Here is a 57671-nt window from a genome sequence, read left to right as displayed (position 1 = left end):
CATGAAACGAGGCACTATCAGTCCGGGTTATTCTCAAAATGCCGGCGAAAGCCAGGCTACTCAATCGCTACTGCTAACGACTGCCATCACTGCTAATGGTAAAACTGTGAGACCGTTTTTCGGAATTGGCTGTGGCTTGTACTTTTTAGAATACACAAACGTGTCAGGTTCAAGTCAGTACACCTACTATGGTGATAAAACTGGCAAAAGCGTGATTGGCACCGTCATCAGAGGTGGCGTTAAGCTGAAGCGACTTGTCCTCAACGTCGATTATAATCTTGTTCCAGCCACTGATGCGTACCTGTACTCCTCTTATTTCGGTGGCTCAAGCAGCTCAGCACAGGTAGTAAACAGTTACTGGGGACTGAAGGTAGGCATTGAGCTCGCCGGCTTACGGTACTAACGCAGCCTGGATTAGAAAAGCCGGGGCATGCAACAGCTCCTTTGTAATTACCGGTTAAGGATAGTCTTTCAATGCTTTTGCGGGCCACATGAAGTAATATCGGACAAAATAGAGAGATAATAGAGTGCGTTAGAGGTGTGTCGTCGTCTGTTTGTAAACGAATTGTTACCTTTGAAAAGGCTACATCCACCCGCCTGAAAACACGGCTTTCCGTTCAACCCGAATGCTTCATCCACCTTTTGTTGAACTTACCGATCACCTTCGTCAACGCCTTCAGGAACCCCTACCGGGTGAAGCCGCCCACCGATTGATGGCCTCGTCGGCCCGAACTAAACTGGGTATCAAGCCCAATGAACGTACCCGACGTAGTGCAGTACTTATTCTTTTCTACCCTTATCAGCAGCAGATCTTTCTACCGCTCATTTTGCGCCCGCAATACGATGGTGTGCACGCCGGACAGATGGCGTTTCCGGGTGGCCGCGTAGAACGTACCGACCGTGACCTGACGCAGACGGCGCTACGCGAAGCCCAGGAAGAAATTGGTATCAAAGTGCAGGATGTGACAGTATTGGGGCTTCTGACCGAGCTATTTATCCCTCCCAGCAATTTCTACGTACAGCCTGTGGTGGGGATGCTCAACGCCCGTCCCGATTTTTACCCTGACCCACGCGAAGTAGACGCCGTTGTCGAGGTAAATCTGGCTACGCTGTTGGATAAAACCATTGTTGGTGACAGCCAGATCGAGGTACGTGGCGTTACAGTCGATGCCCCCTATTACGACATCGAGGGGCACCGCGTTTGGGGCGCCACCGCTATGATGATCGCCGAATTACTGGAAGTAATGAAATAGGTTTGCTGTTTGACGTTGCTTCGCTAACGCACTAAATACGTGGATTAGCAGCGCAACGTCAAACAGCAAACCACAAACTCATTTCACCTCATACAATCGCCGAATGACGTCTTGCTGGTTTTTAATGAAGATCCCTCGCTCCGGCGACTCAGCCAGGAGGGTATTGGGCGGATAATAACTATGCTGGGCGTAGCTATCGGCATACAACTCGAAGCGTTGGCGCGACAGCAGGTTCGAGGGGCCCGTGCGCTGGCGATACTGACGCAGAGCGGCGAGATCAATGTCGGCGTTGGCAACCATGCTTTCGCCATACCCCGCTTCGGCCAGCACCAGCCCCTTGTAATCAACTACTTTGGAGCCCGCATCGGACGAGCCGAAAGGAATGGAAATACCCGACATCCCTGCGGAGTTGGCCGACACAATGTAGCCCATATTCTCGATGGCGCGGGCCATCTTACCCACGTTCTTCTGAGTCAGCATCGGGCTGCCAATCTCGGAAGTCGAATGCAGAAATACCTCGGCGCCACGCATAGCCAGGCAACGCGCTACTTCCGGATACAGAATTTCATCGGAAGCGATGCAGGCCAGGTTACCAATATTGGTCTTAGCCACGGGGAAGATGGCGTCGTAACCATATGCTTCCAGGTAATACGCCCAAACGTCGTGAGGCGTAGGGCTGTACATCGAGTTCAGGCGGCGGTAGCGCAAAATAACGTCGCCACTTGGGCTCAGGATGAAGCTGGTCTGAAAATACAGATCCGGGAAAAAGGGGTCCTGCTCATAGGCATTACCTGAAAAGTAAATCTTGTGTTTTTGCACCATTGCTCCTAGTGCCTCGTAAATACGGCCATCGAGCTCGAGGGCCGCTTTATCGCGCCACTCTACCAGACTTTCGCCCATTGGGAAACCCGTCAGGAAATACTCAGGAACAACAACCAGCAGCGTATCACGACCAGTAAAATTGATCGATGCTTCGATCTGTTTATCAATTCGATCGATAGAGGCCAGCATGATCGCTTCGGCTTCTTCGCGGGTGGTAGCGTTGTTTACGGTTTGACATGTTAGCTGGAGCGCAAGGGCTTTATACATAAGTGAATAGGATGGATGGGAGCTTAACTAAATGACTAAAGGGCCAAATTACAAAGTTCGACCTGATTTCTGCGTTAACTTTCCGGCATGAACTTCATCAACGACCGCGCCTTCGCCCAGCAACTCGATCAGGCAGATCCACTCCGATCGTACCGCGACCAGTTCCATATTCCGCAACGAAACGGACAGCCGCTCATTTATTTCTGCGGTAATTCGCTTGGCCTGCAGCCCAAAGCGGCCCGCACCGCGCTTGACCACGAGTTGGCCATCTGGCAGAATCTGGCCGTTGAAGGCTGGTTCGAGCACGACGACACCCTACAGAACGAGCCGTGGCTGGCTATTCATGAGCGCAGTAAACCCGCGCTGGCCCATATCGTGGGCGGTACCGAAGCCGAGGTGTGCGCCATGAATAACTTGACCGTCAACATGCACCTGCTGCTGACCTCCTTCTACCAGCCCGACCAAACCTCGAAACGCACCAAACTGCTCACCATCAGCGGCGATTTTCCGTCTGACCAGTATGCGCTGGAAACTCACATTCGAAGTCGTGGTCTCGACCCGGCCGAGATACTCATTGAGGTGAGTCCGCGAGAGGGAGAAGAAACCTGGCAGATGGCCGACCTACTAGACGCCATAACTATTCACGGAGATGAACTAGCCTTAATACTCCTTAGCGGCGTCCATTACTATACAGGTCAGTTGTTTGACATGGCCACTATTGCCCGACTGGCGCAACACCACAATGTCCCCGTGGGGTTCGATCTGGCCCATGCAGTAGGCAACGTACCACTCCAGCTGCATAACTGGGGCGTCGATTTTGCCTTTTGGTGTTCTTATAAATACCTCAACTCAGGACCGGGTGGTGTGTCGGGCATCTTCGTTCACGAAAAACATCATGCATCGGCCAACGTACCCAGGCTGGCAGGCTGGTGGGGTTACGACCAGGCACGCCGGTTTGAGATGACAAAAGGTTTTGTACCTATGCCGGGGGCAGATGGGTGGCAGGTGAGTACGCCCACTGTGCTGGCTATGGCGGTGCACAATGCCGCCGTTCAGCTTACCGCCAGTGCTGGTATGGCAGCACTACGGCAAAAAAGCGAGCAACTTACCGCCTACCTGCATTTCCTGGTGGGTGATCAGGTACGTGTCATCACGCCCGCTGACCCCGCTCAACGCGGTTGTCAGCTCTCGTTGTTGATACCGTCGAACGGAAAAACAGTATTCGGGCAACTCACCGAAGAAGGAATCATTGGCGACTGGCGCGAACCAAACTGTATTCGACTGGCTCCCACGCCCTTATACAATACCTTCGAGGAGGTTTGGCAGGTAGGCAATGCATTACACCGGTTGCTGACTATCGGTTGACGCTTCTGCACCAGGCAGTGTGTCGCCAAGGCGTTCTTTGGCGGCGAGGCTAAGTCCGTAGAAAATTTGTTTCAACCCACGCTCAATTTCCTCCCATCCTTCGTCGGTACTTATATCAATACCCAGTGTCTTTCGTTTGTCCTGCCCCATTAACGTCAACTGGGTCATTCCACTCATCATGATAGCGGCAATACCACGACTGTCTGGGCTCTGTACAAGATCGCTTAACCTGGCTATGATTGTACGCTGCTGCTCCTCTTTTTGAGCAACAAATGGATTCAGCATGCCGGATTGATGAGTTAACAAGTCGTTTCGAAGAAATTCTTTTGCTTGGGGGTTTGCCCGTAGGAGACGGAATTCAGTCAGTATGTAGTTCAGACAAACAGTATAAAAATCATCTGTCGACACGCCAACCAACTCATCATAATCAATAGGGGGAGCAAATATCACCGGTTTATACTTTTCGTAATAAGCCGTAACGAGGCCTTCTAATCCACCAAAATAACGGTAAATCAAAATCTTGTTGACTTTAGCCCGTTGGGCTACTCGGTTAATTCGTACTTTATCAAATCCACCCTCGGTTATTAATTCATGGACCGCATCAATTAGTCGTTGCTCGGTTTGTATTCTATCGCGCGTCATATTGGGAAAGCCAATGTATCACTGAGCCTAATACGTTATAAATGCAGTGTTACTATAGCTAAACATAACAATAAGGTTAGTGTGTTCAATTATTTGTTTATAAAACGGGCATTTCTGACTAGCCCGTCGCGTTTGGTTCGTTTCAGAGGAGATCGCCTAAACAACTCACGGAAAAGCTCTTCGGTGATTTCTTCCCAGTCATTTTTTTTTATAGTAGCCAACTCAGGAGACAACTTAAAATCGGGCGTCTTGTGCGGTTTGGCAAAGCGATTCCAGGGGCAAACATCCTGACAGATGTCACAGCCAAAAACCCAGTTGTCGAATTTCCCTTTCACTTCCTGTGGAATGGCCTCTTTCAGCTCAATCGTATAATAGGAAATACAGCGGCTACCGTCTACTACATAGGGGGCTACAATAGCATCGGTCGGGCAAGCGTCGATACAGCGGGTGCAGGTACCGCAATGATCAGTGGTGGGGCCATCGGGGTCTAGTTCCAGATCGAGGATCAGTTCGCCGATGAAGAAGAAGCTGCCCATCTTCCGATTCAGCAGGTTCGAGTGCTTACCTACCCAACCCAGCCCCGATTTAGCGGCCCAGGCTTTATCCATCACGGGCGCGGAATCGACAAAAGCCCGGCCCCCTACTTCGCCAATCTCGGTGTGAATGAACGTGAGCAGGTCTTTCAGCTTGTCTTTCAGCACAAAGTGGTAATCGGTGCCGTAGGCGTATTTCGAGACTTTAAGGTGTTCGTCATCGTCGGGCAGCCGATTCTCCGGCTCATCGCCAGGGTAGTAATTCAGCAGCACCGATACCACCGATTTGGCATCGTCGACCAGCAGCCGGGGATCAAGCCGTTTATCGAAATGGTTGGCCATGTAGCCCATCTGCCCATGCATGTTGCGGGTTAGCCAGGCTTCCAGCCGGGGGGCCTCTTCAGCCAGGAAATCGGCTTTCGCGATACCACAGAAGTCGAATCCCAGTTCGAGGGCCTTTGCCTTTATCTTCTGTGCGTTGGTTAGCATACAGCTATAATGTTTCCCAATCGGTATAGGTTTCGACGAAGCGCAAATGAGCCACAAATACCGGCCTGCCAGCTCAACTGGTAGACTCCTGACCAAGGCCTATGGCTGACTATGTCGCTTGTCTGGCCAACGCCTAACTGGAACGTACCTGAACGAGCAACGCCCGGTCCTGTTTTATCAGTGGCCGGGCGTTGCTCGTTCAGGTACGTTCCAGTTAGGCGTTGGCCACCTGCGGTTCGTCACCTGGTTTTTCGGGCGAATCGTCTTTGCGTTTACGGAGCGCCTCGAGTCCCTTTTTGCCGTAGGCCAGCCTGGTGATTCCTATATAAAGTACGGGCACCACGAAAATTGCCAGCGTGGTAGCGGCCAGCATGCCACCCAGCACCGTACGCCCAATAGTTGCCCGGGCTACACCACCCGCGCCGGTAGCCAGCGCCAGCGGGAACACCCCCAGAATAAAGGCCAGCGAGGTCATCAGGATAGGGCGAAGCCGCAACCGCACCGCTTCCAGCGTCGATTCGAGTAGCTCCTCCCCTTTGTCGACACGCTCTTTGGCAAATTCAACAATCAAAATTGCGTTTTTCGCCGCCAGACCAATCAACGTAATCAGACCAATTTGCGCGTATACGTTGTTGGTCAGGTACGGAAATAAGGTTAGCGCCAGAATAGCCCCTAACGCACCGATAGGTACCGATAATAGTACCGAGAAGGGCACCGACCAGCTTTCGTAGAGCGCTGCCAGAAACAAGAACACAAAACCAACCGACAGCATGAAGATGTAGATCGAACTGCTCCCCGCGTTGATCTCTTCGCGACTTAAACCCGAGAAATCGTAGGCGTATCCCGTCGGCAACACCCTATCGGCCACTTCGCGCAACGCATCGTTAGCCTGGCTGCTACTAAAGCCAGGTTTTGCCGCGCCGTTCAGTTCCACCGACCGGAACAAGTTAAAGTGGGAGATCAGCGGGGCATTTTCAATCACGCTGGTTTGAATCAGCGCGCTCATCGGAACCAACTGCCCGGCCTGGTTTCTGACATAATACTGACCCAGATTCTTGATGTCGGTACGGTACATGGTGTCGGCCTGCGCTACCACCCGAAACTTACGTCCATAAATGATGAAGTCATTTACGTACTGGCTCCCCAGAAATGTCTGCATGGTTGTGTAAACCGAACTGACCGACACGCCTAGTTTTTTGCACTTATCCCGGTCGACATCCACCCGGTAGGCTGGGGATTTGGCGGTGAAGTAGGTGAAGATCCGACCAATCTCGGGGCGCTTGCTGGCCTCGGCGATGAAATTCTGGACTACCCCGTCGAAAGCCCGCACGTCGTCGTTGGTTTCTCGCTGCTGAATTTCGAACGTGAAACCCGACGACTGTCCGAGACCCGGGATGGCGGGCGGTTGCAACACCTGCGGTCGGGCGTCATTCAGGCCAGCCAGTGCCTGTTGGAGTTTCACCACCAGCGAATCGGCCTGCATGTTTCGTTCCTTTCGTTCTTCCCACGGCTTCAGTTGCATAAATACAGTACCGCTGTTCGATTTCGAAGCAAACGTCACGGCGTTCAAGCCCCCCAACGCGGCGAAGTGATTCACGTAGGGCTGCTTCTTCAAAATGTCCATGATCTGGTTCAGCACCTCCAGACTTCGGGTGGTCGAAGCCGCCTCCGGTATTTCGTAGGTGACAATCAACCGGCCTTCATCTTCCGTTGGAATAAAGCCGGTCGGTTTGGCGCGGAATAGCAGCCCGGTACCTATATAGAGTACCACTAACCCTACGATAACAAGCGGGGTGGCTTTGATCAGGCGGTTTACGCTATTCGAGTACGCGTTGGTAACCCGCTCGAACCATTGGTTGAACTTGTAGAAGAACTTGTTCAGGCCAGTCGATTTCTCATCGATATGCATCGGCTTCAGCATCAGCGTACAGAGCGCCGGCGTGAGCGACAGGGCCACAAACGCCGAGATCAGCACCGATACCGCAATGGTAATGGCAAACTGCTGGTACAATCGTCCGACGATGCCGGGAATAAAGCCAACGGGTACGAATACCGCCGCCAGAATCAGGGCAATAGCAATAACGGGGGCCGAAATCTCACGCATCGCCTCTCGGGTAGCCTCTTTCGGCGACTGCCCCTTGTCGAGATTTACCTGCACGGCTTCTACCACCACAATGGCATCATCGACCACAATACCAATGGCCAACACGAAGGCAAAGAGCGTCAACGTGTTGATGGTAAAGCCAAGCGGGACAAACAGAGCGAACGTACCCACGATCGATACCGGAATAGCCAGCAACGTGATGAGCGTAGCCCGCCAGCTTTGCAGAAAGAGGAATACGACCAGAATTACCAGCACCAGCGCCTCGAGCAGCGTTTTTACTACTTCGGAAATCGACACCTGAATAACTGACACCGACTCAAACGGCACTACATATTCAATGTCTTTCGGAAAGGTCTTTTTCAGGTTATCCATCGCCGCGTACACCCCTTTCGCTGTAGCCAGTGCGTTACTACCCGGCAACTGATATACGAGCAGATACGATGCCCGCTTTCCATCGACAAACGAGTTGCTGGCATACGAGAACTTACCCAGTTGCACCCGGGCCACATCTTCCAGCCGAACCAGTGAGCCCGAACCGGGATCGCTCCGAACGATGATTTTGCGGAACTCCTCTTCTTTACTCAACCGGCTGTTGGTAAACACGGAATATTCAAATGCCTGAGAACCGGGTTGCGGAGGAGCGCCGACTGAACCACCGGCCACCTGTAAGTTTTGCTCCTGCAACGCCGCCACCACCTGATCGGGGGTCATACCCAGTTGCGCCAGTCGGTCGGGTTTGAGCCAGATACGCATACTGAAGTCGTCGGCCCGGCTGAAGATATCCCCTACGCCAGGCACCCGCAGCAGCGCATCGCGGATATATATATTGGTATAGTTATCGAGGAACGACACGTTGTGCGTGCCCTTAGGCGAATAGATTGCGACCAGCATAAACAGTGACGGATTCCGCTTCCGTACAACTACACCCAGGCGCGTTACCTCCTGCGGTAGCTGTGGCTGGGCAATCCCTACGCGGTTCTGCACGTCGAGCGCCGCAATGTTCACGTCGGTGCCCACCTTGAAGGTCACGTTCATGCTCATGCGACCGTCATTGGTAGCGTTAGTCTGCACGTAGTCCATGCCGGGTGTACCATTCACCTGCGTTTCAATGGGCGTCGCTACTGTCTGCTCAACAGTTTGGGCATCGGCACCGGTATACGTACCTGTAACCTGCACCACGGGAGGCGTAATGTCGGGGTACTGGCTGACCGGAAGGCTAAGCAAGGCCAGTACGCCCAGCGCTACAATGACAATCGAGGCGACAATGGCGGTAACGGGCCGGTTTATGAATATGTCTGCAAACATGATTTTTTTGTTTCACCGAACGTTGACCGGTGCAATTGATACCTTGTCGGAGCAATCGTCCGGCAAGGCTATTTAGTTATTGTCACGGGCATGGCCCGGCGTAATTTGCGGCAACGAGCAACGTACCCGGATTAGGCGGAACAAGCACGTGCGCAGGCAAAGCCCAGTGTTTGTCATCTATTTCACTGACGCCTTTACCCTCGCTCCTTCCCGGATTTTCTGGGTGCCTTCGGTGACTACGATCTCGCCTTCGTTGAGGCCGGATTTAACAATCACTTTATCATTGATGCGGGCACCCAGCGTCAGCTTTTTCTGAGTCACCTTGCTGCTGTCGCCCACCACAAACACGAAGTACTCGCTCATTTGCTCGGTCACGGCCTGGTAAGGAATCAGCAGTTGTGACTGGCCGGTGTTGTTCTTCACGCGGATGTTTCCGTTGATACCTACCTTCAACTGCCGGGTTGGGTTCGGAAACGATACCCGAACGCGCAACGTACCTGTTTGCGGATCTACAGCCCGGTCGATAATACGCAACGTACCCGGATACTTATATACGGTACCATCGGTCAGTACGAATGTCAACACTGAGTCGCGGGCGATGTTGGGTTGTTTCTGAATAGCCAGGAAACGCGCAATCGTTGCTTCGTCGGCTTGAATATCAGCGGCAATCGGATTATCGGAAGAAATTGTGTTTAGCGGTACAGAGCCAGGGGCTACCGAAGCACCAAGACGTACCTGCGAGATCCCGATCGTACCGTCGAGCGGCGAATAGATCGTAGTGTATTTCAGGCTTGTGGCGACCTGCCGAATGTTAGCTTCGGCGGCAGCAACCTGCATCTGAGCGGCTTCGAGCGTAGCCGCCGCATTGTCAACGACCTGCCGGGCGATGGCGTCCTGTTGCGCCAGCGTGTTGTACCGGTTAGCATCTTTCTGAGCACGGTTAAGATTAGCCTTCTGCACATTCAGGTTAGCTACCGCCTGATCATAGCCCGCACGGTATTGCTGCGGATCAATTGTGTAGAGCTTTTGGCCTTTACGAACCACCTGCCCGTCCTGAAAGAATATACCGGTGATATTACCAGCCACCTGTGGTTGGATATCCACTTCCAGCAGAGCCGTTATTGTGGCCGGGAACTCATCATAGTAGGTAGCATTACCCCTGGTTGCCTTAATGGCCGTAACGGGAGTAGGTGGCGGTGGTGCCTGCGCCTTATCGTCTGTTTTGCCGCCACAGGCAGCAAGCAGACCAACAATACCGGCCAGAATCAGGGTGTTTATACTGTTTTTCATGTCGTTGAATTTGTGGACTTAGTAGGTGATTTGGCCAAGCGCGCGCTGCACATCCAGCTTACTGATGATGACGGAATATAGCGCGTTGAACACATTCAGCCGGGCGGTTTGCAAATCAGCCTGCGCAATGGTTACGTCTAGGTACGTTCGGATACCCGACCGGTATTGCAAGTCGACAATACGGTACACATCCTGGGCCAGGGTCTGATTCTCGCGCAGGGCTTCATACGTAGCCAGATTACCTTTATAGGTAGCCAGCGCCTGTGCATATTCGGCATCGACCGCGCTGGTCAGGCCAACCAGATCCCATTGCAATCGTTTTACCTGCAACTCGGCAAGGCGCGTTTGCTGAATACGCCGCCCTCCCTGAAAAATTGGAAAAATAACTGACAGGCCAATGAGCGAGTTAGGAAAGCTCTGGTTGTATAATTGGGGAAATACGTTGTTCTGATACAGCAAATTGTAATTGGCGTTGGCATTCACCGTGGGCAAATACGACCAGCGGTTGTAGCGTACGTTGGCCTCCAGTAACTGTCCCTGCGTTTCCAGCAGCTTGTACTCGATACGCGCTTTTGGATTGGCAAGCAGCGTGGTGTCCAGGAGTACGTCGTTCGCCAGTTGAAGTGTATCGTAAGTCAGGGTCAGCTGCGAGGTGGGTGGATACCCCATCAGTTGCTTCAGCACCTGTGCTTTTGCGCCTACCAGTTCCTGATACTGTTTTCGTTGCGCCAGGGTATTGTTCAGCGCAATTTTGGCCCGTTGCGGATCGGTCCGGTCAACGACACCACTCTGATATTGATTGTTGGCATCCTGCAGGCTGCGTTGCAGTCGGCCGATGTCTTCATTCAGAATCTCGATCTGCCGCTGGGTCAGAATGACATCATAGAACGCCTTACTAACATTTACGGTTACATCGATCTTATCATTAACCGTTGTCTGAGCAGCCTGTAATCGGTAGGTATCGGCCGTGCGGCTTGCGAGAAGCACGTCCCGATTGAATAAACTCTGACTGAGTGAAAAGGAAACAGTCGACGTATTTTGCGCTCCCAATGCCACCGGACGTCGTTCGCCCGTTGTCGCATCAGGAATGAGCGTGACGGGTAGTTTCAGGTAATGAAGCAGGTTATAGCTGCTATTGAGCTGCGGATACCAGGCCGCCAGCGCACTTTTCACCGTCCGGTCGGCCACCTCCTGATCGATCAGGCGTTGACGGATCGCCGGATTGTTAGCCAGTGCATACTGTATGCAATCGGTGAGGTAAACTGATTTCCCCTGCAAGTCGGGAGGCGTCTGACCGTGAGTGCGGACAGAAAATAAGATAATTAATCCTACACAAAATACAAAACAACTGATTTTCATAACGTTATGAGCAGCAATCACACTTCTTTTGATAGATAGTCAACAGAGTGTACTACCGAAAAAACTCCCCTAATTCGAATTTGTTTTGCACGAATAAGGACCTTTGTGTCATGTCCCAATCCGATTCATTACGCATTGAACCTGTGTACCCCACTCAGGCAGTCGACTTATCTGCGTTAATTCATCGTATCTACCCGCAGTACTTCACGTATCTCTGGGACGATGCCGGGGCCTGGTACCTCGACTACGCCTACAATTCATCGAAACTCAGGTCGGAACTGGACGATCCATCGGTGCGCTACTTTTGGGCCGTCTGGGATAGTCGGCGCATTGGCTATCTAAAACTGAACCTGGACAAGGCATTGCCCGCCACTCAGGAAGCAGGCGGCCTTGAAATTGAACGCATCTACCTGTTGCGTGAAGCCGCTAGCCAGGGAATAGGTACGTTACTCATCAACCACGCTGAGGCCGTTGCCCGTCAGTTACATAGACGTTATGTCTGGCTCCACGCCATGGACAGCAGTCACGAGTCGATGGCTTTTTATCGGAAACGGGGGTTCGAGCAGGTGGGCGAAACGGTATTACCTTTCGAGCAAATGAAGCCTGTTTATCGCCGAATGTGGCAGTTGAGAAAGCAGCTAGCCTGAACCCCACGCTCAGTAAGTTCAAACTAAATTGGGTATGAGACAGATATGCACCTCAATCAGCGTATATTTCTGCTCGCAGGGTGCCCCAAAAAATGGCGTGACTTTTGCCGGGGCTTATCTTCTCAAGCCTATTTGCCGGGTTTACGCTTCGCCAGACCCTTATTGGTACGTTGCCGGGCTCCATACTGTTTTGCGGGTTACCAGCGTAGTTTGGCTGGCAGGCAGGAAAGCCAATTAGAAGGGCTATTGTTTAGGTAAGTTTGCAAAAAAATATAATGCCTTGTAGTAGAGCATCTATACAGCCCATTACCAGTTCATTATGGATACGGTTATGGGTCAAAAGCAGCTTAACAATCAGACCGTTGCCTAAAATCTTTCGGTAAGTAAACCTTGATTTAAGTTAGTGTAGTTGTATTTTGCCAACGAAACAAAAATAAACTGTACGTATGCACAGACTTATCCGACTTATGGCGGGCGTTGCGTTCCTCTATGCGGGTACGGCGTCCACCTATGCACAGCAAGCCGACACTGTGCGCCGTAACCAGGCCACAGACCGCTATGCTCCGCGTGAGAGAATCTTCGATCTCGGGAAAAAGGGTTACACAGACACTGTCCAGCGGGCCAGTTTCAAAAATCAGTACGCCAACCTGACTGAACTGGAAGATTGCGACACAACTCTTCAAACGTTTGCCCTGGTACGCCGTATCTCGCCCTGGCGCATCGGTGCCTTTATTGGTCCGGCTTTCGCGTATTGCGGTAGCTTCGACGCCACGTTTGGTCCAAACAAGCGTGACAATTCCCTGTATAACGGTACAGGTATTAACACAACGTTCAATGCAGACTATTTCTTCTCTCGGCCTGAGCGTAAGCTCAAATTAGGTCTTAGCGCAGCATTAGGCTACCAGAACTTCTATACTCGGGATGTCTGGAAATCCGATTTTGTCAACCTGGCAGGTATTCGTGGCATCCCGGCTGACCGGGTATCTCTCCGCAACAAACCACAGGAAGACTTCTTCTTAACAATTGGTCCTGTTCTGTCGTGGGAAATCGGTCGTCGTAGAAACCCGATCACTACAGGTACGTTTATCGAAGCCGCCGTTCGCGGTGGTCTCTACCGGACCGAGTCAGCTTTCCTTGGTGCAACAGCCCCTTCAGGCCCAGCTCCTGCCGTTGAGCAGGTGATTCGAATCGTTGAACCAAGCAACAAGTTGATGCACCTTGGTGCCAACGCGTCATTAGGTATCTTCTTCCCACTGCGCAACAACTGGCACTTAGGCGTTCAGGCGCAGGGGTATTATACCAAGCTTGATTACCTGATCATCGATGGTGGTAATACCACACCGGCACTAGCCAACAACTTCTTTGATTTCCAGCGTTTACACGGTGGTTTCTCAGCCGGTGTTGCCGTACGGAAAGGGTTCATTCAGAAACGTCTGATCCCAAAAGCACCAACGTTCTGCCCTACTTGCGACTCTATCCCAGCGCTGACGCTGAGCTTCCGCAATACGCCACTCAACGGTCTGACGTTACTTGCTGACAGCATTCCTGATAACGTGTCTGCTCCTTCAATTAGCTGGAAAAGCACAACGCCTAACGCACGTAATGAAACGTTTACAGCTCGCCTGTATTACCGTGCCGACACGGCTACCACAACAGGTACGCCTGCTGGCGATCAGGTGATCGCTCAGGTTGTTGATACGAAAGACACGACGCTGACATTCCCATCGCAATACCTGCAGAATGGTAAGCCAACCCGTGGTTTCTACTACGTAACGGTTCACAACCACCAGACTGCGCCTTGCGGCGATTGTATGAGTGAAGTGGCTACGTCGAGCTTTGCCGTACTGGATGGCCCACGTGTGCCAACGAACCCACTAGCCGGTCCTTGCGAGTACCGTCACAAGCTGGAGCGTCTGGAAGTGTACTACCGCAACCCGTATACACGTGAAGTAGCGAATGTCTGCTACTGTAACGGTCAGATTACGTCGGTTGGCGACACAACGACTCGTCTGCGCTACCGTACGCTGAACCGTCGCCTGGCTAGTCAGCCGTTCGAGTTCGATACGACTACGCTGATTCTGAATCTGAACGAACTGCCTGGCGACCTGGCACGTACGCTACAGCAGGAGAAGTCGCAGATCGAAAGTGGCCGCGCTATCCGCTTCAAGAACCGTCGGGTACGCCCACAAGTACAGTACTTCCGCGCTGTGTTTAGTGTAACGCAACTCCCATGCAACGGTCAGCCAGAGCGTGTAGTTGGTCAGTTCAACACGATCATCAGCGACAACACCTACTCGATAACTGATCTTAAGCCGCTGACTCCTCAGCAGTATCAGAAACTGATCACGCCGCCTGCACCAGCAAGACGTCGTCGGTAGAGTAATCGATAATCTATAGTAATGCGAAAAGCCGGGTCAAACGATCCGGCTTTTTGCCTATTAATGAGTTGGTAATCAGTTTTCGTTTTTAGCCTGGCCAGCTGTACCTATTACATCACTGTAAATGAAGCAATGGCTGCGTACTGCTTGTAGCGTTCCGTTTTCCCCGATTTCTGTTTAGCAAATACATACAAGGTCTGGGTGCCACGGCGGGGTAGCGTAACATTCAGTTGGTAAGTGTCACCCGACCGGCTGACACTGTGTGGCACCTGCGAATGCGACGACCCGCCCCGGCTTCCGGCAGCACACCAGAACTCTACGTTTTCTTCATTGGTCAGGTTCAGCGTTACACCTCCATTGGCACGAAGCAGCCCTTGCTTCGGAAAATAAGGACTAAAGCCAAGGTTGAAGTAAGCATCATAGTACTTTGGAAAGCGGTCGAAATCCGGTTTACTAACCGCCCGCGACAACAACTGCCAGCGCGAGTCGGTCGGAAAGTGCTGAGAAATAAACGCTTGTGGGTCGGTCAGGAAGTAAAAGTCGTTACCCTGTCCTTTTTGAGCCGTAGTGCTGGCCCAAGTGATGTCGACCAGATACCAGTCCCCATCCAGCTTTACCGCATTCCACTCGTGGTCGACGCCACCGGTTGGTACACCCGCCTGCGAATCGGTGTAGCGGGCGTAGCCCTTCACCGTGGTGTTCTCTACGCCTGCCTGGGTGAGCAAGTGCTTATACAGCAACGCAAAGCCCGAACAGACCGCGCGCCGACTTTGCAAAATCCTGGTGGCGTACTGCACTTCCGATGTATAATGCCCACCCGTGTACACGCCTCCGTCGTATCGTACATGCGACACAATCCAGGCGTAGATCGACCGGGCTTTAGCCAGGTCTGACCGAGCGGGGGCTGTCAGGTACTCACTCAGGGATTTCAAACTCTTCGTATACGCCTCTGGTGTCCGTCGTGCATACGTATCAATCACCTCGTACTCCTGAGGTGCGGCGGTAATCAGGCTAACCGAGTTCGGTTGTAAATGGGGAGTCAGTGCCGTAGTGCCAGTCAGTAGAAGAGCGGCTACAATGGCAGGAAGGGTGTATTTTCGCATACCTCAAGTCAATCACACAACTAATAACCCGGATGCGCTTTCTTTTATTGTTTTCGCTCGTCAGCCAATTGTTCATGATACCCGACACCAACGCCCAGCAAAGCCCTGCCATCGGCGAACGATCACCGATGATTACTTACTCCTTTCGGTTACGCCCCGGTCAGGACTTGAAGGAAGAACTCGACAAAGTTGTTCGTGATCAGCGCATTGCCGCCGGTCTGGTGCTTACCTGCGTGGGTAGCCTGACCGATGCCTCCCTACGGCTGGCGAATCAGGAGAAGGCCGCCACGTACCTGGGGCATTTTGAAATTGTGTCGCTTGTAGGTACCCTATCCACCAAAGGCAGCCATGTTCACCTTTCTGTGTCCGACTCAACAGGGCGTACTATTGGCGGCCACCTCATGACTGGTAACAAAATATACACCACCGCTGAGATCGTCATTGGCATACTGCCTGACCTGCTTTACACCCGAGAGCCTGACCCTGCATTTGGGTACCGCGAACTGGTCATTCGTAAGCAGAAACGTAAATAAACGTACCTAAGCCACTGGTCCTCGCCCACTCTAATCACCGGCTCAGGTCGGCAGTTAGTTCATCGGCAAGCCGGTAACCAGCCAACGCTACCTGACGCTGGGCAATGGGTTTTACCGTGGCTACGTAGTCGGCAGGCAGCACGGTCCCCTCCTGATCGGTACCGGCGGTGAGTGTGTTGCTTCGGTAGGCATTGTCCTGTGCCAGCTGAAAACTCTCTTTCGACCAACTGGCAACGTCTGTTTTTCCCAGTTGAGGTAATCGATCGCGACTCACTGTCTGGCGGGCCAGTACCGCCAGATTCCGGGCCGACTGGAAATCATCTTCGCCCAGAAGCATACCATCCCAGAAGGAGTGCAGGTTGATGGTCTGGCTGCTCATCATCACTTTTATTTTAAATAGGTTACCACCCCGATCACCAGTTGGAAACTGACTGTCAACCAGCGCCGTAGCGTGCAACGGCTGGTGCACATCGCCGGTCAGGTGAAATAACCAGCACAGGGCGATTGCTTTGGCGCTATCAGGTGCGTTACTCCGTAGCACCTGCTTGTTTTGCTCAAAAGCCTGTAGAATAGTTTCGCCCGTTGCCAGGGTCGTGTCGGTACGGGCTATCCCCTCTTTCGGTGCGTATACGTAATTGATGTAATGCCAGGTCGGATGGTCGTAGGCATTGCCTCGTACATCATCGGCCCAACGGGCAGCCAGCATAAACAGGTACAGGTTCCGATCATCCTCAGACAGGCTGGCGTCGTTTAGTTTCGACGCCCAGCGCTGCTGGTACTCGGGATGCTGACGAAGAATAGCCACTACCCGCGCCAGCTCTTTCGGCGACGAAGCCTGCATTTCCTGGTAGGCAATGGCCCCCGTTGCCATGTGCGTGGCTTTATTCCAGGCAAACGTTGGCGTATAGGCAGCCGTGGCTAGCAAAAAACAGGCAGCTAAATAAATTGACGAAATACGGTTCATAGGTATATGCGTTGACAAAATTCCGTTGCCGTAGCCATTAGAGCAGGCTTATTACAGCAACGTACCCGCAAAAATAGCTGGATACACCCATCAATAACAGATCATAGGTTCACAAACATCTCGTCCGACGCTACACCTTAACCGTTTCGGGCTGATTAACCACGGCTAGCTGAAACACGTCAGGGCGCGCATAATGCCCTACGCAATCAAAATCCAGCTTGCTTTTTATCAGGTCTTCAAAATTCAGCTCGGCCGTTAATAGCCCTTCCTGATCCCACAGTGGGCCAGCTAGAATATCGCCCATCGGCGAGATGATCACACTCCCACCCCGGCTCATCACTTTGGGTTCATCCACCAATTCGGCCTGGTAACGCTCGGGGTAGTGCGCTTTTGTCACATATTGATTGCTGGACAATACAAAGCAACGGCCTTCCAATGCCACATGTTGCATTGTCGATTGCCAGGCCGGACGGGCATCGGCAGTGGGAGCCAGATAAATCTCTACACCCTTCTGGTACATGGCCGTTCGGGCAAGCGGCATATAGTTTTCCCAACAAATGAGCCCGCCCAACGTACCCAGTTCCGTATCGAAGCTGACCAGTGAATCGCCGTCGCTCTGGCCCCAGATGAACCGTTCGAGGCCGGTCGGTTTCAGCTTGCGGTGTTTGCCCAGCAACGTACCATCCTTACCAAAATAGAGAAGGCTGCAATGCAGTGAGCCACCAACGGATTCACGCTCGGTTACACCCAGGCCAACGAACAGACCCGCCTTTTTGATGGCTTCGCTGATCCGCTGCATTTCGGGCGACCCAACCTCTATACTGTTAGTCCAATAGTCGAGCCACATGGCCCGTCCTTTATCCGAACGTCGCCCAATTACGGCGTCGAATCGTAAGCCACGGGGGTAGCAGGGGATAAATGTCTCCGGAAAAAGCAACAACTGACAACCTTCTTCGACTCCTTTTTCAATCCAGGACAAAACTAAATCGACGCTTTTCTGGAGCTCAAAGAGAGCGGGCGTAGCCTGAACGACGCCGACTTTTACAGTTTTGGGGGGCAGTTGCATTCCGAAAAATACGACGAATGGCCTGTAGTACCCAACTTAGAGGCGGCGTTACCAGTTACTGACTCGCCTGCTCTACCTTCTGGTCCAGTGGAATCGTTTTCACGTCTCGCTCCCGCTCGGTTTGCTCTACGTAAACGGCATGCTCAGCAGGTTCTATCCGTATACCAAAATGGTTGGCATACGCCTGCGTGAATTCGGCCCCAAAGTAGAGAATAGCAGCGGTGTAATAAATCCAGGTCAGCACCACAATCAGCGAACCCGCCGCACCATATGCTGAACTCGTACCGGTGGTATCGATGTATAGGCCAATCACGTATCGCCCCAGCATAAACAGCAGAGCGGTAAATAAAGAACCCCACCGCACATCTTTCCAGCCAATTTTAGCATCGGGCAGCACTTTAAAAATTACCGCAAATAGCACCGTAATGACGGTTGTACTGATCATAAAGTTGATGCCACTAATGAGGTACACGCTAAGGCCGGGCAAGAAACGGCCCAGTTGCGCCCCAAGTGCCATTATAAGGCCATTGACTAACAGCGACACTAGTAGCAAGAACCCGAGGCTCACGATAAGCGATGACGACAGCAAGCGATCTTTGATAAGTTTCAGCCAGCCTTTTTCAGGTTTGGCCTTAACCCGCCAGATCAGGTTGATGGAATCCTGAATCTCAACGAATATGGAAGTGGCACCAATCAGTAACGTACCTATGCTGATAAACAGGGCCGTGTTTGTTTTCCCAGACAGCCCCACATTCTTGATCATATCCTGAATCTGTTTGGCTGCTTCGTTACCAACCAGCCCGTTGATCTGTTTGAAAATCTCGCCCTGAATCGCCTCTTCACCCAGAAAAATGCTAGCCAGCGACATGATGAGCACGAGAAGCGGAGCCAGCGAAAAGATAGTATAGTATGCCAGAGCGGCGCTTAGTTTCAAGCCCCGGTCGTCCATAAAGCTATTGCCTGCATCACGCAATACAATCCATGCGTTTGCAAAAAAGCTTTTGTCTGAGTGATCGTCCTTCTGTTGAGTCTTCATCTATGTAGCGAAGTATCGTACAAAGCAGTATATAGTCAGATGGGCGTAGGCGTTTCAACGTACGCCCATGCGACTCCTACACCTTAGGCTACAATGCCTCTTGTCAATGAGATAACCAAACCCACACAAAGTTGTTATCCTTGGCTTGGCTCAAAAAGGCATAACTTTAAGAACCCGTCAAACTTAGCTTTCTTCGCGATACAGTCTAATTGCCAAGTAAATTCTTGAGTAAGCATTTGTGGGGTGCTGAAGCAACATTTTGTATGTTTAACTGCTTACTCGGATCACTCTCTAAAGAAGCGTTTAAAGAGAATTTATAGGATCTATAAAACTGTATATCTCTGAAATAGCTTGACAGATTCAACGCTCTTCAGATTAATAAAATCTGAATGTCTACAGACCCATCTAAAATGGATTAGCTCGCTCCAAAACGTACACACCAAAACAGCTCTGCTAGCCAACAACCTATCGATTTGACGCGAGCTTAAGCAGTAGACAGCCGGTTGGGTCCTGTGCGCATCGAACAGAAAACGCTTCTCAGTCTGTTTATAGCCGTTGGCTAACCGATTCAAAACCGGTTTAGTCGTCCATAAACCGGTTACATACTAGTTATTACCTACGGTTCATCTACGACCAGCGCTCTTGGAATTTAAACCTAGCTGGTTCACGGCTAGTAAGGCCAAGACCTACCCATGAAGCAAGACAGGTAAGGGGGCGGGTAGGCTTCACTGGCCTGGATTGACGGAAGTCTAATTACCGAGTGTATGGGCTGAAAGGATGGCTACCCGGCAAAACGGAAGGATTAACTAGTGTAGGCTACGGCTAGTAGTTGATTGTCAGTAAGCGATGCCCCTTACCCAAACGTTCAGCGAAAGAAGCAAACAAACAGTGATCTTACTGTCTCATGCCAGCGCTTTAGTCGAGAAGTATCGTTTGAAGCGTACCTCCTAAAAAGCCTCCGACCAAATCACCAAAATCCCCTTTTAACCCAGCGATCCTAGCCGGGTAAGTAAACACTAAATATGGCTCCCTGACCGAGCTGGCTCGTGGCCGTGATAGCCCCCCCGTGATTGGTCACCACCTTCTCACAAATGGCCAGCCCGATACCTGTGCCGGCAAACTCGTTTTTGCCGTGCAGGCGCTGAAAGACCTGGAAGATGCGATCCAAATATTTAGCGTCGAAACCCACCCCATTGTCCATCACATCGATCCGGTGGTAGTGGATCGCCACACGGCTGGGATTCACCCCAGCCGGTAAGTCGACAGATTCCACTTGTTGCGCCCAAACCCGAATGAGGGGGGGGGTATCGGCCTGACGAAACTTAAGCGCGTTACTCAGCAGATTCTGGAACAGCTGGCCTAGTTGGGAGGCATCACCAGGTAGCGTAGGTAGCGGCCCCACCTGAATCTGAGCGCCAGTTTGCTGAATCGTCCAGTCCAATGTATTGAGCACGGTGGCGACAATAGTCTGCAGCGAGACGGGGGCACTCTCGTCCCGCTGGTTGGAAATACGCGAGTAATTCAGCAAGTCCCGAATCAGCGTCGACATCCGAGAGGCCGCCGTCTGCATCCGCTCCAGATATATGAATGCTTGGCTGGTTGAATCCGTATAATCCGTTTTCAAAAGATCACCAAACTGCTGAATTTTGCGCAAGGGTTCTTGTAAATCGTGGCTGGCGATGTAGGCAAAGGTTTGCAGGTTGGCATTCGAGCGAACCAGCAGGCCATTGGCTTCGGCTAAGGCCTGGTTCTTAATCGCCATTTCGTGGTTAGCCGCCGCCAACTCGCCTGTGCGCTGTTGCACCTGACTTTCCAAATTCGCTGACAACTGCCGAAGCTGCTCCTCGCTTTGGCTTAGGGCATGCTCAGCGCGGGCCCGTTCCAGGGCCATCCAGGTGCGTTCCGCCGTTTCCTGAACCAGTTCCACTTCATACGGCCTCCAGGAGCGAGCCTGACTACTATATACCGTCAGGGTGGCGACCCACCGCTGTTGCTTAACCAGCGGAACAGCGATGTAAGCTTTAATTTGAGCGCCTAGCCATACCGCTTGTTCGGCCAACGTATGGACGGGATCCAGGGCCACATCGGCAACCACCTGCACCTGACCGGCCTGGTAAGAAGCAGCCGGTTTTACCCCAAAGGTCATCAAGCGAAACACATCCACCCCTACTGGCTGATGGCTGCCATGGCCTCGGTGCATGACCATCTCTTGCCCAATCATCTGGCCAAACTGGACCTGGGTATTAACCAGGTATTTCTCCAGCAACCGGACGGCGGTCGTTTCGATCTCAATCGAATCCGCTAAGGCATGAAGCGCATCACTTAGGGCGAGTAAAAAGGCCTGTTTCTCCTGGCTCTGACGTAGCGCTGTTGTCATCTCATATTCAGCCGTTACGTCCAGGTTTGTTCCCATCAGCTCCACGGGGCGTCCCGTCCGGTCGGCTACCACATGGAAACGGGAGCGAATATGATGGACGCTTTGATCCGGATGGATGACCCGATAACTAAGGCCAAAGGGTACTCCTTCAGCGATACCGGCCAGTACGTCGGCTTCCGTGCGGGTCAAATCGTCGGGATGAATACTGGCCATCTGGGCCTGGGCGACATTGGCTAGATAACCGGGGGCCAGCCCAATAAGCTCAGCTCCCCGGGCATCCAAGTACCCCTCATTGGTGAGCAGGTTCCAACTCCAGGTACCTAGTTGAGCCACATCCAGGGCCAGTTGTAGGCGGGTTTTACTTTGTTGCTGGGATTCCAAGGCCTGTCGGCGGGCGGTGATGTCGTTGTATTGGACCGCAAACTGGTCATTCCCATAAAAAAAGGCTGTCAGTTCCAACCGGCAGTCCAACCCAGGAATGAACTGCTCAACGCGAATCGTTTGCCCGCTATTCATGACCTGCTGGTAGGTATCAAACCATGCTGGCTCAAGACCCGTAAATACATCCCGAGCGGCTTTACCAACGGCCTCTACAGGACTGATACCGGTGATTTTTTCAAACGCCGAGTTCAGCTCCAGGAATCGGCAATCGACCATTTTTCCGGTTTGATCCCGAATGGCTTGACAAAGGGCAAAGCCAGTGTCTATCGTTTCAAAGGGTTGGCCGTCTTCTTGGTGTAACTGGTCCAAGCCTTGCGAGTTGTCTCCAAGCTGATGGCTAGGGGCTGAATCAGTAGGCTCAGCGAGCTGCTGTTTACTCATGTTGATCGGAGAAGGGCACCTGATATCATCCTTAAGCGAAGCCAAAGTTATGCTTAATTGCCTATTTATCTCAAGGAGGTAACTTTAGATTGTCGAGGAGTAAGCAGGCTGGCTTAGCAGCTCAAAAAACGCCCCCTCTATCGCTTAATTACGATAACTTGTTAAAGCTGATACTGGTGTTTTGAGGGAGCGTATGCTACGGCTAGTAGTTGACAGTTGTTGAAACAAGCAGTGCCTTAAAATACCCGCTCACAATCAGCATCTCCTTTTCAGTCTCTGATTGAGTTAGTGATCCACACGATGGGTGTTTAACTACTCGCTTCCTGATTGTCAAGTGACTGCGACGTTTCACATAACCTGCTGAACACACGAAATTTGCACTATCCCTGGATGGGTTATGGACGAATTGTTATGTTAATGAACTATTCCGAGATATAGCCGATGACATCCCTCAGGCTAGGTTTTCTCGTCCGTAAAAGAGTCTACAGTGTGTTCGCCTGTTCAAGCGTTTTTGAGGCATGCGGCTTACTTACCGCAACTGCGGAGCTAATTGACAAACTCGTTAGCCAGCCATACCCTAAATTTCGTGCAGCTTTGGGGTATGGCCCATCCCCTTACTAATAATTTTCGTACACGAACCGTGTAGTTTGACCGCGTAAATATCTCTCCACTAGAAGGCCATCCTGGTAGGTGTTGGTTGTCACATAAGTTTCGGTGTAAGCATCCGAAGGGTAGGGGCCGGTAAGTTGATCGGATATCGAGTATGTATCAAGAACAAAATTGTTAGGACTGTTACTAGCCCCTCCCCCTCCGAAGAGTCGATACACTACACTTGGTATGCTATAGTACGGATTAGCTCCCTGGTCATAGACATAAGTAGCTTTTCTCCGAGACGAAACGGGTGGAGTTGGCCTACGGGCGTCAATTAAGGTTTGTACAACAGTTGTGATGTTATTCCTAGCGTCAAACTCATATATATACGTGTTGGTCGACGATAAACTGCCATTGGCGTAAGATTCAGAGATTTGACTAGAGACCCGATTTTGGGAATCGTAAAGGAAGGTCGTGATAGATTCGCCATTTGAGGTAGCTCCGCTACTGTGCGATATGGTCTTTATGCGCCCCATGGCGTCATACTGATATTGATAGGTGAATGCTAATCCAGAGATGACACCAGGCTCATCGGTGATTACTTCTTTATCCAGCCGTCCCTGATTGTCATAGGTAATCACAGAGCTCGTTCGAAGTATTTTGACATTATTCACCTGCCCTCCCATTGCTGTTCTCACCAAACGCCCTGATCCGTCATAGGTGAACTCAGTTATATCGGTACCTGATGAAATGCTCTTCAATCGCGTCTTGTAGGGGTTGATTACAGGGAGACCCCGGTGGTCAAGGCAGGAGAAGAGGTTTACGCAGATGCAAAGCAGCAGCAACGGTTTTAGTAAAGAATTCATAAATTGTTGGAGGAAATGATGTGTACAAGTCTACCCGTTATTAGGTATACTCCACTAAAGATATAGACTCAGATAATTATCATCGACGGTCCATAATTAATCTTTATTGATTGGCCGAACAGCTACAGTTTTAGAGTTGGACATTATGCCATTGACTAATGAGGTACGTTCTTGGCTATACGCAAGTCTAGTGGTAGACTTACGGGGCATGCTATCACTCAAATGTGAGGTAAAAAGTGCTTGTTGGTTTACTAGATTATCAGGCAATACTTAACGACCTTTTACTCCAGTAGGAGTTGGGCAGATCAATACCCTAAAGTGGGTTAATTTCCCCTTATCTAATAGTTTAAATAGGTTCTATGAAGGGTGTTAGATGCTCCTATTCATGCAAATGGCTTGAGCAGGGTCTGGCTGACAGGCTAAACACTTGATAGTGAGTGGCTTTTTTGTTGTTGTGCAATGTACCTGTGGACAGATTAACGTGATTATTATCAAGCTATTCTAGGGAGACGCACTGTATAAAGCCAGCTATGTTAACATAGACGGATTCAGTAAGCGGGATAGCTCTTCGAACTACACGCAACTGGCTGCGACTCGTGTATGCTGTCTCAAAAAACGAGCGTATTTGCGAGACAATGATTGGTCATAAGGATCTCTGTCAATCACTTTTCACAATAAGCTCATTCCTTTTTCTTACAGGCTCAAATTGGTATTTACTCCCGGCTTCTCTACAAGCTCTAGTTGGCAAATTAGAGACATTAATTTTTAATATCTGTCAAACGCCATCAGTCGCGTACGACCAGGAGACTTTTATAATAAGCTCACTTGACTGTTACATGGTTAGTCAATAAGGTAATCGTACTGAAGAAATAACCAACTAGTCCACTTACTGAAGTTTGCCCTGATCGATTTTAGCGGTCACCCCTTCGCCCTTTTTCAGTTGTATTCGCTTTTCTCCTAGCGTGAACTGGCAATCTTTCCAGGCCATAATCAGTAAATTAGCCGTTTTTCCGTTGATCGTACCGTTTACCCTCACGCCCAATACCGAATGAATGTTCGTAAAGGAAACAGGGCCTTTCCAGGGATTACATTTCGCGATTTCCAGCTTCGTAAACCAATCGTCGACCAGGTTGGCCAATAACGATTGAACCACTAAGCCATTGGTGATGGAATAGAACGATTCGGTGTGGGCGCGGCTCGTTTCGTAAAGCTGAATCCATTCGGCATCAACATAATCTGATTTGGTCAGGTTGGCCCAATCGGTTTGCCATCCGCTTACATCACCCATTCTAGAGCCTGCTAAGAGAAACTCGCCCAGCGTCCAGCCAAAGAAATACGGCTTGTTGGCATCCAGTGTAATCGAATACCGTTTTTGGTAAGCCATCGAATCAGGCCTGGTAACGCGCTCATTCACCGGCAGGAAAGCCAAGGCATTCAACTGAACTGGGTGTTTTTGGCCACCTGTAGGTTCATTTATCAAGCCTTTATTGGCCTGATAAAACCCGTCACCAGACAGTAAGGTAGGGAAAGCAAGACCATCGGCGAGTATTGATTTATAGGCATTATCTGAATCTAGCTTGTATTCTACTGCCTTTTGAAAACAGTACTTCGCACTGTACAGCGCATCCAGATAATCTGTCTGATTAAAGCCTCCTTTTTCGTCCTGCCCCATCGATGGGTTTACGAATAAATGCCAAAACCCGTCAGGTCCTTTTTTTGAGATACTTCGGTAAAATAAGGCTGTCTGCCTGATGAGTTCAACCACATTTTTCCTGGTCCAATTACTGTCATTCACGTATGTATCTGTTTCGCAAGCCATGCGACACAAATAGCCGGAATTGTGAATCTCGAAATAAAACTTGTTAGGTGTAGCGGGGTCGTGATAGCCGGCAAACGAACCGTACGGAAACGTCCAGGGCGCACAGATTCCGTCGACGCCGTAGAAACGCCTGGTGTAACTTTTCATCCCCTCAATGTTAGCAGCAAAGTGTTCGATCCACGATTTGGCGATGGGTAAGTTGCCGCTTTTTAACAAGACGGAATGGATAAACGATAAGTCTTGTGGAAAGGCGAAAGGCCAGCCGTTTCCGGTGAAACCCATCGGCGGAGAGAACCCCTTTTTATCCTCGTTGTACGTCGACAGGATCAGTGCCATGGAGCTAACCCACAACCGTTGTGCCTGCTTGTCGGGCAACATCAAATTGCTGCTGTTGGTCCAGGTACGTTGCCACCATTGGGCGGATCTGTTTTTCGACGTTTCCGGTGAGACGTCAACCGGCTTATTGTAAGATAGTTGAATGGCATTTTTGCCCGAACGAAGCGTAAGCACAAGTTGATTGTCCTTGATGCGAACCTGGCAGGTAGTCGACAGAAAAACGGATGACTTTTTACCCAGGCAGTCAAGCTGAATCTCAATAGAATTCTGATGCTGAACGAGGGCTACTTTTTGGGCAATCTGCTGACTGTAGTGTACAGTAAGTAATTCAAGCGGCTCAATAACGACCGCTGAAGTTTGCCCCGTGAGATCGATCGCTATTCCCGATAAGTCCCTGTCAACTGCATCAAACCAGGTTTCTACAGACAGTTTCCCCAGCGATGTCTCAAAGCGCGTCTCTACCGTTCCCTGATAAAAGACCTGATGCTGTACGTAGTTCCTGATTGCCTTGGGCTCATCCTGCCAGTAAATTTTTAGCAGCGGTACTAAATAATCAGCGTTGAATTTGCCACGTACCCAATGGTCGATATGCATGTATTGCGTCTTGCCATACCGGTTGGTCGTAGTCTGGTTGTGCGGATTATTATGCAATCCCAATGAACCATAAGAGCTACCAAAACGACCGTTTCCCTGATAGAGGTTGATGTTGGCCGTATCGCTATAGGCTGTTCGGATAATATCACCGGCACTAATTGCTTTTTTTACCTGACTCGTCGCCGTTTGCCCTACGCAAGTAGTGTTTGTGGTCGGTAGCAAACTGATAATGAGTACAAAAAACAGTACGTATTTCATGATTCTTTTTTAAAACAGGATGCAAAAAATCCGTGCAAATCCGCGTTGCGAAGCATCCGTTTTATCCGCGTTCCAGCTATGTTTTACCAAGGAAATAGTCAACCACGTTACGGAGCCAGTTTGGCGTGTAAATTCCGGAGACGTTGCTCAATGGCGTTGATACCAAACTTGGTGTCGCTGGCGTACCAATCCACAAATTGATCGTGCTCAGATTGTTTCAGACGCTGCTGGGCCAGATGCATGTCGTCCAGACTTTGCTGTAGAAACTGCCGTCTTTGCGGCTGGTTGTCCCGACTCTGATAGGCCTGTACGAGGTGCTGGAGCGAGCGGTTTAGGTGCAGCATCAGGTAGGCTTGACCTCGCAGGTTATCGTCGAAGAAGCTTTTGCCTTCCTGAAGTTTGGCATACAATGCATCAGCTTTGGCCGTGATGACTTCCAGCTTGGCGATGCTTGCCATAGTCCCTTTGATCAGGGCTTCAAGCTGATTGGATACTCCATTGTCGGCCGATACAACCCGAAAATAGCCAACGCTGCCTTTATCCGGGTTGTCTAACGGATGGTTCTCCAACGGGTTAAGGTTGTATTTACCCAATTCCATATCGCCGAGAAGTGTCTCAGTTGCCCGGGCGTAGCGCATGTCCTGAAACAGATATTGACGTTCAAAACCCGGTATGTCGCCTTTTTTCTGCTGCCAGTATGAATTGAAGAAATCTGAATACAGCTGCGCGATTGGAGGTCCCAGTTCAGTGCCGTAGTAGGTTGAACTGAAATTAGTCAGAAACGTACCTGCGTTGAAGGGTTTGAAATTCCACATCAGATCGGCATTAGCCGATAGCTCCAGCAGGTGTTCGCGCATGTTCCCGGCGTTCACTACAGAGAAAACCAGCTTCTGTCGACTCAGGCTGTCGACCATCCGGTAGTTTTGCTCCATTTTACGGGGTCCCTCAGCTTGCGCCAGGTGGGAGCCCGTGGAGGTAAACTGAAAATTCATGTAATACCCAACCGGCTCTCCCGAAAACGTGTGGGTACGTATGTCCTGCGCTGGAAAATGGTCGCGACGGGCGGCTACGAAATTGCGGATCAGCGACGGCTCGTTGGGCAACTGAAACAGCTTACTGGCTACCAGATTCGACATTTCGTTATACAGCGTAAGGCGCATCGGCGGAGTAGGCCCCTTTACTTTCTCTTTAAGTAAGCCGATTTGCAGTTGGACCATCTCTTCAATCACTCTTGCCCGGCTCTTGGCATCGGCCGGTGCATCGGGGAAAAACTCCCAGAAGGGAATGTCCCGGTTACCCCGAAACCCCACCAGCCAGATGACCTCTACGTTATTTCGCTGAGCGAGGTCGATGTGATAGGCCCACCACTCGTTCAAGGCTTGTCGATTGGCGATGGTGATCTCCGGTACCGGCAGCTTCCGTACCTGTTGCCAGTAATCAGCCCAATTTGAATAGTTTGAGCCAAAAATCTGCATGTGGTGGCCCGTACTCACCAACCCCCGCTGCTGGGCGAGGGTGGCATCCTTCCCCGCAGGGAATGGGGGTGAAAAGCTGCTTTTGTCGGCGATGCTGCCTTCAAGCGTATTCAGCTTAAGCCGCAACATCGTCTCGTAGAACGCTTCGTAATTCTCAGCCGATCGCTTTTGCCAGGGCGTCAGAAAATCAGTGTCGTTGGGTAACCAGGCCCGATATTTGACATAGGGAGAGCCAACGACTTTCCGGAAGTCGGCCTTCATTCGGGCAGTTTCTTTTCGGGCTGGTTTCTCTGAGGTCCAGAACCAGAGCGGCTTCACGCCCAACATCAGCTCGCTGAAGGTGTACACGGCATAGATCGTCCCCCGCATATCGGCCCCATTGAGTATTACCCGCCCCCGGTCGGCATACACCTGATGCGCTTCCCAACCCGTTACCGCCGGTTTACTTCCTTTATACCGATTCCCCGTGGCGACAATGATTACCGGCCCCGTTTTGGGTACGTTGCTGACAATCGTTGAGGATTGCCCGAAAACCGAATTGAGGTCCCGGAGCAAATCCGTTACCGCCCGACGAACGGGCGCTGGTTCGTCGGGATGGATGTATACAGGGACTTTCCCGCGTATAACTATATCCTGCGCCAACGTGAGTTGGCCACCAAACCCAACGACAAACAGGCAAAGCAACAGGAACCGATAGCGCCTTACCAAACGAAGATGGAGCATAGGATACTAGCCGTTACCAGATTCATCTGGCAGTAATGAGTGTATAGATTAATACCCTGGGTTTTGGTCAGCCTGCTCAATGAGATTGTTAATGTCAATTTCCCGTTGCGGAATGGGGAACAACAGATTCCTGGGCAACGGCTTTTTGCCCGCGGCTGTCATCACCGGAATCAACGTTTCGGTGCGAATCAGATCGAAATAGCGCTTGCTCTCGAAACAGAATTCAAGACTGCGCTCCCTAAGCACAGCATCCCGAAATTGTTGCTGGGTCAAACCGGCTGTGAGATCCGCCAGTTTGGCCCGACGCCGAATTTTGTTCACACTTTCGTAGGCCTGCGCGTTGGGACCTGCACTTTCGTTAAGCGCTTCGGCATTGATCAGCAACACGTCCGCAAAGCGCAGCAATGGATAATTATTGTTGTTGTTGCTACGCGTAAACGGGGCCGGATCGTAGTATTTAAAAATGCTCAATTCAGCGAGTGCCGTCGACGGATAGCTAATCACCTTGAGGGTCTTGGGGTCCGTAAAGCTGGATAGAATGGAGGCATCACGACGAGCATCGCCAGCCGTAAACGATTTCCAGAAAGCATCTTCCACCAGGTGAATCGCAAAGCCACTTCCGCCCACCAGAATGGCATTGGCCGAACGGGATGTGAAGAAGTGGTTATAAGCGCTGCCCAGTCCTTCAGCCCCAGCCTGGTACTGACACATAAAAATGTGCTCCTGTTTATTCTTGTTTTCAACCTTCCATATATCTGCTGGGTTGGTAAACAGGGAGTAGCCATAGGTGCTCGCCTTGTCAATTACCTCCTGCGATTTAGCCGCGGCATTGGCCCAGTCTTTCTTAGTCAGATAGACGTATGCTAACAGTGCAGAAGCGGCTCCTTTGCTGGCCCGTCCAAGAGTTGCACCCGTCTGCTGGTTTGGTAGGGCCGCTTCAGCTTCTTTTAGATCTGCAATGATCAGCGCGTAGACATCGGCTACCGGACTGCGGGCTACGTCAAGACCTTCCAGCGAGGCCGTTTCCTGAAGGCGCAACGGAACGCCACCGTAAATTCGCACTAAGTTGAAATAGCTCAGGGCCCGCAAAAACTTAGCTTCTGCCACAATAGCATTCTTACGGTCGGCATTCATCGAAATGCCAGGTAAACGGGCAATCACCACATTGGCCCGGTTAATGGTTACGTAGCTATCATTCCAGATACCAGTCGTGATGGTATTAGTTGGCTCAAACAGGAAATTGTCGATGTTGGTCCGATCAATGTTATTTCCCGTTCCCGGATTAGTCTGCTCCGAAGGCAAATCGCCCACGAAATAGAAGTTCTGGCTATAAATGGCCCGCAGACTGGAATAGGTCGCAATCAGAGCCGCCGTAGCATCGGCTTCCGTTTGGTAGAAATTGGTCGGTGATAAAAAATCTTTCGGTTGCTCGGTCAGGAAATCGTTTTTGCAACCGTATAAACCAGGCATGAACAGGGCCAGTACCAGGCCGACAATGAGGTGATTCAGTTTCATGAGTATAGTGAAGGTTAGAGGCCGATGTTGAGTCCAAAGGTGAAGGTCTTGGCAACCGGGTAGCTGCCCCGGTCAACCCCGATGCTCAGGTTATCCTGGCCAAAAGCGCTCACCTCCGGGTCGTAGCCGGTGTATTTAGTAACTGTCAGCCAGTTTTGCGCACTGACATACAGCCGTACCGAGCGCAGATGAGCCGCCGTTGACACATTCTTGGGCAGGTTATAGCCGAAGGTCACGTTGCGCAGGCGTAAAAACGAACCGTCTTCAACCAGTTTATCGACCACTCTACCGTTGGTAGGCGTTCTGGGAACGTCGGTGTTGGTATTCGTGGGCGTCCAGCGGTTTTTAGCCTCCGGAACGCTGTTGTTTATCTCCGAACTCAGGTTCAGATTCAGGATGCTGTTGCCCTGTACACCCTGGAAGAATACACTCAGATCGAAGTTTTTATAGGAGAAATTGTTGGTAAATCCGTAAAAGAATTTCGGTTGCGCATAGCCCAGAATCGTTCGGTCATTGGCATTCAGCAACCCGTCGCCGTTAATATCCTTGTAACGCCGGTCGCCGGGCAAGGCAGCTGGTTGGCCTGATGCTTTGATCTGGTCCTGCGTTTGAAACAGGCCATCGCTAACGTACCCGTAAAATATCCCGACGGGCTCACCGACACGCAATATACCCGAATTTTGAATTTGCGAACTCGGGCTGGCCTGCCCGGATGGCCGCTCAATGTCTCCACCCAAATTGAGCACTTTATTCCGGTTAAAGGTGATATTGGCTGATGTTCTCCACTTGAACTTACGGTCTACATTGACCGTGTTAAGCGCCATCTCTATCCCTTTGTTCTGCGTACTGCCCACATTCTGGAGGGCGGAGGCAAAGCCGGAACTGTTGGGAATAGCCACATCGAGCAGGAGGTCGATGGTTTTCTTATAATAGTAGTCGGCAGTGAACTGAATTCGGTTCGACAAAAAGGCCGCATCGATACCCACGTCGAACTGGTCGGTTGATTCCCATTTTAGATTAGGGTTCGAAATACGAGTCGGCGCTAAACCGCTGTTAATGACACCACCAACCGGGTAATTACTGTTGCCCAGGGCTGCCAGACTACGATACTGAGGAATCTCCTGATTACCCGTCCGGCCGTAGCTCACGCGGAGTTTGAGATCGCTGATGAATGTCAGCGGCTTGACGAATTTCTCTTCTGACAGCCGCCAGGCTACTGAGCCAGAGGGGAAGAAGCTGTATTTATTGTCGGCACCAAAGCGGGACGACCCATCGATCCGGCCCGTCAGCGTTACTAGAAACCGGTCCTGAAAACCGTAGTTCACCCGGCCAATGTACGACTCCAGCGCCCAGTCGGTCCGTGCCGATTGAGCCGGCAAGGTCAGGGCACCACTACCCAGCGAGTTATCGCCCAGGATATCATTAACAAATCGCTGTGCGCCAGCCCGCGCCGACTCCCGGGTGAACGCCTGACGGGTAAAGCCCAGCAGGCCGGTGAAGGCATGTTTCTGGGCAAACGTGCGCTGGTAGGTAAGCGTATTCTCGTTCAACCAGCTGAAACTCTGGATAAAGCCCTGCCTTGCTACGGCGTCTACGTTTACATCCTGAATGGAGGCAGGGAGGTAATAATCTTCTTTGATCGAAATCTGATCGGCCCCAATGCTGACACGGGCTGACAGGCCATTCAGAATCTGGTAGTCGGCAAAGAAATTACCAAGTATCCGGCTGGTTTTCGACTGGTTCGTCACTTCCAGCAGGCGGGCGATCGGGTTAATCACGAAGTTCCCGTTGGCGTCGAAGAATCGGCTATAGTTGCCGTTCTGATCATACACCGGCGATGTGGGGGGCGTTGTGATGAGTGACGAGACAGACCCCTGCGTCGAGTTACTGTTCACATCGGTGTCAGACGTAATCTGCTGATTCGTTGTCCGCGAGGCATTGAAGCTGGTACCGATTTTAAATTTGTCGCTAATGTGCCGGTCGAGGTTAACGCGAATTGACCCCCGCTGTAAATCAGAGCCAAGGATGATGCCTTCCTGGCGGAAATAGTTACCCGAAATGGCGTACTGGGTCTTGGCGTCGCCACCATTGAAGCCAATCTGGTAGTTTTGAATCGGAGCCACCCGGAACGAAGCTTTCTGCCAGTCGGTACCCTGGCCGTACGACTGAGGGTCAGGGTACGGGATGGGCCGGTTTAGGTTGCGCTGGTATTCATTGGCTACGATTGCAAAATCTGTGGCATTCAGGAGCGGAATTTGTTTGTTGACCTGCTGTAGCCCGTAATAGGCGTCGAAACTGACGTTCGATTGCCCTGATTTACCCCGTTTGGTGGTAATGATCACGACCCCGTTTGCTCCTCTGGCACCGTAAATAGCCGTGGCCGACGCATCTTTGAGAATCTCGATGGATTCAATATCGCTGGGGTTGATCGATGCAAGTACGTTGGTTGGCTGGCCGTTGTTCAGCGCCCCTGTCGTGTATTGGCTATTGTCGTTGTAAACCGGGAAGCCGTCGATGACATATAACGGCTCATTACCGGCGCTCAGCGAATTACCACCCCGGATTCTGACCGATGTATTGCCACCGGGCGCCGAAGAGGTCTGGGTCATTTGTACCCCGGCTGCCCGGCCCTGCAATGCCTGATCGGCGGAAGTAAGCACCAGTTTTTTTATCTCTGCTTCCGACACCGAGGATATTGACCCCGTTACATCCTGACGCTTCTGGGTTCCGTAGCCAACAACGACAACTTCGTTGAGTGATTTCGTGTCGGGCGCTAAGTTGACGTTGACCTGAGTCCGATTGCCTACTTTTTCCTCGCTTGCCAGATAACCCACATAGCTGAACACCAGCACATCAGTATCGTCTGCCGATATCGAGTACTTCCCTTTGGCATCGGTCACGGCACCCGTGCTTTTCCCTTTGATGAGCACCGTTACCCCCGGAAGCCCTTCTCCCGATTCGGTATCAGTTACGACGCCCATAACTAGCTTGGCGATTTTCGACGGAGCTGACGTAAGCGTTGTTGGTGTCAGGCCGCTGGTGGGTTCAAGGCCGGCCGACATCGAACGTATGGATGTCTCCCGAAGCCCGTTTTCCTTCGCTGAAGGATTTGCCGTTTTATCAGCCGACTGCGATAAAATGATATACGCCTTTGCTTTCACCTTGCGATAGCGTAGCCCGACTGGCGGCAAAACCAGATCGAGTACGTTTTCAACCCGGCCAGATTTTTGGACAATCACCGTGCTGACCAACCCATTGACCAACTCTTCATCGAAAAGCAGATCGACCTTAAACACCTGCTTTACGTCAAGCAGTACATCTTTTAGCTTACGCGGTGCCGATACGGCCGGGGTTGGTGACAGCCGTTGTTGTTCAGCAGTCTCTAGTGGCCCGGCAAAGGCTGGGAAAATCCCCATCAGCAGCAATAGATACAGGCAGGTAGCGATTCGTTTCATTGTATGGAAATTGATTTTGAAGGGTTTGGGGCTGGAGCAATCAACAGGAAGTCGTCTTGATCCGGTTGTAGTTTAAGCGAATAGATTTCAGCGAGTACACTCAGCAATTCGGTGGCACTTTGGGCCGTGAAGGTTCCCGAAACGCGCTTCTGTCCGAAACGGGCATCCGACAGCCGAACGGTGACGCCATAGTTTTCCTGAACGAGTTGCAGTACTTCCGTCAGCGTCGAATTATCAAACACAAACTGGTGGTTTTTCCAGGCAGAGACTACCTGAGGATCAACCCGTGGCGTTAAGGCCAGATGCCCCCCTTCGTTGAGGGTTATCTGGTTGCCGGGTTTGAGCGTAATCACCTGCTGTTTGGCGTTGGCAGCGCCGTAACGCACGTTAACTTTTCCTTTCAGTAGCGAGACGGCGGCTTTTGTACCCCGATCATAGACCGAAAAAACAGTTCCCAGTACATCAACAGACAGATCGGAGCGGGTTCGGACGACAAACCGGCGATGGTCGACGGTATGTGTCACCATAAACTCAGCTTCGCCGGTTAGCCAAACTTCGCGGTCGGCCTGGCCGTACAACCAGCGAGGTACTTTCAGCTCCGAGTTGGCGTTCAGCGTCACGCGGCTGCCATCAGTGAGTTGCAGAGAACGGGTTTCGCCGAAGTCTGTAGTGTAATGCTGGTAGCGAATGGTATCCTGAAACAGAATGCCCAAACCGGCAAGTAGTGCCAGAAATACAGACGCGGCCAGTAACCCGTTTCGCCAGAACGAGCGGACAATAACCGGGTTGAAAGCGGGCGACAGGGTGGGTTTTTCGGCTGGTTTCTGTTTGCGCAGGTACGTGAAAAAACGAGTTTCAGCCTCTGTGGTATCATCGGGTAACTGAGGATGTTGGCGTTCCCATGCTTCCAGTGACGCATAATAAAGCTCTTCGTTGGCCGGATCTTTCAGCCAATCTTCGATGAGTTTGCGTTGCAGTGCCGTGGCACGGCCCTCAAAAAACAGGAACAGGGTTTGCCGGGTGATAGGCTCAGCCATTGGAGATCGAAAAGAAGGTGTTTGAGACAGACAAGTGACGACGCGGTATCCCTTAGTGCAGCCAGTAAAATAGCAGTAGCCACAGCCACTCCCGGTTGAGCATCTCACGGATCGATACCAGCGCTTTGCGGATATGTACCTCCACAGTGCGGACAGACAGGCCAAGTTCATCGGCAATCTCCCGGTACGATTTCCCTTCCAGCCGACTCAGCAAAAACACTTTCCGGCATTGGCTGGGTAAATCCTGAATACGTTGGTCCAATCGGATGCGCAATTCGTCGAACAGTAATGTTGCTTCGGGAGTGGGCGAATTATCGGGAAGCAGGACGCCCGCATCCGGTGCGTTGCTGTCTTTCTTGACCTCCCAAAGCAGGTAGTTCTGCGCCCGGTTACGTACGGCTTTAAACAGATAAGCCCGGTACGACGTGGCGATCTGCTCATGCAGCCGGTTTTCCCAAAATGTAGAGAATACATCTGATACCAGATCTTCGGCAATCTCTTTGGAATAGACAAAACGAACGGCATGATTGCGCAGGGGAGCGTAATAGCGCCGAAACAGCAATTCACAACCAGTTACCGGATCCTGGGCAAACGCCAGCCGGATCAGGTGTTCGTCATCACTCATAGATGGTGGATAGGTCTTATCCTCGGTCCGAAGGGTAGCTTCAGTAGATACGGAACGAATGAAAGGCTGCAACACAGTGATTGGTTTATGACATGTCAGGCGACTGTACGTTCTATCCCCTTTGTGCCCTAAGACAAGTGAACCAGCCCCTACCCGTACTAACCGACTACTTATTTTTTTAAATAATCTTGAATAAGTGTTATTACAGCCCCTAAACGCATGGCAGTGCTATTCGATGCCGGATAGCTTCATGCTTCATCATGAGTTATGTTTCGGCCTAACCCTTTGCCTAGTGCCCGGCACAAGCTACAGTTTCCTATACCCGTCGACGGCGCAGGCGGCTTTGCCTGTCGAGAACCACGGCTCGTAAAGGCTGGATAGGCTGCTCAATTCGAGTTAAAAAAACAGTAGCTTAGCCCGTTCAAGGCATAGCCTTTCTGATTTCAATGGTAGTACAGGTATGGAAGTTAGACAACGTATCTGAAGTCAGTTAGTCAAGAAGCGACAGGATGAGAACGTACCTGCACCGAAAATTTTAAAGAGCTAATGGTTATAGAATTACTAGACAGAAACAAACAGATTGTTAAACTGCAACGTATTACCGACATACCTACTGATCTCAGTACGATTTGCAGCGTTCAGCTTATCGATTATACATCGGACGATATTCGACGGCTTGAAAAACTGTTCGCTATCGATGCGTCTATGTTGAATAATAGTGATGATATAGAAATAAGCTCTCACTACCAGGAAGAAGAAAGTCAATTAGCCTTTAACTTCTCGTTACCCTACCTCACCGCTCAAAACAGGATTGAAGAATTGACCGTATGCTTCATTCTGAAAGAGAACATCATGTTCTCCTTCATGGCGACAAATATCGAACAATTCGTCCCTGATAATCAACGCCAAAGACAGTTTGATAACATCAAAACGCTACCCTTTACATTCGATACTTTTTTGCTGTTGATGATTGGTATAATCTCCGATTATTTTGCCGATCTAACCGAAGTGGTGTCGAAAAATATAAAATCAGTTTACGCGAATTTACAGCAACAAACTGATTTTTCTGAGGCAGAACTAGACGAAGTAACTAAACTGAAATTCAATAATTTAATCATTAAAGAGTCGCTTAACGAATACCGACGAATTTTACACTTACTTAAGAAAAGTCCGAAGTTAACAGCTGAGTTAAAAGAGACTATTTCGCTCGACCTGACTGATCTAACCGTCATCAACGAATATGTTCAAAATAACTTCGAACGGTTGAACGATCTGAAGGAGTACGTATCCAGCAAAATTGATCTGGAGCAGAACAGGATTTTTAAGATTCTCACCATTATTACCATGTGTATTTCGTTGCCTATGCTCGTGGCAGGAATCTACGGCATGAACTTCAAATACATGCCCGAACTGGAATGGAAGTATGGGTATGTCTACGTGCTGATTCTGTTGCTTCTTGGGTTCATTGCCCCACTGATCTGGTTCAAACGTAAAAAGTGGCTGTAAGCAATTGCCGAGTTTCTTCGCTACGCTACATCCGCTCACTCGCAGGAATGCGAACGAGCGGATTTAGTTGTTAATCACTTCCCGATCGAGCTACACTAAACTGGCTTGACAGGCAGTTGCAGGTACGATGCGTGCGAGCCGCCTGTGTGGATGATGTGCTGACCTTTGTTGTCAGGCACATAACCTGGCGTGCCGGGCATGATGGCGCCCAAATCGTTTCTGGAGCTAACGACCAGTCGAAGTTGTTCTCCGGGATAAAATGCCATACCGATTGGGAAGAGATCGATCTCGATGTCCACGATCTCATCCGGTTGCAGTTTTTCAACCCGGTCGAAGCTGTGTGCAGGTACGTCGGCTGTCGAGAGTGTCTCGTCCAGATGCCGGGCCGATACGCGCAGCCTGCCGTTCGATCCCTTGTAGCGAAGGACAGACCCGCCCCGCTCGGTGAGGTCCTGCATCAGCGCCCCCTGATTCGGCACGATAAACTGTTGCAGGTGATTGCCGCGGACGTCGAGCTTCTGAACGAGAATAAACAGATCCATGTCGTCGGTTCCTTTTGCTTCGACCCATAAATGCGCTTTGGGATAGCCAACCAGAACAGTTTCCCGATCGAATCGAATCGTGAATGAGGCCAAACCCGGTTCTGCCTCGGCATCATATACAACAGGCACCTCCTGCGCGGGGGCTTCAGTGGTCAGGCTACGCGACCGGCCGTTGAGGTAATACGTTTGAGACACAACGTCAACGGGTGGAAATTCGCCCGCTGGCTGATTGATCAGGTCGCCCCCCTCAAAGTCGTGCACGGCGTACCGTACGCGGGGAGTTATTTCCCAGCCATTGTCTTCACCCTTCAGATAATGGTCGAAAAAGCGACGCAGCTCCTCTTTATTGGCTTCTTCGTAGTAGTCGGGCCATTCCTGTGTATTGTGAATGCGCAGCCACTTCTCGGTAGACGCCATCCGGCGCCAGGCGCGGAACGTACCTGCGGTATGTAAGGTGTTGGAATAGCTGGCCACGACATAGGCGGGTACCGTAATCCGGTCAAATTTGGGGATCTTATCGTCCCACAAGTCATTATTGGCCAGCGGATAACGTATGGCTTCAGCATACACATCTTCGCGTTTGCCCTTCCCGACGTGGTTTACCTCTAGGCGCTTCGTAAAATTTAGGTCGGGCATCCCGCCCCGTGTTGTAAGATCACGATACCCATCACTTAAGCCTTCCCAAGGATTGATAGCGGCCAGATGAGGGGGCTGCTCGGCCGCGGTGAACCACTGCGAGAAGGCGAGATAGGACGTGCCACTCATCGCTACTTTGCTGTTACACCATTCCTGCACCGCCAGCCATTCAATCAGATCGTGGCAATCTCTACCTTCCTGCGTGCCAATCATAGCGATATCACCGTCTGAATTGGCAATTCCACGTGCGTCGGGGTTGCAAACCGCGTAGCCCTGTGCGCACCAGTAGGCGGGGTCAGGGCCTTCAAATTTTGCCAGTCCAGACAGCATTCCGTTGTCGAGACCAAGCATGTTGAAAAGACCGGTTGTTTTTGGGGCTGTACCACCGCTTTTGCCGTAGGGGCTCCAGGCAATGATAACAGGTACTTTCTCGCTTCCCACCGGCCGGAACACATCGACGTAAATCACCGCCCCGTCGCGCAGCGTTACGGCCACGTCTTTGTCAAACACGATGTCGACCGGTAAGGGCATAAATTGTGGATCGACCTGGTATCCCTTTGGCAGGATACGGGTGCCGGGTTCGAACGGGCTGAAAATGCCGTGGGCCAGTCCTGCCTGGTAGGCGTAAGCTGGTTCATAGACTGGCGTTACTTTTTCCGAGTGTTTCGCTGTAGTTTCCATCTATATCTGTTTTTGTGACTGTTGACCTTCTTTTTACCTGATAGCTATCGCTGATACCTGACGTATTCAGTAGCTCGATCAGTGAAACAAAGGTATTGGGCACCCCCTCGGGAGAAGTCAACCAGTCAAACCAAAAACTATAAATTTCAAACCTCGCGAACGCGGTAATATTTGGGGGTATGCCCCGTTTCTTTTTTGATGAAGTTGCTGAAATAATTCGGGTAGTCGAATCCCAGCGCATAGGCAATATCGGCTACACGCCAATCGGTGTAGCGTAGCAAGTTTATTGCCTCAGCCGTAATACGCTCAGCAATCAGCGTGGTGGTCGACTTACCGGTGATCTCCTTAACGGCGCGGTTTAGGTAGTTTACATGAATAGACAGGTGGCTGGCATAGTCCTGCGCCGTTTTCAGTGTTAGCGGGTCATTCAGGTTTTCAATCGGAAATTGTCGCTCCATCCGTTCCATAAATTGGGTGGTAATGCGCAAAGAGGCACTATTGAACTGAACGAAATGCTCGGCTGGTCGCATGTGCAGGGCTTCATGCACAATGAGCTGTATGTAATTGCGCATCAGGTCATCCCGATATAGGTAATCTGTCGCATCGTGCTCAATCATAGCGTCAAAGATGCTGGTGAGCCGGGCCTGCTGCTGAGCGTCTAGTTTAAAGGCAGGGGTTCCGGTTACAGTAAACAAAGGCGACTGCTGCAGGCTTTCTAAACGCTCAAGTGGCTTTATGAAACCCTCAGTAAAAACGCAGGAGTAACCAGTATGATTTTCAGCCAGAATCTCTGTTGCGTAGGGTACACGTGAATTAGCAAAGAACAGATAGACTCCATCGAGGTGGATCACACGATCGTCGTAGTGTATTTTGCTATCTCCGATGCTGAGCAGGATTAAGTAAAAGTGTCGCCGGCCGAATGCGGAAGGTTTATTTTTCGGAACACTATTCCGGCTCACTTTAAAGCCCCTGTTCTTTAAGACAAGCGTTAAGGCTTGACCAGGAAATTCTACGGGTGATTTCATCGAGCGAAAAGTACAAAAATCAATACACATTCAGTTATTGATGTATGCTTTCGATCTATGAAACGCAGTGTAGACGAAAAAGCGGGGTATTTCGTCAGCACTGACACCACACCGACGCACGGGCAGCTTCAGTCTCTACGGAATTAGCTGAGGGTTTAAGAAGCCCGGTCCATCTTCGACGGGCTTCTTAAACTGCTCGCCCAGGGTTTGGCCTACTCTCGAATCGAGCCATATTTTGAGAATGCTTTTTCAGCAGAGAATCAGCGAACGGAATTTAAAAGGCCCTTACTTAAGTCTACTACCCTTGCTGCCGCCATAACACTGCCCAGCCTACTCAGCGGTCGCTATTTTCTTGGCCATGTTGGAGGGCAAATAGCAATTAAAACCTGTCTGTTGTTGCAGATCCGCTAACAAACGAATCGTTTCTATACTACTCAGGCCCATGGCTTCCCGGCATTGATCGACTTTGACCTTTGCTTGAGCAGTCAAGGAGTTACTTAAGTAGCCGAAGTGTGTCTTTTGACCAGTAGTCTTTACAGCCATATACCAGTCATCAATCATCGCAAACTCGTAGGGTGACAGTTGCCCGGATTTCAGAGCCTTCATCAGCTTAGGTCTCACATGGGAGTACACGGTGTCCTTTAAGGCGTAGGCTTGGCTGATGGAGTTGTGATGACTCAGCATGACCGCAGCCCAATAGCCATTGTGAATCAGTCGCTCACCGGGGTAGCCGTACTGATCAATAATCGGCAGGAGTTGAGCCATCTGCTGCTCACTGTGGGGAGCAAATCGTTTTTCGGCGTGCTGCTCTTGGGTAGCCCCTATGCGAAACAGCGTCAACAGGGCCTTTCGCTGATCCTTCTTAAACAGTTTCTCAACCCGAGCCCGAACGTCCTGATTTCCACCGTTTTGGTAGAGTGCTCTGAGCGAGTAATATTGTTGTTCAACCACTCTCCACTGCGGGTCGCGTTGTAGAGTAGTGACCAAGGCATTTTTCTTGATGTCGCTCAAGGTCCAACCCGTTGCGATTGCTTTCTTAAGAAAGGTAAACGCCTGCTGTTTTTGGTCCACTTGTAGGGCCAACTGCGTGGCCACTTTGTAGTCCCTTGAAAAGACGAACTCGTAGCCATCAAACACATGCTTGTATAACGCCAATGCCTCTTGATAGTGCTTGCGAGCAATAAGTTGTTGAGCCCGGGCAATAGTTTGATGATAGGCTGTATAATCATTTTGATTGGCCTGGCCAGGCAGACTTGCTGGGAGGAATGCACCGAAGCGAAGGGCACCAAGAAAGAGATAAAGGGTAAGGAGTTGATTCATGCCAGCGGTTTATTATTCAGACGCGGCTAGGGGTCGGGCGGTTGTAAGCCGTTAAGAAGTTTTAACAAACGAGTGACTGCCGAAAGATTGAGTATTTTTACTCGATTCTTCTCACCCCAACTGCAGCATAAAGGTAGATGGATAATTCGTTCGTCTCGTTTGGGAGCGTATTCTTGAGACACCGAATCATGCTAACCCGCTGCGCTAACAACTGTAGTACAACCAAGATTTCACTTGATTTGAGCCGTAATCCAATCAGACATCACAGTCAATGTAGTCGGTGAAAACGTTTCCTGGAGGGTTGCATACTCGTACTACTCATTCACCTACTCGGGGTCTGGTAAGCAATCGGGGTAACTTGTACGTGCCGGTGCAGGTGGGAGCCCGACGATTTTTCGGGAACGGGATCGGGCTTTTTGGTGAGGTGGGCTTTAATGATATAGGCTTTATCAAGGTCGGTTTAACCACAAAGTTTTAGGGGATAAACACCTTATCTTAATAATTAAATCAACCCTACGGTACTTGCAGGGCCAATCTAGTTATTGTCCTCCAGAACCAAAATTCGTTCCGGAAATTTCACCACATTCGAGGACGGCTCACGAAATGCCGTTTCATAAACGCCCGTTGCTAGGTGGCCTTTACTACTATCAATCTGAGCTAACTCATTGTCTCAGGTTGCCATCTACTTAATCAATGTCTCTCCTACTGCATTTTCTCTGAGTACATGAGACAGTAGTTCAATTACAGTCTGGGTAACACAACCCTAGTAAGAAAATATCAACCTTGGTTAGGAGTGAATGTTTATGCAGTGTTTATCAAGCCAGGCAACCACTTCTATAGCGATGGCAATGCAGTTGCATCGTAATCTGTATATGACCTTTACTTGACTGTGTAAAACGCCTCACACAGTAAAACGCCCTTTTGATCAAGTACCAACACAGAAAAACCCTCAAATCAGCCTGATTTGAGGGTTTTTGCTTTTTTTAGTAGGACGTAGCGGGCTCGAACCGCTGACCTCCGCCCTGTCAAGGCGGCGCTCTGAACCAACTGAGCTAACATCCTATTTCGTTTGATTAAGCAAGCTTGCTGCCAAACGGGAGTGCAAACTTACGCAACTTCGGGTTTTTCCAAACGCAGGCCGTACACTTTTTGTGATGGTATACGAGCTAGCAATGCTAATCCAATGATAAACAGAACCAGCAAGGCCAAAATACTATTTCGCATGCTGCCCGTTACTTGCTCAACGTAGCCGTAAATGAACGTACCCACCACAATCGAGAGCTTTTCGCACACGTCATAGAAACTGAAATAAGAGGCCGTATCGGTTGTGGGTGGCAACAACTTTGAATAGGTGGAACGAGACAGGGACTGAATACCACCCATAACCAGCCCAACCACGCCGGCAACCAGAAAAAACTGATTTTGGGTTGTCACGAAGTAGGCGGCAATGCAGATACCGATCCAGATAACAACGGCGGCCATGATAGCATAGGTATTGCCAATACGCTCCGATAGGCGGGCAAAGCCGTAAGCCCCCGGGATGGCTACCAATTGGATCAGTAAAATAGTAATGATCAGGGCGCTGCCTTCCATCTTCAACTCGTTCGAGCCGAATAATGTGGCCACGTACATCACCGTCTGCACGGCCATGTTGTAGATGAAGAAAGCAATCAGGAATCGTTGTGTCAGGGTTTGTTCCTTTAATTCGGTGAACACTTTCCTCAATTCACGGAAGCCATTGAACAGCCAGTTGCCGTCATTGCCAGTTCTGGTTTTGCGCACGCCATCGGGCAACACCCTAAACGGAATCTGGGCAAATCCGAACCACCAGAGCCCCACCGTTAGAAACGAAATACGGGACGCCATACCGCTTGACATGCCGCCAAACCATTCCGGTTTCAGAATCATCATCAGGTTGAAGATCATCAGGGCAACGCTGCCAATGTAGCCCATAGAAAAGCCACGTGCACTGACCCGGTCGAACTGGTCTTCGGTGGCGATATCGGGCAAGTAGGAGTTGTAAAAAACGATACTGCCACTCCAGCCAACCAGGCTCCAGGCAAAGCAAAAAATGGCGAAGGTGGTAGTCTCCTTCGTGAAAAAATACAGCAGCGCACAGGCAATTGATCCCGTGTAACAGAAAAACTTCATGAACGCCTTCTTCTTACCACTATAATCGGCCAGGGCGGTGGTGAAGGGGCTTATGATGGCCACGAAAAGCATGGCCACTGATACGGTATACGAAAACAGTACCGAGTTCTTTACATTCAAACCCAGGAAATTAATGACAGGGCCTCCTGCATCGTTGAGGGCCGTTGCTGAGAAATAAACAGGGAAAATACTGGAGACAATCACCAGGGAGTGAACCGAGTTGGCCCAATCGTAGAGTGTCCAGGCTCGGATAACGCGAGGATCATTTTTCATGTAAATCGGGGTGGGTAGTTGTCAAATAATCCATAGTGTGTCTTTGCGGACGTAATAAAGCTTATTATTCCAAAAAACCCGCCACCAGATATCGGTACTGCTTACAATGTTCACTTTGTTACCCCGGCCCAGCGTTACCTCTACTGGTGCAGCGGCTGAAGGTTCTGACCGTAAATAAACCTGTGTGGCATTGGTAATACCGGCTTCGTACCCTTCCGGTAGGTTAACAAAAACCAGCAATACAACGAAGTAAATCAGAATCAAGGTTTTGAGCCGGGCCGATGTCGCTTCGTGGCGCATCGATTTGATAAGCAACACACTGAAGACATACGCACCAAGCAACAACATAACCAGCAACAAATACACACCGTATTGGCGATAGAACAGGTAGAAATAATTCAGGTCACTGGTTTCATAGCCGGTTAAGCTGTTAGCCCGGGCGAAATCATTCATTTTGCGCAGCACCGCTTCGTCGGGGTGGCGCTTGAAATAGACTTGCAGAAAATAAAGCACTTTGGCCACGTCGCCCTGTTGCTCATAGGTACGTGCCATTTTCAGTAGCATCGGATCGGTGGCGGGCTGACCGGCCACCATAGCCGATTCATAGTAGCGCGATGCATCAGCCCAATCGCCTACCCGATAGAGCGAATCAGCGGTGCTCACGAGGTTCTCTGTGGGTGCAGGTTGCGCCAATACGGCTGAGGCACAGAACACTGCCCGCAAAACCCCCAGAAATAGGAATATTTTTACGACGAAGGCTTGCATTGGGCCAAATTACGCAATAATTTTGCATCGCGATTCAGGAAACGGTCATTTAATCTGCTGCTGAACTTGCCCGATCTGGTAGCTCAGCTGGTAGAGCAATACACTTTTAATGTATGGGTCCTGGGTTCGAATCCCAGCCGGATCACAACAAAAAAATAGGGTCTGAAAACATCATGTTTTCAGACCCTATTTTTTTGTTTGAGGTTTGATGTTGCCCTGCCGATGAGCGAACTGGTTGCTTAGCAGGGCAACATCAAACTAGTTTTAAAACGGCAGATCGCCGCTGTTATCGTCGTCGAATGACGAGTTAAACGGCACGGCTGTTGGCTGGGCGGCCCGTGGCTTGCTGGCTGCTGGAGCCGATTGCCCCTGAGCCGGCGCACCACCTTCAGCCCCATCGGCTGCCTCGATACGCCACACGCGGGCTTCCGTATACCAACGCTCGTTGTACTCGCGAGACTCTAAGTTCAGGCTTAGTTTCAGCATGTCACCGGGGGCATACTGCTTGAGATCGTTGACTTTGTCGCCCCAAAGTGAAACACATACTTTTTTGGGAAACTGATCTGTAGTCTCAACTACAAATTCCTGTTTCTGCCAGGTGCCATTTTTGCCCTGGCCCGTCACTTCCGGCAGCGTTTTTATCAGCTTGCCCACTAATTCAAGTGCCATATACTTAATTGATTCAGTTTGAAAAGCCAGCCGGGTGCGTTTGCATACCGACCAGTTCATACCCCTAAATTACGAAAATTTGGCCGATTTTCAGCGGGTGCATTGACATTATCACGTGGTTACTCTACTTTTGCATCCACAATAAAACACGGCCACGTGGTGAAATTGGTAGACACGCCACTTTGAGGGGGTGGTTTCGCAAGATGTGGGAGTTCGAGTCTCCCCGTGGTCACAACTGCATAGCAAGTTGTAGTACAGGAAAGCCTGAATCAAGTATGATTCAGGCTTTCTTCGTTTGCGCTCATATCCGCCCGCAAGTAACTTTCTCGTCGACTTTTGCGAAAAAAAAGACCTAAAATTACGGTTTGGTCAAATCCAATTGGTAAACAAGCACTTCGTTGCGCTTTCAGTAGTACTTGCTGACTAGTACTACTAAAACCAACTCATCTATGAAACGCAGAGAGGCCATACAACAGGCAGCCCTTATGCTGGGTGGCGTGTTATCGGCTCCAACCCTGGCGGGCGCTATGGGTCGAATTACCAACATTGGTCCCAGCGTACCCGTAACACCAGCACAGGAAGCCCTGCTGGCCGAAGTTGCCGATGTGATCATTCCAACTACTACTACACCCGGCGCCAAAGCCGCCGGGGTTGAGAAATTCATTGTCCGGGTCATGCGCGATTGCTACCCCAAAGCAGATCAGGAGGCATTTTATGGCGGGTTGGCCAAACTGGAGGCAACCGGCAAAGAAAAATTCGGTAAAGAGTTTGCCAGCCTCGATGCGGCCCAGAAAATTGACTTGGTCAAGCAGACCACGATGGCCGACAAGCCTTTCTTCCTACGGATGAAGGAACTTACCACCACCGGCTATTTTACATCAGAGATTGGTGCCACAAAGGCATTGGAATACGTACCTGTGCCAGGTAAGTTCGAAGCCTGCATTCCCTTGAAACCAGGTCAAAAAACCTGGGCAATCTAACTGAGTTTGCTGTTTCCGGTTGCGCTGCTCCCGGCAACACAATCAACAACAGCGAACTGAAATCTGAAAACTGATTTTCCGATGAATCTCAATATTGACGCAATAAAAGAGCAAACCTACGATGCCATTGTCATTGGCTCTGGCATATCGGGGGGGTGGGCCGCTAAAGAGTTAACCGAAAAAGGGTTGCGGGTGCTGATGCTTGAAAAAGGAAAGCAACTCGAACACGTTTCCGGCTACGATTATGCCATGAAAGATCCGTGGCAAACTAAGTATAATGGTCGGCTGACGATGGATCAGAAGGAGTCGCACCCAAAACTGGCACGCGATTACCCGTACAACGAAATGACGGAGAAGTACTGGATGAACGATTCGGATTCGCTCTACAAAGAAGTGAAGCGGTTCGACTGGTACCGGCCCAATATCGTTGGTGGCAAATCGATCATGTGGGGGCGGCAATCATACCGCCTGAGCGACATCGATTTCGAGGCAAACCTTAAAGAAGGAATCGCCGTTGACTGGCCGATCCGCTACAAAGACGTTGCCCCCTGGTACTCATACGTCGAGAAATTTGCCGGTATTTCGGGCGAAGCCCTTAACCTGCCTCAGCTTCCCGACAGCGAGTTCCTCCCGCCTATGGAAATGTACTGCGTGGAAAAGGAAGTGCGGAAACGCATTGAAAAGAACTTCCCTGGCCGCACGATGACCATCGGTCGGGTAGCCAATCTGTCGAAAGCGGCGCAGGCCCAGATGAATCAGGGTCGGGCTTCGTGCCAATACCGCAACAAGTGCTCGCTGGGCTGCCCATACGGGGCGTATTTCAGTACCCAGTCGTGTACGCTGCCACCAGCCGCCAAAACGGGTCGCCTCACGCTACGCCCCGATTCGGTGGTGACCAACATTATGTACGATGAGAACAGCAAAAAAGCGACTGGGGTACGTATCGTTGACGCCGTTACGATGCAGGAGCGCGAATTTTTTGCCAAAATCATCTTCGTCTGCGGTAGTACCCTGGGCACTACCGCCCTGTTGCTAAACTCAACCTCGAACCGTTTCCCGACCGGTTTCGGTAATGATTCGGGGCAGCTCGGTCATAACCTGATGGATCACCACTTCCGCACGGGCGCTTCGGGCGAGTGGGAAGGCGACCTCGACAAATACTACTCAGGCCGCCGGGCCAATGGCATTTATGTGCCGCGGTATCGCAATATCGGTGCCGATAAGCGTGATTACCTGCGTGGCTTTGGGTATCAGGGTGGCGGCAGCCGACAGGGCTGGCAGCGCAACGTGGCCGAAATGAGCTTCGGCGCCGACTATAAAGAGGAACTCACCAAGCCGGGCGCCTGGACAATGGGCCTGGGCGCATTCGGCGAAACCCTGCCGTACTACGAAAACCGGATGTATCTCGACAAGAACGAGAAAGACAAATGGGGTATGCCCCTCTCGGTGTTCGATGCCGAACTGAAGGAAAACGAGATGAAAATGCGCGTCGACATGATGAACGACGCCAAGGAAATGCTGGAAGCATCGGGCGTTAAAAACGTGAAGACGTACGACCGGGGCTCGTACCTGGGCATGGCTATCCATGAAATGGGAACGGCCCGGATGGGACGCGACCCTAAAACATCGGTGCTGAACGGGAATAATCAGATGCACGCCGTTAAAAACGTGTTCGTTACCGACGGCTCCTGCATGGTATCGGCTTCCTGCGTAAACCCATCACTGACTTATATGGCCCTTACGGCCCGTGCAGCCAGTTTTGCGGTGGCCGAGTCGAAGAAGAAGAACATCTAGACGTCTGCATGTACCTAAATGCCAACGCCCCGGCTCATTTCAGAGCCGGGGCGTTGGCATTTAGGTACGTATGTATGGGCTATGCTGTGGTCGCCAGCAAAGTCGTTAGCTGAGCCAGATCGACCGGCTTAACCAAATGTTCCGCGAAGCCTGCTTCCTTGCTCCGGCGTTTGTCTTCATCTTGCCCATATCCGCTCAACGCTATCAGCAGGGTGTCTTTTGCCCACGGCTTTTCTTTAATCAGGCGGCAGGCCTGATACCCATCCATGACGGGCATATTGATGTCGAGAAGTACCACCTGTGGGCGCAACGCCTCGGCCGCTTCCACACCCGCCAGCCCGTCGAACCGCGTGTGAGTCTCATTGCCAGTCAATTTTAGCAGCATAGCCAGCGTCGTGGCGGCATCTTTGTTATCATCGACAACCAGTATCCGTCGCTTCGAAGGTAGTTGCGCTTGATTGTTGGGGATCGTTTCCATGGATAGTGGTAGTTCATTCGGTTCAACGGGGAGGTGCACAACGAATTTGCTTCCCATGCCTGCCCCCTTGCTTTGGGCAACAATTCGGCCGCCGTGCAGGCCGACCAATTCATCGACCAGGGGAAGCCCTAGCCCCAGCCCCTGCTGCAAGCGCCCCAACGAAGTATCTACCTGAACGAATAAACCGAATATGCGCGACAGCTCATCGGGTGGAATACCAATGCCCGTATCAGCAACGTGCAATACGGCTTCGCTGCCTGATCGCTGTAAAGCTACGGATATGGCCCCGCCGCTGGGTGTGAATTTGGTAGCATTGCTCAGCAAATTGCTCACGATCTGTTTTAGCCGTGTAGGATCGCCGTTGAGAAAAATGGGCTCGTCGGGCAAAGACACGGATAGCCGTAGGCCTGCTTTATCAATTTGTATACGGTCCGATTCAATCACCAATCGGACAACCGTTACCAGGTCTATGCGTGCGCGTATAAGGTTGATTTTACCCCGGCTGATCCGGCTCACATCCAGCAGATCGTCGACCAAACGCACCAAATGTTTGACCTCCCGGTCCATAATCCCGATGCTACCGGGTATAGCTATACGTTGCTCCTGATCGTAGCTTTCCGGTAGCTGTAGTAAAAGCAACAAGTTATGTAATGTGGCCAGCGGGTTACGAAGTTCATGAGCCAGCAGGGCCAGAAATTCGTCCTTTCGGCGGTTCGCTTCCTGCAAAGCCAACTCTGACGCTTTCCGCTCGGTAATGTCGAACATAACCCCACTCATGTGGGTAGTCACCCCGTTGCGTTCGTTCATAATACGCCCATAGCCACTCATCCAGCGCGTTGATGACTTGTCAGGCATAGCGCGAAACTCTGCATTAAATACGATTCGCTCACGGATAGCTTTAGCGAATTGCTCTTCAACACTCAGCCGGTCGTCTGGGTGTACATGATTGAAAAAGTCGGCTGGGCTAACTGGGTTTGGCCTTGGCTGCATACCAAAGAGCCAGAAGTGTCGGTCGTTCCAGTATACGTTATTCGTTTCCAGCTCCCAATCCCACGTACCCAGCCCAGCCGCATCAATAGCCAACCGCCAGCGCTCTTCCGACGCGTGCTGGGCCTCTTCAGCCAGTTTCTGCCGGGTTAAATTGCGCATGATCTTTACCAGGCCAATCGTAAGGCCAGCTTCACTGCGAAGCGGCGTAGTTGTACCTGACCCATACACCCGTGAGCCATCCTTGCAGCGATGCCAACGTTCGTTTTCTGCATACCCTTCCCGGATGGCCCTATTGGCTTCCTGCTGCGGTGCCCCATCCTGGCGGTCTTCTTCGGTAAACAATAAGTCGCCCAACTGCCCAACGATGTCGGTTTCCGTATACCCAAACATACTACTGGCCCCAAAATTCCAGCTCCGTACCCGACGACTTAGGTCAGTAGTAAAAACGGCATGATCCCGGGCGTTATTCAGAATTAAGCGCTGTAATTCCGATTCCATCCACGCTTCACCAGCCAGTGTTTCATTTCTGCCCGTAGCACTGTCATGGTTTACATCAGCCTCATTTGGATTGGCTGATCCTTTTTTCTCATTGCTAGCTCTACCTAATGCCATTGGTTAGCCTCTAAATATGCATGAAGAGATAAATAAAACCGGCGCTGACATGCCATTGCCAAACTTTACAGCTGAAAGTGAGGACATGGGGTCAATCGACGGGTATATATATTAATTCATGTAGACTTTACGGACATAAAAATCAAACCCGTTTGCGGTTTCAGGGATGTATCGTTCATAAAAGTACCGTTTATCCGTATATGGCACCCTATTGATTTACTACTAAACGAGTTTAACTCGACATAATACTCTACTAATATGGTTGGTAAACCAACGAATAAGGCTTTCGTCTACATTGTCGATGATGCCGACGACTACCGGTTTTTGGTGCAACAAGTGTTTACCCGGTTTATGCCCCAGTATGACACTTCGTTTTTTGCGGGTGGGACCGAGTTACTCACTCAACTCGACGCAGCATCTGTGCAGCCATCGTTGATTCTGCTTGATTTGCACATGCCTGGCATGGATGGCCAGCAAACTCTGTTACGGCTCAAACAGAATCCGGCCTGGAAACTGATTCCGGTGGTAGTCATTACCAGTTCATCGTCAGCTCAGGAAGTACAGGCTTGCTATGAGGCGGGAGCCAATTCATGTTTGGTAAAGCCAATTGACATGCAAACGATGCGGCAATTGCTCGAACAGGTATGCTTATATTGGGTCGAGACAAACGGCCCGTTAACAGTTGGTAATTAGTTGCTTATTCACCACTCGAAATCAGTGTTCCGGTGCAATTTATCAGCAAAATTCTTGAGCAACCCGTACTACTGGCCTATTTCATAGGCGCCAATAACTACACCTGGCTCCACTTCCGTGACGGAGAGCAGCGGTTGCTGGCTAAGCCCTTAACCTACTTCGAACAGCGATTACCCGCCTTTGTTCGGGTACACAAAACAGCGCTGGTCAATCCAGACTGTGTAGCCAGTGTGTCACCACCACCGCGACCCAAACTAAACGGCACAGTACGCATGCGCGACGGCATGGAGATGGCCATAAGTAGGCGTCGATGGGCTGAGGTGGCTCCCCGGCTGCAGCCAATCAACTCAGAACCCGTTGAGGTTAAGGCACTCCCAACGCCGGTGCCAGTTGATCAAACATTCACTCCTTATCGTGCGCCCACCCTAGTGATACTGGCGGTCATGACCGGAGACACCCTGCTGCTTACCCGCGATTGTTTAGCTACCCTGAACGTACCCAGCCTGTTTCAACCGGCCGAATCGGGAGCAGAATTAGCCAACAGCTTAACGCTGGGCTACGAGAAAGACCTACCCGCCCTGATTATCCTGGATGCCCGCACCAAACGCCCAGACAGAATGCTGGCCTTGCGGGCACTGAAAAGCCGCCCACGCCTGCGGGCGATACCAGTTGTCTGGCTAACCAACCCAGACGACGATACCTCTGCTGTATATGAGCTGGACGCCAACTCGGTAGTTGTCATCCCCGACGATTCGGCTTCGCTTATTCGAATCATGCACCGTCTTTGTCAGTACTGGCTCACCGTAGCGCAGTTACCTCCCGGAGTTAGCCTAACCTGATGCTGCCACCTGAGCAATAAAACCTTCGTATGAAACACGATACAGCCAATTCACCATATCACTTGCTCTTGCTGTGATCGAAGCGAGAACAAGTGTTGTTTGTTTGACAAGAAAGCCAACGACCAGCAGGTACGTTAGAACAGGGAAATCGTTGGCTTCGGTAGCGTAACCGTTTCCCACCAATAGGTACGTACCATTTGAAAGTACTCGATCCATTGTTCGACCCGGCAGGGTTTGGTAAGGTAAGACGAACAGCCACGCTGGTAGGCTTCGGTAATATCGGCCCGATCGCTGGAATGACTCAGCAAAATGACCGGGATCTTGCTCATCCCGTTCGGCAACGATTTTATTTTTTCGAGCAATTGCCAGCCGTTTTGCCGATCAGGCAGATAAAGATCAAGAATAATGAGCTTGGGCCAGTTCCATTCTTCAAACTGGCAGTCGTTTAGGTACGTTAGAGCCTGCTGCTCATTGGTAACAACCGTAGATTCGACCTCAGCCAGGCACTGCTTCATCACACGCTTTATAATTGTACCATGATCGGGATTATCGTCTATAGCAAGTAAACGAGCCCCCTGGAAATTAGCGCGAATAGCCTGATCAAATGTCGATGCAATTGTCATGTTCCTTACTGGTTGGTTGAGAGAGGCAAGTTAAATCCTATTAGTATTATAGAAAAGATATAGTTAATGTAAATTAGAGTGACACATCCCTAATAGTCAGTTCAACTCGCACAGCAACGATACCGTTAGTCAGTCGCACTTGAGGGAACAGTTCATAGTTTAGTTACTGCCGCTCATCATCAGCACCTAAGCGATGCGCAGTTTAATCTGGCAGTTTAGAGCGGTGACTGAAACAGCGTATGGCTCAACCATGCAGTGAAGCGTCAGAAGCCAGTTGCTCTTAGGCATATGCACCAACGCAATAAGGCCTGCATCCGAACGTCAGACACAGGCCTTACTGCACTACTTCTCAATTATTTGATAGCCACTGGCACTTCTAAATTCTCCCATTTAAGCGCAAATCCCTTCTTGGTTACTTCGTAGACAAGACGCTCATTCATCGACGATTTTTCTGGCTTGGCGCTCACGGTCAACACGTCATTTGCCGGGTCACGGTTTGAGTCACCTCCCCGCTTAATACCCCACTGGCCGGTTTGCGAGTTGAAAATAAACTGCCATTCTTTCTCGCCCGGAACGGCAAACAGGCTGTATTTGCCAGCGGGCAGTTCTTTACCAGCCACCTTAATGGCTTTGTCAGTCTCGAAAGTGGTGGCTTCATTGGCACCGGCCCGCCACGCTTTGTCGTAGGGAACCAGGCCACCCCAAATCTGGCGCCCTTTCACCGCAGGGCTGCCATAGGTAATGGTGATTGCTGCGCCGCCAACAGTACCCGATGCGGTTGATGGCGGACTTGGCCGACTGGCTTTGTCGCCCTGCGCCAGGGCGCTAAAGGTGGTTAGTACAACGGCGAGTAGGGTAAACAGGGCATTTTTTGCGATGCTGATAGTCATAGAAATTGGGTTTATAGGTTTAAGTAACAACCTATTCGTGAGCAAAGCAAACAGCTCATCCCCAAGCGTTAGCCCAACGCAGCCCCGACTGGCTTGCCTATGGTACTTTTTGCAGATGCGCCAGGTAGAGAGTCTCAACATTCCAGTTTAAAATTAAATCCTACATCGCTACGCTGTCCTTTAATCTGATCATCAAATTTGGTGAGTATCGCGCCATGCAGCAGGATCTGGATAAAGGTGTTATGGACCTGATCATCACCTCAAAAAAGGGAAACCAGCCAGACCTGCGTTACACCCCTTTTTCCAACGAGCGTATTGTGCTGGTTAGTGGCGCAAAGTCAGCTAGTGGGCCATTGCAGACGTTCCTTCTTGCAAATCAGTTCAAGGCTGCCAAAACCTGGTTGAAAGAGCAGGTTTGGTACAACACAGCAGAAGATATGGACACCCTTAAAAAATTCTGGCACCTTAATTTTGGCCGGCATCCCGAGTTTAGACCCAACTGCATTGTCCCTACCATCTGCTCTATCGTGCGCTGTCTGAGCGGCGGAGAGGGATTCGCTATCGTTCCGGATTTTTTGTGTCGCGACGAGATCGATGCTGGCAAAGTGAAGCTGGTGTGGAAAGGCCAGCATGTCCTTGAAAACACGCTGTATTTTGGTATGTGTACGAAGACGATTTACGCGGACGAGATTCGCCAAATGAAGGAAATCGTCGAAAAGCAGGCCGCCTGATCGCGACTGCCTCCCGACAATTTCCCAAGGTTGGCTGATTGATTATGCAAAAAAACTGGGGCGGCGAAATCCATCGGCGGGGTGCCAGCTTGCGTCGCGTCGGCGCAGAGCCTGGGCAATAGAAATAATATCATTGCCGCCTTGTGCCTGTTCTTCCGTACTGGCCTGGTTGTAGTATGGCTGGTAGGCAGGAGCCCACTCAAACAGTTCCGTTTTGGCATCATAGATACCAACGGGCTTTCGCTTGGAGTTTGTTACGAGTTGCTCCATAACCACTTTAGCTTCATCGTGCGTAACAAAGCCGACGTGCTGGTACTGGTCTTTAAGCAGGTAAATTAATGAGTAGCGTTTCATAGTGCTTGTTGTTTTTGAGATCGACGTACCTGAGTTACCGTTACGCCGTTGCCTGTTGTTTCTGTAGAGCCCAGAATCGGTAAATGCCGATTTGCCGGGCTGGCGTTGGCTCACGATGTGGCTTGGCTGGCTGATGAGCCAGCGTTGCCTGGGCTTGATCGATCTTTTCAGTCAGTTGTACCACTTGATTTGTCAGTGCATACAGCTGTTGCTGAATCACCATCAACTCATCCTGAGGCGATATACTCGGTTGTGAGCCGTTGCTTGGCTGGGCCGCAATGAGTGCGTTGCCACCGAATGGAGCCCCCGTGCGGCTATAAGCCTCGAAGCCCGCCGCGTTTTGGTTAACGAATTGTTGAAAATAGCGTTTGATGGTCGAGCGAAGGCTGTTTCCGTCAGCCCGGCCCGTATACTTATGTGTAAATTCCATATTCATTCTTTTTAATGGCCTGACAATCAAGTTGATTTCGAGCCGTATTGTGTAGGTTTCTGTTTTTGACTCAGACCTCAGTTAAAAAACGGGCGACCGTCAAAATTGGTTTAATCGTTTAAACTCATATTGGTCTTAACGGTCATTATTCTTCTTATCACAATCTACATACATCAGAATAATACAATTAAATTAACTATTTTATGATTTAATAAAGACTTTCGATATAAAATATGGCATATACGAACGATCAGATAGTTTAAACGATTAACTATATTATAGGATTTTTTCGCTTTCCAGCTATGATCAGGAAGACGTCGATGAAAGACATCGCGCAGGATGTGGGGGTATCTATTGCCCTTGTTTCCTATGTGCTGAATAATCAAAAGGAGAATCGGATTGGTAAGGAGGTGGCCGAAAAGATTCGGGAGGCTGCAAAACGATTGAACTATCAGCCTAACCAGCTGGCTAAAAGTCTAAAAACCAACAAGTCGTTTACTATCGGATTAATAGTGGCCGACATGGCCAACCCGTTCTCAGCGTCGCTAGCGCGTATTGTTGAAGATGAAGCCGACAAACACAAGTACACAGTCTTGTTTGGTAGCTCGGACGAAAACCCGCAACGGCTTCAAAAAGTCATTGATACGTTGCTGAACCGGCAGGTCGACGGGTTGATCATTGCCGCGCCCGAAGGGTCAGAAGCGCAGTTGGTGGCGCTCCAGCAACGCATTCCGTTTGTGTTGATTGACCGTTATTTCCCCGATTTAACGACGAGCTACGTAGCCCTGAACAATTACACGTCGATTTATTCGGGCGTACAGCACTTGATCGACTCGGGCTACCAGCGAATTGGCATGGTGAGCTTCGATACCAACCTGTTTCACCTCAACGAGCGGAAACGCGGCTACAAATCGGCCCTGAAGGCTAACAACCTACCTTTTGTTAAATCCTGGTTGAAAGAATTAGACCAAGCCACCTTCAGAACCGACATGGCAAAAGCGGTTCGTGAGTTAGTAAAAGGTCCGCGGGCGGTAGATGCCATTCTGTTTGCGTCGAATATACTGGCGCTGCATGGCCTGAAGCAGTTAAACGCCTTATCAGTCAACGTGCCCGAGGAGGTAGCCGTTTTAAGCTTCGACGAAGCAGAAGCATACGATCTGTTCTATACGCCCATTACGTGTATTAGGCAGCCCCTGGTCGAAATGGGTCAATTGGCGACCCACCTGCTACTCGAAACAATTCAGAAAAATAACCGCCTAACTCAGATTAATCTGGACGGCGAGTTAGTGATCCGGGCATCGACGCGGGCACGTAATACCACCCATCAGGGAAATAGGCGGCCCGGTGAGCGCAGTCAGGTACGTGATCATAAGGCATAATAGGCCTCAGCTTCCATCTTCTGCGGCACTGCCCCCACGTTGGCCATCGTTTTCAGATTGATCTCGATCGTGCGGGCAATGGTGGTCATGGGCGTATCCGTCGGTTTGTTCTCGAATGGATCCTGCAACTGTGTCGCACTCTTATCAATCAGGATGAATGCCGAGGCGATGAGTGTCACCAGCAACACGTCCAGTACATCGAGATCGGCTTCAAAACAAAAAGGCAGAATAGCGGCAAACAAATAGATAAACACCTGTAGGTTAAAGGTGTATGTTCGCGGGAAAACCGTGTTCTTGATCCGCTCGCAACGACCCATCGAGTCGGTGAGTTTAGTTAGCAGCTCACTCAGGCTCACCATCTGGTAATCTGTCAGTTGGTCTGTATCATACAACTGGCGAATGGCCATGCCGTGCTCCAGCAAAAGCGCGTTGGGCTTGTTATCAAACGTCATGATGTAACGGGCGTTGGCAGCCGGCAAAAACTCCCGCAGATGTTGACTCATGTCTACGCCCCGCAACGAGTCGCCCAACACGTAGCACCAGGCACATTGACGCCGTACGAAGGATTCGATGATGGCATCCCGATCAGGACCGTTTGGTATGAACAGCATCAACTGACGAATAAACGACCGGCTATCGTTTACGATCGATCCCCAGGCAATGCGGGCTTCCCACCATCGTTCATAGGCCTGATTGGTTCGAAAAGCGAGCAACAGCGAAATGCAGGTACCAATTAGGGTTGGCACAGCAATAGGTATGGTCAGAAACCGTAACCCCAAAAAGTGCTTCGTCACCACCACCATGCAGGCAAAGAGAAAAACGAACAGCGCTTCGCGACGAATTTTTCGAAAAAAGAAAATAAAGGGGATTGGTTTATCAAGTAGCATACCGTGAGTTGGTTGAAAGCTGGCCGTCCAAAGCCCGGGCGTGTATGTCGGACCGGCGCGATGTGCAGGTTAGCCAGTCGTTGAAAGCAAGCTGTCTCTTGCCGTTGCCGGATTGGTCGCTCGCTGCGGGGCTGTGCCTGCGTAGCATCCAGCGGATAGCAATAGCCGGCCGGTCAGCAAATAGTAAGTTGGCTACGAGTGAGCAGTCTGATAGCCGGTTCTGAAAACGGCGTCGACTAGTTTCACTAGTTGAACACCCATCCGCTGGCCAAGTCCGGTTAGCTGACCAAGACCTACGGCGGCATAGCTGATCCAGAAGATAAATTCCGATACCGGCGACTGGGCAATGAACGCTGTCAGACCGGCCAGGAACACCAATATGGTCAGGTACGTTGGCAGCAGGGTGTAAGGGTTCTGGTGATGCGTTGCCTTGCCCGGAGTTGTGAAGTAATCATTCTCGATTCGTAGCCGCCGGGTCGCCTGCCAAAAGGCGCTCCCGGCTAGAAACAGACCAACGCCAGCCGCGATCGAGATCCAATCCCAAAGGTCAGCTCCGTTTACCAATTCTGTAACTGTATTAACGACTGAATCAGTTGAATAAAAGCCTGTTGAGTTTTCCATTTTACGTTCGTATTTGTGTACGCGCAAAGGTAGAACAGGGCTATTAGGACAGGCTTACAAGGCAATTAGAAATAGATTGCAAGCTAATTATAAATAAATTAGAACCTGCCTCGGCGTGAATGTGGTAAGCTGATAGTGAATGTGCTGCCTCTC

Annotated in this window: 44 protein-coding genes and 3 tRNA genes (2 of these 47 cut by a window edge); 15 read left to right on the top strand and 32 right to left on the bottom strand. The window is 50.7% G+C overall.

What is annotated here, in order from left to right; all coding sequences use genetic code 11:
- Both F7231_RS03490 and F7231_RS03485 read left to right on the top strand, forming a co-directional pair.
- Window positions 1-403, top strand: partial view of a hypothetical protein gene (locus F7231_RS03490; protein ID WP_166690903.1) — the 3' portion only. Its footprint begins 203 nt before the window's first position; the window shows 403 of its 606 coding nt (coding positions 204-606); its start codon lies beyond the left edge, outside the window; its stop codon occupies window positions 401-403.
- 223 nt (window positions 404-626) lie between these two features.
- Complete coding sequence (locus F7231_RS03485; RefSeq protein ID WP_085414673.1) at window positions 627-1253, top strand: NUDIX hydrolase; 627 nt, start codon at window positions 627-629, stop codon at window positions 1251-1253.
- A 78-nt stretch (window positions 1254-1331) separates the two neighbouring features.
- Here the strand turns inward: F7231_RS03485 and F7231_RS03480 are convergent, their stop codons facing one another.
- Window positions 1332-2342, bottom strand: a complete 1011-nt coding sequence (locus F7231_RS03480; RefSeq protein WP_085414674.1) for a nitrilase-related carbon-nitrogen hydrolase — start codon at window positions 2340-2342, stop codon at window positions 1332-1334.
- Window positions 2343-2429: 87 nt separating this feature from the next.
- On the opposite strand from F7231_RS03480, the gene kynU reads away from it, so the two are divergent.
- Window positions 2430-3707 carry a kynureninase gene (gene kynU / locus F7231_RS03475; RefSeq protein WP_085414675.1) on the top strand — a complete coding sequence of 426 codons (1278 nt, stop codon included), beginning with the start codon at window positions 2430-2432 and terminating at the stop codon, window positions 3705-3707.
- Here kynU and F7231_RS03470 read toward each other — a convergent pair.
- The 5 genes from F7231_RS03470 to F7231_RS03450 all read right to left on the bottom strand — a co-directional run bounded on the left by F7231_RS03470 (window position 3681) and on the right by F7231_RS03450 (window position 11429).
- The gene (locus F7231_RS03470; RefSeq protein WP_085414676.1) at window positions 3681-4349 is read right to left on the bottom strand and encodes a TetR/AcrR family transcriptional regulator; all 669 of its coding nucleotides are present in this window, start codon (window positions 4347-4349) and stop codon (window positions 3681-3683) included. The genes kynU and F7231_RS03470 overlap by 27 nt on opposite strands.
- A gap of 89 nt (window positions 4350-4438) precedes the next feature.
- A complete protein-coding gene (gene queG, locus F7231_RS03465) occupies window positions 4439-5371 on the bottom strand; it encodes a tRNA epoxyqueuosine(34) reductase QueG (protein WP_166690902.1) in 933 nt (310 codons plus the stop codon).
- Between the two features lie 214 nt (window positions 5372-5585).
- Window positions 5586-8780, bottom strand: coding sequence for an efflux RND transporter permease subunit (locus F7231_RS03460; RefSeq protein ID WP_085414678.1), 3195 nt, complete (start codon window positions 8778-8780; stop codon window positions 5586-5588).
- Window positions 8781-8957: 177 nt separating this feature from the next.
- Window positions 8958-10070 (bottom strand): efflux RND transporter periplasmic adaptor subunit, encoded by a 1113-nt coding sequence (locus F7231_RS03455; RefSeq protein ID WP_166690901.1) that lies wholly within the window; start codon window positions 10068-10070, stop codon window positions 8958-8960.
- A gap of 18 nt (window positions 10071-10088) precedes the next feature.
- Window positions 10089-11429: a TolC family protein gene (locus F7231_RS03450; RefSeq protein WP_166690900.1), complete on the bottom strand. Its 1341-nt coding sequence runs from the start codon at window positions 11427-11429 to the stop codon at window positions 10089-10091.
- Window positions 11430-11539: 110 nt separating this feature from the next.
- Here F7231_RS03450 and F7231_RS03445 point away from each other — a divergent pair, with 110 nt between their 5' ends.
- Entirely contained in the window at window positions 11540-12076 is a 537-nt protein-coding gene (locus F7231_RS03445) for a GNAT family N-acetyltransferase (RefSeq protein WP_166690899.1), read from the top strand.
- A 446-nt stretch (window positions 12077-12522) separates the two neighbouring features.
- Window positions 12523-14454, top strand: coding sequence for a hypothetical protein (locus tag F7231_RS03440; RefSeq protein WP_166690898.1), 1932 nt, complete (start codon window positions 12523-12525; stop codon window positions 14452-14454).
- A 110-nt stretch (window positions 14455-14564) separates the two neighbouring features.
- Here the strand turns inward: F7231_RS03440 and F7231_RS03435 are convergent, their stop codons facing one another.
- Entirely contained in the window at window positions 14565-15557 is a 993-nt protein-coding gene (locus F7231_RS03435; RefSeq protein ID WP_166690897.1) for a transglutaminase domain-containing protein, read from the bottom strand.
- 32 nt (window positions 15558-15589) lie between these two features.
- On the opposite strand from F7231_RS03435, the gene F7231_RS03430 reads away from it, so the two are divergent.
- Window positions 15590-16090 (top strand): PPC domain-containing DNA-binding protein, encoded by a 501-nt coding sequence (locus F7231_RS03430; protein WP_166690896.1) that lies wholly within the window; start codon window positions 15590-15592, stop codon window positions 16088-16090.
- A gap of 34 nt (window positions 16091-16124) precedes the next feature.
- Here F7231_RS03430 and F7231_RS03425 read toward each other — a convergent pair whose 3' ends face one another.
- From F7231_RS03425 to F7231_RS03380, 10 genes are all read right to left on the bottom strand, one after another.
- Complete coding sequence (locus F7231_RS03425) at window positions 16125-17054, bottom strand: S1/P1 nuclease (RefSeq protein WP_166690895.1); 930 nt, start codon at window positions 17052-17054, stop codon at window positions 16125-16127.
- Window positions 17055-17184: 130 nt separating this feature from the next.
- Window positions 17185-18120: a carbon-nitrogen hydrolase family protein gene (locus F7231_RS03420; RefSeq protein WP_208295517.1), complete on the bottom strand. Its 936-nt coding sequence runs from the start codon at window positions 18118-18120 to the stop codon at window positions 17185-17187.
- Between the two features lie 55 nt (window positions 18121-18175).
- A complete protein-coding gene (locus F7231_RS03415) occupies window positions 18176-19156 on the bottom strand; it encodes a YihY/virulence factor BrkB family protein (protein ID WP_085414687.1) in 981 nt (326 codons plus the stop codon).
- A 997-nt stretch (window positions 19157-20153) separates the two neighbouring features.
- The gene (locus F7231_RS03410; RefSeq protein WP_166690894.1) at window positions 20154-22283 is read right to left on the bottom strand and encodes an ATP-binding protein; all 2130 of its coding nucleotides are present in this window, start codon (window positions 22281-22283) and stop codon (window positions 20154-20156) included.
- A 2415-nt stretch (window positions 22284-24698) separates the two neighbouring features.
- Window positions 24699-26819, bottom strand: a complete 2121-nt coding sequence (locus F7231_RS03405; protein ID WP_166690893.1) for a hypothetical protein — start codon at window positions 26817-26819, stop codon at window positions 24699-24701.
- 107 nt (window positions 26820-26926) lie between these two features.
- Window positions 26927-29017, bottom strand: a complete 2091-nt coding sequence (locus F7231_RS03400; protein WP_166690892.1) for a glycosyl hydrolase 115 family protein — start codon at window positions 29015-29017, stop codon at window positions 26927-26929.
- A 48-nt stretch (window positions 29018-29065) separates the two neighbouring features.
- Window positions 29066-30532, bottom strand: coding sequence for a RagB/SusD family nutrient uptake outer membrane protein (locus F7231_RS03395; protein WP_166690891.1), 1467 nt, complete (start codon window positions 30530-30532; stop codon window positions 29066-29068).
- 14 nt (window positions 30533-30546) lie between these two features.
- A complete protein-coding gene (locus F7231_RS03390; RefSeq protein ID WP_166690890.1) occupies window positions 30547-33987 on the bottom strand; it encodes a SusC/RagA family TonB-linked outer membrane protein in 3441 nt (1146 codons plus the stop codon).
- Window positions 33984-35024, bottom strand: a complete 1041-nt coding sequence (locus tag F7231_RS03385) for a FecR family protein (protein ID WP_166690889.1) — start codon at window positions 35022-35024, stop codon at window positions 33984-33986. Before F7231_RS03385 ends, F7231_RS03390 begins: the two co-directional genes overlap by 4 nt.
- A gap of 52 nt (window positions 35025-35076) precedes the next feature.
- The gene (locus tag F7231_RS03380) at window positions 35077-35649 is read right to left on the bottom strand and encodes an RNA polymerase sigma-70 factor (protein ID WP_166690888.1); all 573 of its coding nucleotides are present in this window, start codon (window positions 35647-35649) and stop codon (window positions 35077-35079) included.
- A 546-nt stretch (window positions 35650-36195) separates the two neighbouring features.
- Between F7231_RS03380 and F7231_RS03375 the strand changes: the two genes are divergently transcribed.
- Entirely contained in the window at window positions 36196-37155 is a 960-nt protein-coding gene (locus F7231_RS03375; RefSeq protein ID WP_166690887.1) for a CorA family divalent cation transporter, read from the top strand.
- 95 nt (window positions 37156-37250) lie between these two features.
- On the opposite strand, the gene F7231_RS03370 is transcribed toward F7231_RS03375, so the two are convergent.
- The 6 genes from F7231_RS03370 to F7231_RS03345 all read right to left on the bottom strand — a co-directional run bounded on the left by F7231_RS03370 (window position 37251) and on the right by F7231_RS03345 (window position 44548).
- Window positions 37251-39014 (bottom strand): CocE/NonD family hydrolase, encoded by a 1764-nt coding sequence (locus tag F7231_RS03370; protein WP_166690886.1) that lies wholly within the window; start codon window positions 39012-39014, stop codon window positions 37251-37253.
- Window positions 39015-39160: 146 nt separating this feature from the next.
- Window positions 39161-39631: a helix-turn-helix domain-containing protein gene (locus F7231_RS27215; RefSeq protein WP_208295516.1), complete on the bottom strand. Its 471-nt coding sequence runs from the start codon at window positions 39629-39631 to the stop codon at window positions 39161-39163.
- A gap of 738 nt (window positions 39632-40369) precedes the next feature.
- Complete coding sequence (locus F7231_RS03360) at window positions 40370-41359, bottom strand: hypothetical protein (RefSeq protein ID WP_166690884.1); 990 nt, start codon at window positions 41357-41359, stop codon at window positions 40370-40372.
- 987 nt (window positions 41360-42346) lie between these two features.
- Window positions 42347-42421, bottom strand: a tRNA-Val gene (locus tag F7231_RS03355).
- A gap of 45 nt (window positions 42422-42466) precedes the next feature.
- Complete coding sequence (locus F7231_RS03350) at window positions 42467-43783, bottom strand: MFS transporter (protein WP_166690883.1); 1317 nt, start codon at window positions 43781-43783, stop codon at window positions 42467-42469.
- Between the two features lie 21 nt (window positions 43784-43804).
- A complete protein-coding gene (locus F7231_RS03345; protein ID WP_166690882.1) occupies window positions 43805-44548 on the bottom strand; it encodes an SH3 domain-containing protein in 744 nt (247 codons plus the stop codon).
- Window positions 44549-44620: 72 nt separating this feature from the next.
- On the opposite strand from F7231_RS03345, the gene F7231_RS03340 reads away from it, so the two are divergent.
- Window positions 44621-44693, top strand: a tRNA-Lys gene (locus tag F7231_RS03340).
- 119 nt (window positions 44694-44812) lie between these two features.
- On the opposite strand, the gene F7231_RS03335 is transcribed toward F7231_RS03340, so the two are convergent.
- Window positions 44813-45217 carry a DUF3127 domain-containing protein gene (locus F7231_RS03335; RefSeq protein WP_085415273.1) on the bottom strand — a complete coding sequence of 135 codons (405 nt, stop codon included), beginning with the start codon at window positions 45215-45217 and terminating at the stop codon, window positions 44813-44815.
- Window positions 45218-45367: 150 nt separating this feature from the next.
- Between F7231_RS03335 and F7231_RS03330 the strand changes: the two genes are divergently transcribed.
- The 3 genes from F7231_RS03330 (at window position 45368) to F7231_RS03320 (ending at window position 47991) form a co-directional block, all read left to right on the top strand.
- Window positions 45368-45449: transfer RNA gene (locus F7231_RS03330), tRNA-Leu, on the top strand.
- A gap of 217 nt (window positions 45450-45666) precedes the next feature.
- On the top strand, window positions 45667-46197 hold the full coding sequence (locus F7231_RS03325) for a gluconate 2-dehydrogenase subunit 3 family protein (RefSeq protein ID WP_166690881.1): 531 nt from the start codon (window positions 45667-45669) through the stop codon (window positions 46195-46197).
- 81 nt (window positions 46198-46278) lie between these two features.
- The gene (locus F7231_RS03320) at window positions 46279-47991 is read left to right on the top strand and encodes a GMC oxidoreductase (protein ID WP_166690880.1); all 1713 of its coding nucleotides are present in this window, start codon (window positions 46279-46281) and stop codon (window positions 47989-47991) included.
- A 79-nt stretch (window positions 47992-48070) separates the two neighbouring features.
- On the opposite strand, the gene F7231_RS03315 is transcribed toward F7231_RS03320, so the two are convergent.
- Window positions 48071-50071, bottom strand: coding sequence for a PAS domain-containing hybrid sensor histidine kinase/response regulator (locus tag F7231_RS03315; RefSeq protein ID WP_166690879.1), 2001 nt, complete (start codon window positions 50069-50071; stop codon window positions 48071-48073).
- A gap of 258 nt (window positions 50072-50329) precedes the next feature.
- On the opposite strand from F7231_RS03315, the gene F7231_RS03310 reads away from it, so the two are divergent.
- Both F7231_RS03310 and F7231_RS03305 read left to right on the top strand, forming a co-directional pair.
- Window positions 50330-50764 (top strand): response regulator, encoded by a 435-nt coding sequence (locus F7231_RS03310; protein ID WP_085414703.1) that lies wholly within the window; start codon window positions 50330-50332, stop codon window positions 50762-50764.
- Window positions 50765-50796: 32 nt separating this feature from the next.
- Complete coding sequence (locus tag F7231_RS03305; protein ID WP_166690878.1) at window positions 50797-51603, top strand: response regulator transcription factor; 807 nt, start codon at window positions 50797-50799, stop codon at window positions 51601-51603.
- 134 nt (window positions 51604-51737) lie between these two features.
- Here F7231_RS03305 and F7231_RS03300 read toward each other — a convergent pair whose 3' ends face one another.
- Together F7231_RS03300 and F7231_RS03295 are read right to left on the bottom strand one after the other, a co-directional pair.
- Entirely contained in the window at window positions 51738-52226 is a 489-nt protein-coding gene (locus F7231_RS03300) for a response regulator (RefSeq protein ID WP_085414705.1), read from the bottom strand.
- A 353-nt stretch (window positions 52227-52579) separates the two neighbouring features.
- A complete protein-coding gene (locus F7231_RS03295; RefSeq protein WP_166690877.1) occupies window positions 52580-53116 on the bottom strand; it encodes a DUF2911 domain-containing protein in 537 nt (178 codons plus the stop codon).
- A gap of 152 nt (window positions 53117-53268) precedes the next feature.
- Here F7231_RS03295 and F7231_RS03290 point away from each other — a divergent pair, with 152 nt between their 5' ends.
- Window positions 53269-53847, top strand: coding sequence for a LysR substrate-binding domain-containing protein (locus F7231_RS03290; RefSeq protein ID WP_310589280.1), 579 nt, complete (start codon window positions 53269-53271; stop codon window positions 53845-53847).
- 42 nt (window positions 53848-53889) lie between these two features.
- On the opposite strand, the gene F7231_RS03285 is transcribed toward F7231_RS03290, so the two are convergent.
- Together F7231_RS03285 and F7231_RS03280 are read right to left on the bottom strand one after the other, a co-directional pair.
- Window positions 53890-54201 carry a hypothetical protein gene (locus tag F7231_RS03285; protein ID WP_085414708.1) on the bottom strand — a complete coding sequence of 104 codons (312 nt, stop codon included), beginning with the start codon at window positions 54199-54201 and terminating at the stop codon, window positions 53890-53892.
- Between the two features lie 40 nt (window positions 54202-54241).
- Window positions 54242-54631 carry a hypothetical protein gene (locus F7231_RS03280; RefSeq protein WP_166690875.1) on the bottom strand — a complete coding sequence of 130 codons (390 nt, stop codon included), beginning with the start codon at window positions 54629-54631 and terminating at the stop codon, window positions 54242-54244.
- Between the two features lie 302 nt (window positions 54632-54933).
- On the opposite strand from F7231_RS03280, the gene F7231_RS03275 reads away from it, so the two are divergent.
- Window positions 54934-56010, top strand: a complete 1077-nt coding sequence (locus F7231_RS03275) for a LacI family DNA-binding transcriptional regulator (protein ID WP_166690874.1) — start codon at window positions 54934-54936, stop codon at window positions 56008-56010.
- Here F7231_RS03275 and F7231_RS03270 read toward each other — a convergent pair.
- From F7231_RS03270 to F7231_RS03260, 3 genes are all read right to left on the bottom strand, one after another.
- Window positions 55998-56897, bottom strand: a complete 900-nt coding sequence (locus F7231_RS03270) for a bestrophin family protein (protein WP_085414711.1) — start codon at window positions 56895-56897, stop codon at window positions 55998-56000. The two genes, F7231_RS03275 and F7231_RS03270, sit on opposite strands and share 13 nt — an antisense overlap.
- Window positions 56898-57089: 192 nt before the next feature.
- Window positions 57090-57518 carry a hypothetical protein gene (locus F7231_RS03265; RefSeq protein ID WP_166690873.1) on the bottom strand — a complete coding sequence of 143 codons (429 nt, stop codon included), beginning with the start codon at window positions 57516-57518 and terminating at the stop codon, window positions 57090-57092.
- Window positions 57519-57616: 98 nt separating this feature from the next.
- On the bottom strand, window positions 57617-57671 hold the 3' end of the coding sequence (locus F7231_RS03260; protein WP_166690872.1) for a sensor histidine kinase. 1328 nt of this gene lie beyond the right edge of the window; only the last 55 of its 1383 coding nucleotides appear in the window; the start codon falls outside the window, past its right edge — the gene reads right to left on this strand; it ends in the stop codon at window positions 57617-57619.

The sequence above is a fragment of the Fibrivirga algicola genome (assembly GCF_011742925.1).
Classification (GTDB): Bacteria; Bacteroidota; Bacteroidia; order Cytophagales; family Spirosomataceae; genus Fibrella; species Fibrella algicola.
The sequence above is the reverse complement of the archived record's forward strand: the minus strand, read 5'-3'. Positions and strand labels throughout refer to the sequence as shown.

Bases quoted from the DNA above. Each gene is read 5' to 3' on its own strand.
- F7231_RS03380 (WP_166690888.1), bottom strand. From the start codon at position 35,649: ATGAGTGATGACGAACACCTGATCCGGCTGGCGTTTGCCCAGGATCCG.
- F7231_RS03265 (WP_166690873.1), bottom strand. From the start codon at position 57,518: ATGGAAAACTCAACAGGCTTTTATTCAACTGATTCAGTCGTTAATACA.
- F7231_RS03405 (WP_166690893.1), bottom strand. From the start codon at position 26,819: ATGAAATACGTACTGTTTTTTGTACTCATTATCAGTTTGCTACCGACC.
- F7231_RS03390 (WP_166690890.1), bottom strand. From the start codon at position 33,987: ATGAAACGAATCGCTACCTGCCTGTATCTATTGCTGCTGATGGGGATT.
- F7231_RS03430 (WP_166690896.1), top strand. From the start codon at position 15,590: ATGCGCTTTCTTTTATTGTTTTCGCTCGTCAGCCAATTGTTCATGATA.
- F7231_RS03385 (WP_166690889.1), bottom strand. From the start codon at position 35,024: ATGGCTGAGCCTATCACCCGGCAAACCCTGTTCCTGTTTTTTGAGGGC.
- F7231_RS03375 (WP_166690887.1), top strand. From the start codon at position 36,196: ATGGTTATAGAATTACTAGACAGAAACAAACAGATTGTTAAACTGCAA.
- F7231_RS03445 (WP_166690899.1), top strand. From the start codon at position 11,540: ATGTCCCAATCCGATTCATTACGCATTGAACCTGTGTACCCCACTCAG.
- F7231_RS03335 (WP_085415273.1), bottom strand. From the start codon at position 45,217: ATGGCACTTGAATTAGTGGGCAAGCTGATAAAAACGCTGCCGGAAGTG.
- queG (WP_166690902.1), bottom strand. From the start codon at position 5,371: ATGCTAACCAACGCACAGAAGATAAAGGCAAAGGCCCTCGAACTGGGA.
- F7231_RS03435 (WP_166690897.1), bottom strand. From the start codon at position 15,557: ATGCGAAAATACACCCTTCCTGCCATTGTAGCCGCTCTTCTACTGACT.
- F7231_RS03415 (WP_085414687.1), bottom strand. From the start codon at position 19,156: ATGAAGACTCAACAGAAGGACGATCACTCAGACAAAAGCTTTTTTGCA.
- F7231_RS03485 (WP_085414673.1), top strand. From the start codon at position 627: ATGCTTCATCCACCTTTTGTTGAACTTACCGATCACCTTCGTCAACGC.
- F7231_RS03360 (WP_166690884.1), bottom strand. From the start codon at position 41,359: ATGAATCAACTCCTTACCCTTTATCTCTTTCTTGGTGCCCTTCGCTTC.
- kynU (WP_085414675.1), top strand. From the start codon at position 2,430: ATGAACTTCATCAACGACCGCGCCTTCGCCCAGCAACTCGATCAGGCA.
- F7231_RS03440 (WP_166690898.1), top strand. From the start codon at position 12,523: ATGCACAGACTTATCCGACTTATGGCGGGCGTTGCGTTCCTCTATGCG.
- F7231_RS03310 (WP_085414703.1), top strand. From the start codon at position 50,330: ATGGTTGGTAAACCAACGAATAAGGCTTTCGTCTACATTGTCGATGAT.
- F7231_RS03455 (WP_166690901.1), bottom strand. From the start codon at position 10,070: ATGAAAAACAGTATAAACACCCTGATTCTGGCCGGTATTGTTGGTCTG.
- F7231_RS03270 (WP_085414711.1), bottom strand. From the start codon at position 56,897: ATGCTACTTGATAAACCAATCCCCTTTATTTTCTTTTTTCGAAAAATT.
- F7231_RS03395 (WP_166690891.1), bottom strand. From the start codon at position 30,532: ATGAAACTGAATCACCTCATTGTCGGCCTGGTACTGGCCCTGTTCATG.
- F7231_RS27215 (WP_208295516.1), bottom strand. From the start codon at position 39,631: ATGATTGAGCACGATGCGACAGATTACCTATATCGGGATGACCTGATG.
- F7231_RS03370 (WP_166690886.1), bottom strand. From the start codon at position 39,014: ATGGAAACTACAGCGAAACACTCGGAAAAAGTAACGCCAGTCTATGAA.
- F7231_RS03345 (WP_166690882.1), bottom strand. From the start codon at position 44,548: ATGCAAGCCTTCGTCGTAAAAATATTCCTATTTCTGGGGGTTTTGCGG.
- F7231_RS03295 (WP_166690877.1), bottom strand. From the start codon at position 53,116: ATGACTATCAGCATCGCAAAAAATGCCCTGTTTACCCTACTCGCCGTT.
- F7231_RS03425 (WP_166690895.1), bottom strand. From the start codon at position 17,054: ATGAACCGTATTTCGTCAATTTATTTAGCTGCCTGTTTTTTGCTAGCC.
- F7231_RS03420 (WP_208295517.1), bottom strand. From the start codon at position 18,120: ATGCAACTGCCCCCCAAAACTGTAAAAGTCGGCGTCGTTCAGGCTACG.
- F7231_RS03400 (WP_166690892.1), bottom strand. From the start codon at position 29,017: ATGCTCCATCTTCGTTTGGTAAGGCGCTATCGGTTCCTGTTGCTTTGC.
- F7231_RS03275 (WP_166690874.1), top strand. From the start codon at position 54,934: ATGATCAGGAAGACGTCGATGAAAGACATCGCGCAGGATGTGGGGGTA.
- F7231_RS03450 (WP_166690900.1), bottom strand. From the start codon at position 11,429: ATGAAAATCAGTTGTTTTGTATTTTGTGTAGGATTAATTATCTTATTT.
- F7231_RS03285 (WP_085414708.1), bottom strand. From the start codon at position 54,201: ATGAAACGCTACTCATTAATTTACCTGCTTAAAGACCAGTACCAGCAC.
- F7231_RS03320 (WP_166690880.1), top strand. From the start codon at position 46,279: ATGAATCTCAATATTGACGCAATAAAAGAGCAAACCTACGATGCCATT.
- F7231_RS03350 (WP_166690883.1), bottom strand. From the start codon at position 43,783: ATGAAAAATGATCCTCGCGTTATCCGAGCCTGGACACTCTACGATTGG.
- F7231_RS03325 (WP_166690881.1), top strand. From the start codon at position 45,667: ATGAAACGCAGAGAGGCCATACAACAGGCAGCCCTTATGCTGGGTGGC.
- F7231_RS03480 (WP_085414674.1), bottom strand. From the start codon at position 2,342: ATGTATAAAGCCCTTGCGCTCCAGCTAACATGTCAAACCGTAAACAAC.
- F7231_RS03280 (WP_166690875.1), bottom strand. From the start codon at position 54,631: ATGGAATTTACACATAAGTATACGGGCCGGGCTGACGGAAACAGCCTT.
- F7231_RS03470 (WP_085414676.1), bottom strand. From the start codon at position 4,349: ATGACGCGCGATAGAATACAAACCGAGCAACGACTAATTGATGCGGTC.
- F7231_RS03315 (WP_166690879.1), bottom strand. From the start codon at position 50,071: ATGGCATTAGGTAGAGCTAGCAATGAGAAAAAAGGATCAGCCAATCCA.
- F7231_RS03300 (WP_085414705.1), bottom strand. From the start codon at position 52,226: ATGACAATTGCATCGACATTTGATCAGGCTATTCGCGCTAATTTCCAG.
- F7231_RS03460 (WP_085414678.1), bottom strand. From the start codon at position 8,780: ATGTTTGCAGACATATTCATAAACCGGCCCGTTACCGCCATTGTCGCC.